The 54,874-nt window shown below is 71.2% G+C and carries 54 protein-coding genes and 1 pseudogene (1 of these 55 running past the window's edge); 24 read left to right on the top strand and 31 right to left on the bottom strand.

Annotation, left to right across the window (positions count from 1 at the left end):
• The 6 genes from rpoH to KSF81_RS04485 form a co-directional block, all read left to right on the top strand.
• On the top strand, positions 1–571 hold the 3' portion of the coding sequence (rpoH, locus tag KSF81_RS04510; RefSeq protein WP_217381562.1) for an RNA polymerase sigma factor RpoH. 314 nt of this gene lie to the left of the window's left edge; 571 of the gene's 885 nt are visible here — the last part of the coding sequence; its start codon lies beyond the left edge, outside the window; its stop codon occupies positions 569–571.
• 183 nt (positions 572–754) lie between these two features.
• On the top strand, positions 755–1,261 hold the full coding sequence (locus tag KSF81_RS04505) for a VOC family protein (RefSeq protein WP_217377962.1): 507 nt from the start codon (positions 755–757) through the stop codon (positions 1,259–1,261).
• A 239-nt stretch (positions 1,262–1,500) separates the two neighbouring features.
• Complete coding sequence (locus tag KSF81_RS04500) at positions 1,501–2,202, top strand: CBS domain-containing protein (protein ID WP_217377961.1); 702 nt, start codon at positions 1,501–1,503, stop codon at positions 2,200–2,202.
• Positions 2,203–2,280: 78 nt separating this feature from the next.
• On the top strand, positions 2,281–4,986 hold the full coding sequence (locus KSF81_RS04495; RefSeq protein ID WP_217377960.1) for a cation-translocating P-type ATPase: 2,706 nt from the start codon (positions 2,281–2,283) through the stop codon (positions 4,984–4,986).
• 83 nt (positions 4,987–5,069) lie between these two features.
• Positions 5,070–6,698, top strand: coding sequence for a peptide chain release factor 3 (locus KSF81_RS04490; protein ID WP_254453363.1), 1,629 nt, complete (start codon positions 5,070–5,072; stop codon positions 6,696–6,698).
• A gap of 15 nt (positions 6,699–6,713) precedes the next feature.
• Complete coding sequence (locus KSF81_RS04485; protein ID WP_217377958.1) at positions 6,714–7,832, top strand: histidine kinase dimerization/phosphoacceptor domain -containing protein; 1,119 nt, start codon at positions 6,714–6,716, stop codon at positions 7,830–7,832.
• Positions 7,833–7,843: 11 nt separating this feature from the next.
• Here the strand turns inward: KSF81_RS04485 and KSF81_RS04480 are convergent, their stop codons facing one another.
• The 3 genes from KSF81_RS04480 to KSF81_RS04470 all read right to left on the bottom strand — a co-directional run bounded on the left by KSF81_RS04480 (position 7,844) and on the right by KSF81_RS04470 (position 10,763).
• On the bottom strand, positions 7,844–8,155 hold the full coding sequence (locus tag KSF81_RS04480) for a hypothetical protein (protein ID WP_217377957.1): 312 nt from the start codon (positions 8,153–8,155) through the stop codon (positions 7,844–7,846).
• Positions 8,156–8,320: 165 nt separating this feature from the next.
• A complete protein-coding gene (locus KSF81_RS04475) occupies positions 8,321–9,610 on the bottom strand; it encodes an adenylosuccinate synthase (RefSeq protein WP_217377956.1) in 1,290 nt (429 codons plus the stop codon).
• Between the two features lie 4 nt (positions 9,611–9,614).
• Positions 9,615–10,763 (bottom strand): ATP phosphoribosyltransferase regulatory subunit, encoded by a 1,149-nt coding sequence (locus KSF81_RS04470; protein WP_217377955.1) that lies wholly within the window; start codon positions 10,761–10,763, stop codon positions 9,615–9,617.
• A 307-nt stretch (positions 10,764–11,070) separates the two neighbouring features.
• Between KSF81_RS04470 and KSF81_RS04465 the strand changes: the two genes are divergently transcribed.
• Entirely contained in the window at positions 11,071–12,477 is a 1,407-nt protein-coding gene (locus KSF81_RS04465) for a hypothetical protein (protein ID WP_217377954.1), read from the top strand.
• Here KSF81_RS04465 and KSF81_RS04460 read toward each other — a convergent pair.
• The gene (locus KSF81_RS04460) at positions 12,462–13,067 is read right to left on the bottom strand and encodes a COQ9 family protein (protein WP_217377953.1); all 606 of its coding nucleotides are present in this window, start codon (positions 13,065–13,067) and stop codon (positions 12,462–12,464) included. The genes KSF81_RS04465 and KSF81_RS04460 overlap by 16 nt on opposite strands.
• The gene (def, locus tag KSF81_RS04455; RefSeq protein ID WP_217377952.1) at positions 13,064–13,573 is read right to left on the bottom strand and encodes a peptide deformylase; all 510 of its coding nucleotides are present in this window, start codon (positions 13,571–13,573) and stop codon (positions 13,064–13,066) included. Before def ends, KSF81_RS04460 begins: the two co-directional genes overlap by 4 nt.
• Before the next feature lie 254 nt (positions 13,574–13,827).
• On the opposite strand from def, the gene rpsU reads away from it, so the two are divergent.
• Positions 13,828–14,031 (top strand): 30S ribosomal protein S21, encoded by a 204-nt coding sequence (rpsU, locus tag KSF81_RS04450; RefSeq protein ID WP_007006360.1) that lies wholly within the window; start codon positions 13,828–13,830, stop codon positions 14,029–14,031.
• 199 nt (positions 14,032–14,230) lie between these two features.
• Here rpsU and KSF81_RS04445 read toward each other — a convergent pair whose 3' ends face one another.
• On the bottom strand, positions 14,231–15,373 hold the full coding sequence (locus KSF81_RS04445; protein WP_217377951.1) for an acyltransferase: 1,143 nt from the start codon (positions 15,371–15,373) through the stop codon (positions 14,231–14,233).
• Between the two features lie 503 nt (positions 15,374–15,876).
• Between KSF81_RS04445 and KSF81_RS04440 the strand changes: the two genes are divergently transcribed.
• The 3 genes from KSF81_RS04440 to KSF81_RS04430 all read left to right on the top strand — a co-directional run bounded on the left by KSF81_RS04440 (position 15,877) and on the right by KSF81_RS04430 (position 18,378).
• Positions 15,877–16,491: a glutathione S-transferase family protein gene (locus KSF81_RS04440; protein ID WP_254453362.1), complete on the top strand. Its 615-nt coding sequence runs from the start codon at positions 15,877–15,879 to the stop codon at positions 16,489–16,491.
• Positions 16,492–16,533: 42 nt separating this feature from the next.
• Positions 16,534–17,082: a carboxymuconolactone decarboxylase family protein gene (locus KSF81_RS04435; RefSeq protein WP_217377950.1), complete on the top strand. Its 549-nt coding sequence runs from the start codon at positions 16,534–16,536 to the stop codon at positions 17,080–17,082.
• Between the two features lie 96 nt (positions 17,083–17,178).
• Entirely contained in the window at positions 17,179–18,378 is a 1,200-nt protein-coding gene (locus tag KSF81_RS04430; protein WP_217377949.1) for an alanine--glyoxylate aminotransferase family protein, read from the top strand.
• Positions 18,379–18,429: 51 nt separating this feature from the next.
• Here the strand turns inward: KSF81_RS04430 and KSF81_RS04425 are convergent, their stop codons facing one another.
• Both KSF81_RS04425 and KSF81_RS04420 read right to left on the bottom strand, forming a co-directional pair.
• Positions 18,430–19,524, bottom strand: a complete 1,095-nt coding sequence (locus KSF81_RS04425; RefSeq protein ID WP_217377948.1) for a mandelate racemase/muconate lactonizing enzyme family protein — start codon at positions 19,522–19,524, stop codon at positions 18,430–18,432.
• Positions 19,525–19,549: 25 nt separating this feature from the next.
• Complete coding sequence (locus KSF81_RS04420) at positions 19,550–20,752, bottom strand: MFS transporter (protein WP_217377947.1); 1,203 nt, start codon at positions 20,750–20,752, stop codon at positions 19,550–19,552.
• A 148-nt stretch (positions 20,753–20,900) separates the two neighbouring features.
• Here KSF81_RS04420 and KSF81_RS04415 point away from each other — a divergent pair, with 148 nt between their 5' ends.
• The gene (locus KSF81_RS04415; RefSeq protein ID WP_217377946.1) at positions 20,901–22,091 is read left to right on the top strand and encodes a CaiB/BaiF CoA-transferase family protein; all 1,191 of its coding nucleotides are present in this window, start codon (positions 20,901–20,903) and stop codon (positions 22,089–22,091) included.
• 4 nt (positions 22,092–22,095) lie between these two features.
• On the opposite strand, the gene KSF81_RS04410 is transcribed toward KSF81_RS04415, so the two are convergent.
• The 5 genes from KSF81_RS04410 to KSF81_RS04390 form a co-directional block, all read right to left on the bottom strand.
• Positions 22,096–22,707: a glutathione S-transferase family protein gene (locus tag KSF81_RS04410; protein WP_217377945.1), complete on the bottom strand. Its 612-nt coding sequence runs from the start codon at positions 22,705–22,707 to the stop codon at positions 22,096–22,098.
• Positions 22,704–23,273 (bottom strand): UGSC family (seleno)protein, encoded by a 570-nt coding sequence (locus KSF81_RS04405; RefSeq protein WP_217377944.1) that lies wholly within the window; start codon positions 23,271–23,273, stop codon positions 22,704–22,706. Before KSF81_RS04405 ends, KSF81_RS04410 begins: the two co-directional genes overlap by 4 nt.
• Positions 23,274–23,289: 16 nt before the next feature.
• The gene (locus KSF81_RS04400; protein ID WP_217377943.1) at positions 23,290–24,402 is read right to left on the bottom strand and encodes a hypothetical protein; all 1,113 of its coding nucleotides are present in this window, start codon (positions 24,400–24,402) and stop codon (positions 23,290–23,292) included.
• 91 nt (positions 24,403–24,493) lie between these two features.
• The gene (locus tag KSF81_RS04395) at positions 24,494–25,411 is read right to left on the bottom strand and encodes a LysR family transcriptional regulator (RefSeq protein ID WP_217377942.1); all 918 of its coding nucleotides are present in this window, start codon (positions 25,409–25,411) and stop codon (positions 24,494–24,496) included.
• Between the two features lie 18 nt (positions 25,412–25,429).
• Positions 25,430–26,398 carry a tripartite tricarboxylate transporter substrate binding protein gene (locus KSF81_RS04390; protein ID WP_217377941.1) on the bottom strand — a complete coding sequence of 323 codons (969 nt, stop codon included), beginning with the start codon at positions 26,396–26,398 and terminating at the stop codon, positions 25,430–25,432.
• 129 nt (positions 26,399–26,527) lie between these two features.
• Here KSF81_RS04390 and KSF81_RS04385 point away from each other — a divergent pair, with 129 nt between their 5' ends.
• The 5 genes from KSF81_RS04385 (at position 26,528) to KSF81_RS04370 (ending at position 30,922) form a co-directional block, all read left to right on the top strand.
• Positions 26,528–26,854 (top strand): NIPSNAP family protein, encoded by a 327-nt coding sequence (locus KSF81_RS04385; RefSeq protein ID WP_217377940.1) that lies wholly within the window; start codon positions 26,528–26,530, stop codon positions 26,852–26,854.
• A 10-nt stretch (positions 26,855–26,864) separates the two neighbouring features.
• Positions 26,865–27,368, top strand: coding sequence for an arginase family protein (locus KSF81_RS29070; RefSeq protein WP_254453361.1), 504 nt, complete (start codon positions 26,865–26,867; stop codon positions 27,366–27,368).
• A complete protein-coding gene (locus KSF81_RS29065) occupies positions 27,350–27,775 on the top strand; it encodes an arginase family protein (RefSeq protein ID WP_309139471.1) in 426 nt (141 codons plus the stop codon). Before KSF81_RS29070 ends, KSF81_RS29065 begins: the two co-directional genes overlap by 19 nt.
• Before the next feature lie 411 nt (positions 27,776–28,186).
• Positions 28,187–29,428 (top strand): type III PLP-dependent enzyme, encoded by a 1,242-nt coding sequence (locus KSF81_RS04375; RefSeq protein ID WP_217377939.1) that lies wholly within the window; start codon positions 28,187–28,189, stop codon positions 29,426–29,428.
• Between the two features lie 84 nt (positions 29,429–29,512).
• Positions 29,513–30,922: a homospermidine synthase gene (locus KSF81_RS04370; RefSeq protein ID WP_217377938.1), complete on the top strand. Its 1,410-nt coding sequence runs from the start codon at positions 29,513–29,515 to the stop codon at positions 30,920–30,922.
• A 48-nt stretch (positions 30,923–30,970) separates the two neighbouring features.
• On the opposite strand, the gene KSF81_RS04365 is transcribed toward KSF81_RS04370, so the two are convergent.
• From KSF81_RS04365 to KSF81_RS04350, 4 genes are all read right to left on the bottom strand, one after another.
• Complete coding sequence (locus KSF81_RS04365) at positions 30,971–32,104, bottom strand: zinc-dependent alcohol dehydrogenase family protein (protein ID WP_217377937.1); 1,134 nt, start codon at positions 32,102–32,104, stop codon at positions 30,971–30,973.
• 61 nt (positions 32,105–32,165) lie between these two features.
• Positions 32,166–33,131, bottom strand: coding sequence for a tripartite tricarboxylate transporter substrate-binding protein (locus tag KSF81_RS04360; RefSeq protein ID WP_217377936.1), 966 nt, complete (start codon positions 33,129–33,131; stop codon positions 32,166–32,168).
• Positions 33,132–33,497: 366 nt separating this feature from the next.
• Positions 33,498–33,938 carry a hypothetical protein gene (locus tag KSF81_RS04355; RefSeq protein ID WP_217377935.1) on the bottom strand — a complete coding sequence of 147 codons (441 nt, stop codon included), beginning with the start codon at positions 33,936–33,938 and terminating at the stop codon, positions 33,498–33,500.
• On the bottom strand, positions 33,935–34,411 hold the full coding sequence (locus KSF81_RS04350; protein ID WP_217377934.1) for a MarR family winged helix-turn-helix transcriptional regulator: 477 nt from the start codon (positions 34,409–34,411) through the stop codon (positions 33,935–33,937). The genes KSF81_RS04355 and KSF81_RS04350 overlap by 4 nt, the downstream gene beginning before the upstream one ends.
• A 261-nt stretch (positions 34,412–34,672) precedes the next feature.
• Between KSF81_RS04350 and ggt the strand changes: the two genes are divergently transcribed.
• Positions 34,673–36,283: a gamma-glutamyltransferase gene (gene ggt / locus KSF81_RS04345; protein ID WP_217377933.1), complete on the top strand. Its 1,611-nt coding sequence runs from the start codon at positions 34,673–34,675 to the stop codon at positions 36,281–36,283.
• Positions 36,284–36,295: 12 nt separating this feature from the next.
• On the opposite strand, the gene KSF81_RS04340 is transcribed toward ggt, so the two are convergent.
• Positions 36,296–36,955 (bottom strand): MBL fold metallo-hydrolase, encoded by a 660-nt coding sequence (locus tag KSF81_RS04340; RefSeq protein WP_305801192.1) that lies wholly within the window; start codon positions 36,953–36,955, stop codon positions 36,296–36,298.
• Between the two features lie 136 nt (positions 36,956–37,091).
• Between KSF81_RS04340 and KSF81_RS04335 the strand changes: the two genes are divergently transcribed.
• Positions 37,092–38,024 carry a DMT family transporter gene (locus tag KSF81_RS04335; protein ID WP_217377932.1) on the top strand — a complete coding sequence of 311 codons (933 nt, stop codon included), beginning with the start codon at positions 37,092–37,094 and terminating at the stop codon, positions 38,022–38,024.
• 45 nt (positions 38,025–38,069) lie between these two features.
• On the opposite strand, the gene KSF81_RS04330 is transcribed toward KSF81_RS04335, so the two are convergent.
• From KSF81_RS04330 to purD, 5 genes are all read right to left on the bottom strand, one after another.
• Positions 38,070–38,438: a DUF488 domain-containing protein gene (locus tag KSF81_RS04330; RefSeq protein ID WP_217377931.1), complete on the bottom strand. Its 369-nt coding sequence runs from the start codon at positions 38,436–38,438 to the stop codon at positions 38,070–38,072.
• 73 nt (positions 38,439–38,511) lie between these two features.
• Complete coding sequence (locus tag KSF81_RS04325) at positions 38,512–38,868, bottom strand: carboxymuconolactone decarboxylase family protein (protein ID WP_217377930.1); 357 nt, start codon at positions 38,866–38,868, stop codon at positions 38,512–38,514.
• Positions 38,869–38,938: 70 nt separating this feature from the next.
• Positions 38,939–39,637, bottom strand: coding sequence for a CBS domain-containing protein (locus KSF81_RS04320; protein ID WP_254453360.1), 699 nt, complete (start codon positions 39,635–39,637; stop codon positions 38,939–38,941).
• A 502-nt stretch (positions 39,638–40,139) separates the two neighbouring features.
• Entirely contained in the window at positions 40,140–41,039 is a 900-nt protein-coding gene (locus KSF81_RS04315; RefSeq protein WP_217377929.1) for a hypothetical protein, read from the bottom strand.
• 313 nt (positions 41,040–41,352) lie between these two features.
• The gene (gene purD / locus KSF81_RS04310; RefSeq protein ID WP_217377928.1) at positions 41,353–42,621 is read right to left on the bottom strand and encodes a phosphoribosylamine--glycine ligase; all 1,269 of its coding nucleotides are present in this window, start codon (positions 42,619–42,621) and stop codon (positions 41,353–41,355) included.
• Positions 42,622–42,734: 113 nt separating this feature from the next.
• On the opposite strand from purD, the gene xseA reads away from it, so the two are divergent.
• From xseA to KSF81_RS04295, 3 genes are all read left to right on the top strand, one after another.
• Positions 42,735–44,165 carry an exodeoxyribonuclease VII large subunit gene (gene xseA / locus KSF81_RS04305; RefSeq protein WP_217381558.1) on the top strand — a complete coding sequence of 477 codons (1,431 nt, stop codon included), beginning with the start codon at positions 42,735–42,737 and terminating at the stop codon, positions 44,163–44,165.
• The gene (locus KSF81_RS04300) at positions 44,162–44,977 is read left to right on the top strand and encodes a M23 family metallopeptidase (RefSeq protein WP_217377927.1); all 816 of its coding nucleotides are present in this window, start codon (positions 44,162–44,164) and stop codon (positions 44,975–44,977) included. Before xseA ends, KSF81_RS04300 begins: the two co-directional genes overlap by 4 nt.
• Positions 44,978–45,422: 445 nt before the next feature.
• Positions 45,423–47,354, top strand: coding sequence for a PAS domain S-box protein (locus KSF81_RS04295; protein ID WP_309139470.1), 1,932 nt, complete (start codon positions 45,423–45,425; stop codon positions 47,352–47,354).
• 112 nt (positions 47,355–47,466) lie between these two features.
• Here the strand turns inward: KSF81_RS04295 and KSF81_RS04290 are convergent, their stop codons facing one another.
• Both KSF81_RS04290 and KSF81_RS04285 read right to left on the bottom strand, forming a co-directional pair.
• Positions 47,467–47,712: a hypothetical protein gene (locus tag KSF81_RS04290; protein WP_217377926.1), complete on the bottom strand. Its 246-nt coding sequence runs from the start codon at positions 47,710–47,712 to the stop codon at positions 47,467–47,469.
• Complete coding sequence (locus KSF81_RS04285) at positions 47,713–47,859, bottom strand: hypothetical protein (RefSeq protein WP_217377925.1); 147 nt, start codon at positions 47,857–47,859, stop codon at positions 47,713–47,715.
• A 246-nt stretch (positions 47,860–48,105) separates the two neighbouring features.
• Between KSF81_RS04285 and KSF81_RS04280 the strand changes: the two genes are divergently transcribed.
• A complete protein-coding gene (locus KSF81_RS04280) occupies positions 48,106–49,755 on the top strand; it encodes a carboxylesterase/lipase family protein (protein WP_217377924.1) in 1,650 nt (549 codons plus the stop codon).
• Positions 49,756–49,844: 89 nt separating this feature from the next.
• Here the strand turns inward: KSF81_RS04280 and lpxK are convergent.
• The 4 genes and pseudogenes from lpxK to KSF81_RS04260 all read right to left on the bottom strand — a co-directional run bounded on the left by lpxK (position 49,845) and on the right by KSF81_RS04260 (position 53,377).
• A pseudogene (gene lpxK / locus KSF81_RS04275) lies at positions 49,845–50,793 on the bottom strand (tetraacyldisaccharide 4'-kinase).
• A gap of 105 nt (positions 50,794–50,898) precedes the next feature.
• Positions 50,899–52,314 carry a 3-deoxy-D-manno-octulosonic acid transferase gene (locus KSF81_RS04270; RefSeq protein ID WP_217377923.1) on the bottom strand — a complete coding sequence of 472 codons (1,416 nt, stop codon included), beginning with the start codon at positions 52,312–52,314 and terminating at the stop codon, positions 50,899–50,901.
• The gene (locus KSF81_RS04265; protein ID WP_217377922.1) at positions 52,311–53,039 is read right to left on the bottom strand and encodes a lysophospholipid acyltransferase family protein; all 729 of its coding nucleotides are present in this window, start codon (positions 53,037–53,039) and stop codon (positions 52,311–52,313) included. Before KSF81_RS04265 ends, KSF81_RS04270 begins: the two co-directional genes overlap by 4 nt.
• Before the next feature lie 179 nt (positions 53,040–53,218).
• Positions 53,219–53,377, bottom strand: a complete 159-nt coding sequence (locus KSF81_RS04260; protein ID WP_217377921.1) for a NepR family anti-sigma factor — start codon at positions 53,375–53,377, stop codon at positions 53,219–53,221.
• Positions 53,378–53,519: 142 nt separating this feature from the next.
• Here KSF81_RS04260 and KSF81_RS04255 point away from each other — a divergent pair, with 142 nt between their 5' ends.
• On the top strand, positions 53,520–53,693 hold the full coding sequence (locus KSF81_RS04255) for a hypothetical protein (RefSeq protein WP_217377920.1): 174 nt from the start codon (positions 53,520–53,522) through the stop codon (positions 53,691–53,693).
• Between the two features lie 6 nt (positions 53,694–53,699).
• On the opposite strand, the gene KSF81_RS04250 is transcribed toward KSF81_RS04255, so the two are convergent.
• A complete protein-coding gene (locus tag KSF81_RS04250) occupies positions 53,700–53,882 on the bottom strand; it encodes a hypothetical protein (RefSeq protein ID WP_217377919.1) in 183 nt (60 codons plus the stop codon).
• A 145-nt stretch (positions 53,883–54,027) separates the two neighbouring features.
• The gene (locus tag KSF81_RS04245; protein ID WP_254453359.1) at positions 54,028–54,837 is read right to left on the bottom strand and encodes a TIM44-like domain-containing protein; all 810 of its coding nucleotides are present in this window, start codon (positions 54,835–54,837) and stop codon (positions 54,028–54,030) included.
• Positions 54,838–54,874: the final 37 nt, after the last annotated feature.

Raw genomic sequence — 54,874 nt, 5'->3', positions numbered from 1 at the left:
GTGGTGGATCCGCGCCGCCATTCAAGAATACATCCTGCATTCCTGGTCGCTCGTGAAGATGGGCACCACCGCGGCGCAGAAGAAGCTGTTCTTCAACCTCCGTCGGCTCAAGGGCCAGATGGCGGCGCTGGAGGATGGCGACCTGAAGCCCGAGCATGTGGAGAAGATCGCCCGCGTGCTGGCGGTGCCGGAGCAGGACGTGGTTTCCATGAACCGCCGCCTGGCCAGCCCCGACCATAGCCTGAACGCGCCCGTCCGCGCCGATAGCGAGGGCGAGTGGCAGGACTGGCTGGTCGATGAGCAGGAGACGCAGGAGAGCGAACTGGCCGAGCGCCAGGACCTCTCCAACCGCCGCATGCTGCTCGGCGAGGCACTGAAGACGCTGAACGAGCGGGAACGGCACATCCTGATCGAGCGGCGCCTGAAGGACGAGCCGACCACGCTGGAGGAACTCTCCCAGCAATATGGCATCAGCCGCGAGCGGGTGCGGCAGATCGAGGTCCGCGCCTTCGAGAAGCTGCAGAAGAGCATGAAGACGCAGATCGTCGAGCGACGGCTCGCGGTGAGCTGATGCGGCGGTGTCGGGCCCGGATCGGCGGCCCGGGCTGGATTTGAGCGGCGGCGGGGCGACCCGCCGCCGTTCCTGCATCCAGGCCCATCCCCGGTGCCGATGGGCATCATGGCCCCGGCGGATTGGACCTGGCGGCGGCGCGCTCCCAATTCCGCTCCATACCCGATGCCAGGAGATCGCCCGATGCCCGATGCCCATCCCCATGCCACCCCGGCCCCTTCCGGCCTGCGGATCGGCCATGTCCACCTGAAGGTCGCCGACCTCGATCGCGCCCTCGGCTTCTGGCGCGACGTGATCGGGCTGGAGGAGCAGCAGCGCATGGGCCGCCAGGCCGTCTTCCTCTCGGCCGGCGGCTATCACCACCACATCGCGCTGAACACCTGGGAGAGCGAGGGCGGCACTTGGCCGCCGCCCGGCACCACCGGCCTCTATCATGTCGCGCTGCTCTATCCGGACCGGCCGGCGCTGGCGCAGGCGCTGCGGCGGGTGCTGGAGGCCGGCATCACGCTGGAGGGCGCGGCCGACCATGGCGTCTCCGAGGCGATCTACCTGCGCGACCCGGACGGCAATGGCGTGGAACTGTATCACGACCGCCCCAGGGCGGAGTGGCCCCGCGATGCCGCGGGCGGGCTGGCCATGGTGACGCGGCGGCTCGACCTCCCGGCCCTGCTGGCGGAGGCCGAGGGGTAGCCGCCCGAGGATGAAATCCGGATTCCTTTGACCATTGCAGGGCCATGATGGCTGAATCGGCACCGCTGGGGCTTCAGCCTGCGGCGCGCCCCGGCGGCACGGGAAAGCGGATGCCGGTCGCCTGACATCGTCTGCCGGAGAGGCGCCTCCCACCCGGCAGCCCGGTCTTGGCGGAATGGCTGGCGGCCTCCGGCATGCTCTCCCGGGCACAAAAGGATGCCGCCGCCGGGAGCCGAGCGATGCGCGCCTGCGATCTGATGACCGCGAAGGTCGCCACCATAGCCCCGAATGCCCCATTGCATGTCGTAGCCGAAACGATGGTCGAGCGCGGTGTCACCGGCCTGCCGGTTGTGGATGGCGCCGGCAGGCCCCTCGGCCTGGTCACCGAAAGCGACCTGCTGCACCGCCTGGCCGCAACCGAGCAGCGGCAGCACGGCTACCTCTGGGGCGTCTTCCATTCCATCAGCCGGCAGGCCGACGAATATGCCCGCTCGCACGGTCAACTCGCCGCCGATGTCATGACCCTGGCCGAGGATCTCGTCACCGCGACCGACGACACCACCGCCGAGCATGTCGCCAAGGTGATGGAGGAGCGGCGGATCCGCCACATGCCGGTGGTGCGCGAGGGCGACAGGCTGGTCGGCATGGTCACCCGCGCGCATCTGCTGCGGGCGGCGCTGGCCCTGCCCGAGCACCGGGACAGCCAGGCGCCCGACAACGTCATCCGCCGCGAGGTGATCCGCGCGATGCGCCAGCAGCCCTGGGCCGATACCCATTTCACCTTCGTGGAGGTCAGGGATGGCGTGGTAAGCTTCAGCGGCCTCGTCCGCAACGAGCATGTCAAGCGCGGCCTGCGCGCGCTGGCGGAGGAGGTGGAGGGTGTGAGGGAGGTGGTGTTCCATACCCAGCCGACCCCCTCCTACTGGATCGGCGCGCCCTGAGGGTGCCGGCCGGACCACGCTTGACGCCGGCCGAACCCGCCTCCATCCCACCCTGCCCGTTCCGCAGCCGAGGCGGCCATGACAGATCACAGCACGAAGGATGCTGCCGCAGATGCGGCAGCGGCGCCTTGGCACCGGCTTACGGCCGAGGAAGCCGCCGGGCGCCTGGGCAGCCCCCCCGGCCTCGGCCTCGCCAAGGAGGAGGCGGCCCGGCGGCTGGAGAGCCACGGCCGCAACGAGATCCGGGAGCAGCGGCGGCGCGGCGTCTGGACGATCTTCCTCGGCCAGTTCACCGATTTCATGATCCTCCTGCTGATCGTGGCGGCGGCGATCTCGGGCCTGATCGGCGAGCCCGAGGACGCCATCGCGATCCTGGCGATCGTGGTGCTGAACGCGGTGATCGGCTTCGTGCAGGAATACCGCGCCGAACGCGCGCTCCAGGCCCTGAAGCAGCTTGCCGCGCTGCGCGCCCATGCGGTGCGGGGCGGCCAGGTGGTCACGGTGCCGACCCCGGAACTGGTGCCGGGCGACCTAGTGCTGCTGGAGGCGGGCAGCGTCGTCCCCGCCGATCTCCGCCTGGTCGAGGCGGTGCAGCTCCGCGTCGACGAGGCGGCGCTGACCGGCGAATCGCAGCCCGTGGAGAAGCGCACCGTGCCGCTGGCCGAGGCGGACCTGCCGCTCGGGGACCGCAGCAACATGGCCTTTGGCGGCACCGTCGTGACCTATGGCCGCGGCCGCGGCATCGCCGTCGGCACCGGCATGGAGACGGAACTCGGCCGGATCGCCGCCCTGCTCTCATCGACCACGGAGGTGCGGACGCCGCTGCAGAAGCGGCTCGGCAGCTTCGGCCGGCAGCTTTCGCTCGCCGCCATCGCGATCTGCGTCCTCGTCTTCGCGCTCGGCGTGCTGCGCGGCGAGCCTGTCGTGCTAATGTTCCTCACCGCGGTGAGCCTGGCCGTGGCGGCGGTGCCGGAGGCCCTGCCGGCGGTGGTCACCATCGCGCTCGCACTCGGCGCGCAGCGCATGGTGCGGCGGAATGCGCTGATCCGCCGCCTGCCGGCGGTCGAGACGCTCGGCTCCGTCACCTACATCTGCTCGGACAAGACCGGCACCCTCACCCAGAACCGTATGCATGCCGAAGCCTTCCTGCTGGACGGCGAGCAGCATCAACACCTGCCCGGGCCGGAGACAGCCGGGCGGGAGCCCTGGAACAGCCTGCTCCGGGCGCTGGCGCTGAGCAATGACGCGAGCGCGGATGGCCAGGGCGCGATCCTGGGCGACCCGACCGAGGCGGCGCTCTTCGCCGCCGCGCACGAAGCCGGCTTCGAAAGGGCGGCGCTGGAGGCGGAGGCGCCGCGGGTGGCGGAGCTGCCCTTCGATTCCGAGCGCAAACGCATGACCACCCTGCATGCCCTGCCGGCCGGGGGCGGCGTGGTCGCCTATACCAAGGGCGCGCCCGAAGCGTTGATCGAGCGCTGCACCGCGCGCCTCACCGCCTCCGGCCTGGCGCCGCTCGATGCCGCGCCGTTGCTGGCGGCGGCGGAGCGGATGGCCGCCGAGGGCCTGCGCGTGCTGGCCATCGCGCGGCGCGACTGGCCCGCGGTGCCCACGGAGCTATCGCCCGAAACGGTGGAGACCGGCCTCACCTTCGTCGGGCTCGTCGGCCTCATCGACCCGCCGCGGCCCGAGGCGGCGCGGGCCGTGGACGAATGCCGCTCGGCCGGCATCACCCCGGTGATGATCACCGGCGACCACCCGCTGACCGCGCGTGCCATCGCCGCCCGGCTCGGCATCCTGGAGGAGGGCGAGGGCCGGGCGCTGACCGGCCGCGAGCTGGCGCGGCTCCCGGATGAGGAGCTGGCCCGGCGGGTCCGGGAGGTCCGCGTCTATGCCCGGGTGGACCCGGAGCAGAAGATCCGGATCGTTCGGGCCCTGCAGAGCCGCGGCGAGTTCGTCGCGATGACGGGCGACGGCGTCAACGACGCCCCGGCCCTGAAGAGCGCGGATATCGGCATCGCCATGGGCAATATCGGCACGGATGTCACGCGCGAGGCTTCGGACATGGTGCTGCTGGACGACAATTTCGCCAGCATCGTAGCCGCCGTGCGCGAGGGGCGGCGCATCTACGACAATATCCGCAAATTCATCCGCTTCGTGCTGGCCGGCAATACCGGGGAGATCCTCACCCTGCTGGCCGCCCCCTTCTTCGGGCTGCCGATCCCGCTGCTGCCGATCCACATCCTCTGGGTCAACCTGGTGACCGATGGCCTTCCCGGCCTGGCGCTGGCCGCCGAGCCGGAGGAGGAGGGCATCATGCAGCGCCCGCCCCAGGCGCCGGGCGAGAGCATCTTCGCCCATGGGCTCGGGGTGCAGGTGCTCTGGGTCGGCCTGCTCATCGGCGTGCTGGCGATCTCCACCCAGGCCTGGGCCATCGCCACCGGCTCGCCGCACTGGCAGACCATGGTCTTCACCAGCCTCACCTTCGCGCAGCTCTTCCAGGTGATGGGGGTGCGGACGGAGCGCCAGTCGCTGTTCAGGGCGGGGCTCGCCTCGAACCTGCCGCTGTTCGGCGCGGTGCTGCTGGGCGCGGCTTTGCAACTGGCGGTGATCTACATTCCCTTCCTGAACGACATCATGAAGACCCAGCCCCTTTCCGCAGCCGAACTGGCCTTCTGCATCCTGGTTCCGAGCCTGGTCCTGGTGGCGCTGGAAGGGGAGAAATGGCTGGTGCGGCGGGGCGTGATCCATCGCGGCCAGGCCAGGGCCCCGCTGGCGGGCCGGTAAACCGGGGTCGTTGCGGGCATGCCCCTGGCCTTCACGGGTCAGGGAGCCTAGATCGGGGAGGACATTCCCAGAGAGACAAAGCCTTGGACCTTCTCGCCGAGCCCAGCAGCCCGGCCGCCTCCCCCGTTGCCCTTGAGGCGGGGCGGCGGCGCACCTTCGCCATCATCGCCCATCCGGATGCCGGCAAGACCACCCTGACCGAGAAGCTGCTGCTCAGAGGCGGCGCCATCCAGCTCGCGGGTGCCGTGCGGGCCAAGGGCAATGCCCGGCGCACCCGCTCGGACTGGATGAAGATCGAGCAGGACCGCGGCATTTCCGTCGCCACCAGCGTGATGACCTTCGAGCGCGGCGGGCTGATCTTCAACCTGCTGGATACGCCGGGCCACGAGGACTTCTCCGAGGACACCTACCGGACGCTGACCGCCGTGGATGCCGCGGTGATGGTGCTGGACGCCGCCAAGGGCATCGAGAGCCAGACCCGCAAGCTGTTTGAGGTCTGCCGGCTGCGCGACATCCCGATCATCACCTTCGTCAACAAGATGGACCGCGAGGCCCGCGACCCCTTCGAGCTGATCGACGAGATCGAGAAGACCCTGGCGCTGGATGCCGCCCCGGTGGCCTGGCCGGTCGGCCGCGCCGGCGGCTTCGCCGGCACCTGGGACCTGCTGGAGAAGCACTTCCTGCCCGTGGATGCGGATGATGCCTCATCCATCCACCTCGCCGGGCTGGAAGACCCAAAGCTGGACCAGCTTGTCGGCGCGGAACGCGCCGCGGCATTGCGCGAGGAAGCCTCGCTTGCCGAGGCCGCCTGCCCTGAATTCGACCTGGAGAAATTCCGCGAGGGCCACCTCACCCCGGTATTCTTCGGCAGCGCGCTGCGCGATTTCGGCATCGGCCACCTGCTGGACGGCCTGGCCCGCTACGCCCCGCCGCCCGGCCCGCGCGAGGCCGATCCGCGCCCGGTGGAGCCCGGCGAGGAGCGGCTCACCGGCTTCGTCTTCAAGATCCAGGCCAATATGGACCCGAACCACCGGGACCGCGTGGCCTTCCTGCGGCTCTGTTCCGGCAAGCTGGTGAAGGGCATGCGGCTGAAGCAGGTCCGCACCGGCAAGCAGGTGCCGGTCAATGCGCCGCTCTTCTTCTTCGCCAAGGATCGCCAGGTGGCCGAGGAAGCCTGGCCGGGCGACGTGGTGGGCGTGGCCAATCACGGCACGCTCCGCATTGGCGACACGCTCACCGAGGGGGAGGATCTGAACTTCCGCGGCGTGCCCAGCTTCTCCCCGGAAATCCTTCGCCATGTGCGGCTGGAGGATCCGATGCTGGCGAAGAAGCTGCGCACCGCGCTGGACCAGCTTGCCGAGGAAGGGGTGGTGCAGTTGTTCCGCCCGCTGGACGGCTCGCCCCCCGTGGTCGGCGTGGTCGGGCAGTTGCAGCTCGATGTGCTGCAATCGCGACTGAAGGTGGAATACGGCGTGCCCGCCGGCTTCGACGCGACGCCCTGGCAGCTGATGCGCTGGGTCAATGGCGAGGATGCCGCCGCGCTGGAGCGCTTCGCCACGGCCAATCGCCGGGATGCCGGCGAGGACCATGACGGCGCGCTGGTGGCCTTCTTTGCCTCCGACTGGCGCCGCAAGCGGGCCGAGGAGGAATGGCCGATGCTGCGCTTCCACGCGGTGCGGGAGCAGCACGGGCTGGTCGCGGCACGGCGGTAGGGGGCGGATCGGGCGATGGACGCGCGCGGGGGTGCGATCGTGGATGCCTGTGGCGACCCGCAGCGGTTGGCCGCGCTGCACCGCTACGGCATCCTGGACACGGCGCGGGAGCCGGGCTTCGACCAGCTTGCGGAATTGGCCTCGCGCCTCTGCGCCACCCCGGTCGCGGTCATCAACCTCATCGCGGACCGGCGCCAGTGGTTCAAGGCGGAGGTCGGCCTCGGCATCCGCGAGACACCGCTCGACGTCTCGATCTGCCGGCACTTCCTGCTGCGATCGGGCCTGACCGTGATCCCGGACACCATGGCCGATCCCCTGCTCTGCCGGAACCCGCTGGTCACGGCCGATCCGGGTTTCCACTTCTATGCCGGCTGCCTGCTCACCACGCCGGAAGGCCATGCGCTCGGCACGCTCTGCGTGCTCGACCACCGGCCGCGCGACCTCGACGAGACGCAGCGCTTCGCCTTGCGGACCCTGGCCGACCAGGTGATGGCGCAGATGGAATTGCGCCTGGCGCTGCAGCAGCGGACGCTGCTGCTCCAGGAGGTCCATCACCGGGTCCGCAACAGCCTGCAACTCGTGGGCAGCGTCGTCGGGCTGCAATACCGCGGCATCACCGATCCCGAGGCGCGGGCCGCGCTGGATGACACGGCGCGGCGCATCCGCAGCATCGCCGCGGTGCATGAGCGGCTGCACCGGACGGACCGCCTGGATACCGTGGAGCTGGACGCCTTCCTGGCCGGGCTGGCAAGCGACCTCCAGGCCACGGCGCCGCAGGGGGTGCGCCTCGCGGTGCGGGCGGTGCCGGCCGTGGTGCCGAGCGGCATGGCGGTGTCGCTGGCGCTGCTGGTGGGCGAGCTGGTGACCAATGCGCTGAAATACGCCTATCCCGAGGGCGAGGGCGGCAGCGTCGAGATCGAACTGGCCCCGGCCGGGGAGGGAAGGCTGCGGCTTTCAGTGCGCGACCACGGGCAGGGCCTGCCGCCGGGTTTTGCCGGCGGCCAGGGGCGGTCGCTCGGGATGCGGCTGATCCATGCCATGGCGGCGCAGCTTGGCGCCGAGGCGCGGATCGGGAATGCGCATCCCGGAACGCTGAGCAGCCTCACTTTCGACCCCGCGGCGGCGAGCGCCTGATCGGGCCGGCATCAGGGCCTGGTGTAGTCCACGCCGAAACGGGCCACGAAGTCGTTGAACTCGTAGCGGTCCGCCCGCACCAGGCAGGGTTCGTCGCCGCCATGCCGGAAGGTATAGACCACCACCGCGCTGCCGGTCAGCGCGATCCGGCAGAAGCCCTGCTCCGGCGTTACCTGGCCGCCGGGGCAGAGGTCGAGGTCCATATGCGGGATCTTCTCCTCGAATCCCGCATAGGCGATGAAGCAGGCCTGCTCCGCACGCACCGCGCTGGCACCGGCGAGCATGGCAAGCGCGGCAAGGCCGGTGCGGATCGCGCGGCGCATGGGCTCCCTCCGGCAGGTTCTGTCCAGGCGCAGCATAGGACAGCGGCAGCGCCTGCCCAGCCCAGAGCGTTTTCCGTTCGCATTGGCTCACGGAATCCGCTCCAGACTTTTGTTTTAGCGAGCAAATTACTCCGCCCGGGTGATTCCGCCCGGACGGAGTTTGCTCTACCCGGCGAAAGGATCGCGCAACGTGATCGTGTCGTCCCGTTCCGGGCTGGTGCTCAGCAGCACCACCGGCGCCTCCACCAGCTCCTCGATCCGGCGGACATATTTCACCGCCGCCGCCGGCAATTCCGCATAGCTGCGGGCGCCGCGGGTGGAGCCGCTCCAACCCTCCAGCGTCTCGTAGATCGGCTGGGCCGCCGCCTGCGCGCCCATCGCCGCCGGCAGCCGCCGCAGCGTCTCGGCGCCGATCCGGTAGCCCGTGCAGATCTTCAGCTCCTCCAGCCCGTCCAGCACATCGAGCTTGGTGAGCGCGATGCCCTGGATGCCGCCGACCTTCACCGCCTGGCGCACCAGGCAGGCATCGAACCAGCCGCAGCGGCGGCGGCGGCCAGTGACGGTGCCGTATTCATTGCCCCGGTCGCCGAGGCCGCGGCCGATCTCGTCATGCAATTCGGTGGGAAAGGGCCCGGCTCCGACCCGCGTGCTATAGGCCTTGGCGATGCCGAGCACCATGCCGATGGCATCCGGCCCGATCCCCGCGCCCGCCGCGGCATTGCCGGCCACCGTGTTGCTGCTGGTGACATAGGGGTAGGTGCCGTGGTCGACATCCAGCATCACCGCCTGCGCCCCCTCGAAGAGCACCCGGGCGCCGCTGTGGCGGGCCGCGTCCAGCCGCTCCCATGCCGCTTCCGCGAAGGGCAGCAGCCGCGGCGCCAGGGCCAGCAACTGGTCGAGCAATTCCTGCTTGGCGAATTCCGGGGCGCCGAGGCCGCGCAGCAGCGAATTATGGTGCAGCAGCAATTCGTCGAGCTTGGCTGAGAGCGTCGCCGGCTCCGCCAGGTCGCAGAGGCGGATCGAGCGGCGCGCCACCTTGTCCTCATAGGCCGGGCCGATGCCGCGGCCGGTGGTGCCGATCCGGTCCTCGCCCCGCGCCGCCTCCCGCGCCTTGTCGAGCGCGGGGTGCAGCGGCAGGATCAACGGCACGTTCTCGGCGATGCGGAGGTTCTCCGGCGTTACCGCCAGGCCCTGCGCCGTCACCCTGGCGATCTCGTCCAGCAGCGCCTGCGGGTCCAGCACCACGCCATTACCGATGATGCCGAGCTTGCCCCGCACCACGCCGGAGGGCAGCAGGCTCAGCTTGTAGGTCTGCTCCCCCACCACCAGCGTATGGCCGGCATTGTGGCCGCCCTGGAAGCGCACCACGATCTCGGCGCGGCTCGCCAGCCAGTCCACCACCTTGCCCTTGCCCTCGTCGCCCCATTGGGCGCCGATCACGGCGACATTGGCCATTGGCTCAGCCCTTCTCCTCAAGCGGCACGGCGGCGCCGTCCCGCAGCACATGGGTGCAGCGCAGCCCTTCCGGCGCATCGGCCGGGGACAGCGCGGCGACGGTGGCGAAGCCCTGCTCGCGCAGGCGCCGCGCCGCATCCTCCGCCGCGCCGGCCGGGATGAAGACCCGGGGCCGGCGCGGCGGCATCGGCGCGGCGCGCAGCACCGCATCCGGATAGAGGCTCATGCCCGTCGCCGGCTCGTCGCCCTGCGACAGGTAGCGGCCGCCCCGGGCCAGCTCCCCGGCATTGCCCGGCCCATAGAGGGTGAAGGCGACGCCGACATGGTAGCGGAAGCCGCGGAACTCCACCGGGTCGAGCGTGATCCGCAGCCCCGGCGCGCGGGCCCGGATGGCGGCGATGACGGCGGCGGCATTGTCGGCGATGGCCCGCGCCGCCGGCGGCAGCCCGGTGCCGGCCAGCGCCGCCAGCGCCCCATCGGCCGCCCCCGCCGCCTGCAGCAGCACCGGCAGCGCGGCGGCCAGCGGCCCGGCCTCGGCGGCGAGCGCGGTGACGGCCGCGGCATCCTTGCGATCCAGCGCCCGGGCCAGGCGGCCGCGCAGCGCCGGCGCCACCCCGGCCGCCTCCAGCAGGGCTGGCGCCATGGTGGGCAGGGTGATGTCGAGGCTCACATCGGGCAGGCCAACCCGGGCCAGCGCCTCGGCCGCCACCAGCGCCACCTCGGCATCGGCCGCGGCGGCCTCGCTGCCGATCAGCTCGATCCCGGCCTGCGGCAATTGCCGCTCCGGGGCGAGCTGGGTGCCGCGCACCCGCAGCACCTGGCCGGAATAGCAGAGCCGCAGCGGCCGGGCCTGCTGCGCCAGCCTGGTCGCGGCGATGCGGGCCACCTGCGGCGTGGTGTCGGCGCGCAGCCCCATCATGCGCTGGCTGACCGGATCCATCAGCCGGAAGGTCTGCTCCGCCACGGCGGCGCCGGAGCCGGCCAGCAGGCTGTCCTCGAATTCCAGCAGCGGCGGCCGCAGCCGCTCATAGCCGTGGCCGGCGAAGGTGGCCATCATCGCCTCGACCAGCGCGGCCTCGCGCTCGGCCTCGGGCGGCAGCAGGTCCATCAGCCCGGCGGGGAGCAGGGCGGGGTTTGGCGTATCGCCGTTCATGGGGTCACGCGGATCGGGGTCATGGCTTCGATGTCATGCAGCCCGGTTGTGTGGCAGCGGGGCGGCGGGCCCGCAAGGGGCGGAAGCGCCGCGGAACCGGACCGGGGCCCAAACAAGCAGCGACCGGACCGCCCAGGCAAGGAACCCGGCCGGGCCTGGGGCCTTCCACCAGGGGAGTTTGCCGCAATGCAGCAACCCCCTTCCGGCCTCCCTGGCCCTCTTCCCTGGTCCATTTCCAGCAAGGAGCACCGTTTGGACGCCGCCGGACCCGCCGGCCTGCCGCTTGCCGGCAATGCCGCACACTCCCATGCCGCCGTGCACCTTCCCGCCCCTGCCCTGTCGCCGCTGCTCCAGGCGGGGCTGGCCGGCCTCATCTTCCTGGCCTGCCTGGTCCCCCCCTGCCATCAACGGCCTGCCGCTGGTCTTCCCGGATACCGAGGGCTACCTGGTCACCGCCCAGAGCTTCCGGCCGCAACACATCCGCGCCTTCGGCTATGGCGCCTTCCTGCGGCTGACGGGAGGGTTGTGGTCGCTTTGGCTGCCGGTGGTGGCGCAGGCGGCGCTGACCGCCTGGCTCGCCACCCGCGCCATCGCGCTGGAAGCGCCGCGATGGCCGCGGGCCTGGCGCCTGCCGGCGGCACTGGCGCTGGTGGCGGTGCTGCTGCTCGGCCACCTGCCCTGGCTGGCCGCCTGGGTGCAGCCCGATCTCTTCACCGGCCTGCTGCTGCTGGCGCTCTGGCTGCTGGCCGAGCACTGGCCGGCGCTGTCCCGGCTGGAACGGGGGCTGCTGCTGCTGACCGCCCTTGGCGCCGCCACCACGCATCTGACGCATCCGCCGCTGCTGGCGGGGATCGGGCTCTTCGCGCTCGGGGTGGCGGTATTGCGGCGGTGGTGGTTCCGCGCTGCCGGCCTGGCGCCGGTCCGGCGCATGCTGCTGCTGGGCTTCGCGCTGGCAGCGCTGAGCTGGGGCGCGCTCGCCGGGGCCAATTGGATCACCTACCGGGCGCCGTCCAGTTCGCTCGGCGGTTCGGTCTTCCTCTTCGCAAGGCTGGCGGCCGATACCGATGCGGCGGCGGCGCTGCGCCCGGGCTGCGAGGCCGGCGAGACCTGGGCCATCTGCGGGCATCTCGACCAGCTCGGCCTGTCGATGGACGACTTCCTCTGGCGCGACTGGTCGCCATTGCCGGCGCTGGGCTATTCCTCCGGCTTCATGCGGGAGGCGGCGGAGTTAAACCCCATCCTGCTCCGGCATGGCTGGCGGGATTGGCTCGCACACAGCGTTGCGCGAACCCCGCGCCAGCTCGGCACCGTCGAGCTTGGCAACGGCATGGACGCCGAGGGGCCCTGGATGCTCGCCAAGGACATGGGGCGCTATGGCATGGCGGACTTGGCCGGTGCCGTTTCGGCCACGAGGCAGGCCGAGGACGGCATGCGCCCCCTGATGCCGCGCCTCACGGCGGAGGTCCTGGCGGTGGTCGGGCTGGTGGCGCTGGCGGGGTTCGCAGTGCTCGGGCTGCATCGCCGCCGCCCGGCGCTATGGTGGCCGGCGCTGTTCCTGCTCGCCTGCTGGTTCGGCAATGCGGCCCTCGTCGCGCTCGGCAGCGATGTGCATGCCCGCTACAGCGCGCGGCTGATCTGGCTGGCGCCGCTGCTGGCCGGGATCCTGGCGCTGCGGGCGGCGGCGGCGGAGCGCCGGGATCAGGCGGCGGCCTGATCCGCGGCCTTGCGCCGCGCAGGCTTGCGCCGCTGCAGCCGGCCGAGATCGGCCAGGCGCCGGTCGAGGAAGGCCATCGCCGCCGCCAGGCCGGGGTCGTCGTCGCGCAGCCAATAGGCCAAGGTCGCGGCGTAGATGGCGCCGAGCGAGGCGCGGCGGGTGTACCAGGAGAAATCCGCCGAACGGTCCCCCGCCGCATGCCACAGGGCATCCGCGGTCCGGGCGGTGAGGCAGAGCGCCAGCCCGGCATGCCAGGGCAGCGCCAGCCGGCTCATCGCCCGCCGGAGCGCCGGCTTGTGCGGCGCCAGGGCGGCGAGGCGCAGTTCCACCACCCGGCGGATCCGGGCGGGGACGCGGCGCCCGGCCAGGTCCTCGGCCGCGGCGGCGGCCTCCATCTCGCGGTCGGCCAGGTCGCTCCAGGCGGCGATGGCGCCAACCGGGCCGGTGGGGAAATGGCTTGCCGCCAAGTCCGGCTCCTGCCCCGCCGCGGCGAGGCCGGCCCGCAGGCTTGCCCAATTCCAGCCCTGTTCCGCGGCGATCGGCAGCATGGCGCGGATCGCGGCGTCGCGGCTGGCGCTGCGCTCGATCATCGCTCGTCCTCCGCGGCGGCGGCGGCGCGGGCCAGTTCCTCGTTGAAGCCGAAGAGGGCGAAATCCTCCATCCGCATCGGGTAGAGGATGCCGTCCAGATGGTCCGTCTCATGCTGCATGACGCGGGCCAGCAGCCCCTCGACCTCGCCTTCCAGCGGCCGGCCCTCGGCGTCCAGGCCGCGGAAGCGGATGCGTTTCGGGCGGGTGACGCAGCCGCGCAGGCCGGGGATGGAGAGGCAGCCCTCCCAGGCGCTTTCCTCCTCCTCGCCCAGCGGCTCCAACTCCGGGTTGAGCAGGGCGGAGGCGCCATTGGGGCCGCGCCAGACGAAGAGGCGCAGCGGCACATGCACCTGCGGCGCCGCCAGGCCGATGCCGCCGGCATCCTGCATGGTTTCGACCATGTCGGCGATCAGGCGGCGGATCTCCGGTGCGGCGGGGTCGGCGATCGGCTCCGCCTCCCGCAGCAGGACCGGATGGCCCATGCGGGCGATCTTCAGGATGGCCATGGATGTCTCCGCCTGGGTTTGAGGGGCATGGGCGCTGGCAGGGAAAATAGGTGGGCAGGGCCGCAACAGCGAGGGCTTCCGGTGGCGGGGCCGACTGTGCTAAGAGGCCTGCCTCCGCGCCATTAGGGGACGGCGCGCAGGTTTTCGGGCAACCGGAAACCTGCGGTTCCGTGCACCTTGGTGCGGCGTTTTGCGTTCAGGCTATGGGTCCAGTTCGAACAGATCTCGTCCACAGCGACAGGAGGTTGAGCCGCGTGCAAGTCGTCGTCCGTGACAACAACATCGACCAGGCGCTGAAGGCGCTCAAGAAGAAGCTGCAGCGGGAGGGTGTGTTCCGCGAAATGAAGCTTCGCCGCCACTATGAGAAGCCGTCCGAGCGCCGCGCCCGCGAGGCTGCCGAGGCCGTCCGCCGCGCCCGCAAGGTGGAGCGCAAGCGGCTGGAGCGCGAAGGCTTCTGACCCCATCCGGCCTGCCCCAGCGCAGGCCAGGGATCGGTACAGGCAACCGCGGCGCGGGGTTCCACCCGCGGACCGCGGTTTTGCTTTTTGGGGAGCCGGACGTTTGTTCCGGCGGAACCCGTTAAGTGGCCGTCATTGTTTGATACATCAAAGGACTAGCCAAACGGCAACAATGCCGTCCAAGCTGCCAGGCTCAGATTCAGTCGCCACCTTCCGCCCGGGCCGGACTAAGCGGTGGTTCAGTACGAAGCGCAGTGCCCCGACGCATGGTGACGGTGGAGGATGTGATCAAGATCACCATGCGCTCTATGAGCTGCTTCCAAACATTCTTCTTCCGCTCCGTCACATGAGCTATGGCTAGCGCTCCTACAAAAGGGATCACTAGAATAGCAGCTTCCGATATCACGCTGCTCTCAACTGCCTGGAACAGCGCGCGGACGCACAAAACGAGTGGCACGTGCAGTAGATACAGCGTGAAGGTAGCACCCGATAGCCAGCGGATTGGCGCGCTGATACGCTGGACGATACCTGAGAACACCGGCCCGATTGCGTTGAACCCGAGTAAATTTACCGCAAAAATTAGCCCCAACACATAATCTTGTGCGAGTTCTGCCGGACCGTGGTCGAATAGGGCTTGGAAGCCGGCAAGCATACCGTAGCGGCGTGCCCAGAAGTCCGCACCAATGGCCACGATGATTGAGCCGAAGAAAAGAAGCCATCCGAGCCTGCGCCCAATCGTCCAGCGCGTGCAGGCGTGGTATGCTGCCCAGCCTGTGAGCCAAACCGGCAAAAGCGCGACAATCTGAGGGCCGGCCACCAAGGCGATAGCTACAGGCACCAGAATGCGAGTTATGCCGCGGAGATAAAAGACGAGTCCAAATATTGCGTAATAAGCCGCCTCATAGCTCAGCGACCAATAAGCCCCATTGCTGCCGGGGAGAATGTGTGCACCCCATGTTTCGTTAAGAAAAAGCAGCGACACCGGAAGATGCCATCCGCCGGATCCAAGCAATGGGGACCATGTGGCATAAAGAGACGGGCTCACCAGCGTCCCTACGTAGTCGAGAAGAGCGGTCAGGACCAGTGTCGGAACAATCACAGAATAGAGTCGGGCGCCTCGCGCAATGACGTAGTCTCTGCCAGATTTCTCTCGCTCATGGGAGACGTAGCCGATGACGAAGCCTGACAGCACAAAAAATATGACGACGGCTGGCGCTCCGTAAGGAGTTAGCTGCCAACCAAGTCCGCCACCGATGCTCCCTGATCCTACATGCCCTATGAACACCACGAATGCCGCCAGAAACCGGGCAGCATCGAGATAAAGAGAGGTTTCGCGCCGCATAGGGACTCCCTGTCTGAGATGCCCCTATGGGCGGCTCACAAAGACGGGGCAAACCACGGCCCCGCTCTCGTCCACTGTGCAATATTCCGCCCAAATGCAATATTCTCTTTACCTGATTTCCCATAACAAACGGGTGGGCGGCGAGACAGGCAGGCAGGGCGAATCGGGTGTGCCGGAGCGATCTACGGGGCCAACAAATCCCGATACCTCTCATGCCCCCTTGGCAAGCACTTCCATTCCGCGGCCGGTGAGGAGGTGCGCTCGTAGCGCCGCACGCGCTTGCTCGCCCCACGACTTCCAAAACGGACCATCAATCCCGCACTGGCCGGCTTATCCTGCCTCGGCATTTTCACTGTGGAGACAACCTCCCCGGCCTCCCACTCCGCCCGGCTAAATCACCCCCCGGGCTTCATTCCCCGGCCAGGACGGCGCAGGATGGCGCCGCCATTCGGGGAGGAACGGGCGATGACGGCAGGGCAGCACCCCATGCGGGGCGGCGCGGCATGGCAATGAGGCTGCACTGGTCCTCCCGCTCCCCCTTCGTGCGGAAGGTGATGGTGGCGGCGCATGAGACGGGGCTGGCCGGGCGGATAGAGCGCATCCCGACCCTGGTGGCGCCGACGCTGCGCAACCCCGAGGTGCTGGCCCGCAATCCCCTCGGCAAGATCCCGACCCTGGTGCTGGAGGATGGCTCCGCGCTGTTCGATTCCGGGGTGATCTGCGAATACCTGGACGGGCTGCATGCCGGGCCGCCGCTGTTTCCACCCGCCGGCCCGGCGCGGATCACGGCGTTGCGCTGGCAGGCGCTCGGCACCGGATATTGCGACATGCTGCTGCTCTGGCGCGCCGAACGGGCGCGCGAGGCGCCCCTCGCCACGATGCTGGACGGCTTCGCGCTGAAGCACGCGGCGGTGCTGGCGGCCTTGGAGGCGGAGGCGCCGGCGCTGGCGGCCACGCCCTTTGGCATCGGCCATGTCGCGATCGGCTGCGCGCTTTCCTATCTCGACTTCCGCTATGCCGGGGCGGAGTGGCGCGCCGGCCATCCGGCCCTGGTGGCCTGGCACGCGGCGTTCCGTGCACGGCCCTCGGTGCAGGCGACCGAGCATGTCGATGCCTGAACCACGCGCAGCCTGACCCGACCAACGGACGAGGAAACACCCATGGCCCGACTGCCCTATCTGGAAAAAGCCGACCTGAAGCCGGAAGACCAGGCGCTGCTGGCGCGCGACATCAACCTGCACAAGGCGCTGGCGCACAACCCGGCGGCGGCGCGCGCCTTCTCCGGGCTGGGGCAGTATATCCGGCACAAGACGGTGCTGGATGCGCGGCTGCGCGAGCTGGCGATCCTGCAGGTGGGCTGGCTGGCACGCTCGCCCTATGAATGGTCGCACCATGTGAAGATCGGCTATGATTTCGGCGTCACCGATGCCGATATCGAGGGGCTGATCGCCGATACCGCGGGCCGGCCCTCGGCGCTGGAGCCGCTGGCCCGGCTGGTGCTGCGGGCGGCGCGGGAGATCCATGCCGGGCCCGGTGTGGGCCATGACACCTTCGCCGCGCTGCGCGCCTCGCTCGACAATGAGGCGATCATGGACCTGGTGGTGACCGCCAGCTTCTACTGCGCCGTGGTGCGGGTGCTGGCCTCGCTGGAGGTGGATGTGGAGGAGAGCTACATGCCCTATCTCCGCAAGTATCCGCTGCCCATCTGAACCCACAGCCCGGGGCCGCCGCCCCTGGCCAAGCAGGGCAGGGCATGGGAAACCCATGGCCTGCCCAAGACCTGATCCAAGGGGAAAGCCATCGCCATGAGCGCAGCCAAGCCGGCGCAGAAGAAGCCCAGGGGCCGCCAGTTCTTCGCCAATCCAGGCCCGACCAATATCCCGGATTCCGTGCTGCAGGCCGTGGCCCATACCACCGTGGACTTCAACGACGGCGCCTTCCTTGAGGTCTATGATGCCTGCTTGGAGGGGCTGAAGCGGGTGCTGAAGACCCGCCAGCACATCTTCATGTACACCGCTTCCGGCCATGGCGCCTGGGAAGCGAGCCTGGTCAACCTGCTCTCCGCCGGCGACACGGTGCTGATCCTGGAGACCGGGCATTTCTCCGACAGTTGGGCGCATATGGCGCGCGACCTCGGGCTGGAAGTGCGGGTGGTGCCGGCCGATTGGCGCCGCGGCGTGGACATGGCCGCCGTGCGCGCCGCGCTGGCGGCCGATACCGCGCATGTCATCAAGGCGGTCTGCGCCGTGCACAACGAGACCTCGACCGGCATGGTGCTGCCGCTCGCGGAGGTCCGCGCCGCCATGGATGCGGCAGGGCATCCGGCGCTGCTGCTGGCCGATACCATCTCCTCGCTCGGCTCCATCGATTTCCGCATGGATGAATGGGGAGTGGATGCGGCGGTGGGCGGCAGCCAGAAGGGGCTGATGCTGCCGACCGGCATGAGCTTCACCGGCGTCTCCGACAAGGCGATGGCGGCGCACAAGGATTCGCGCCTGCCGAAGCACTACTTCAATTGGACCAACATGCTGGCGCGCCGGCACAAGAGCTTCGTCGGCACCGTGCCGATCAGCCTCTTCTACGGCTTGCAGGAATCGCTGCGGCTGATCGAGGAGGAGGGGCTGGAGGAGGTCTTCGCCCGCCATTCCCGCCTGGGCGAGGCGGTGCGGCGCTGCGTGCAGCACTGGTCCGGCAACAACGGGCCGCAGCTTTTCTGCACCAATCCCGGCCGCTTCTCGGACAGCGTCACCGCCGTGCTGATGCCGGAGGGGCATGACGCGGATGCGCTGCGCCGCACCGCGCTCGGGCGTTTCAACGTCTCGCTCGGCGGCGGGCTGTCGAAACTGTCCGGCCGGGTGTTCCGCATCGGCCATCTCGGCGACCTGAACGAGCCGATGGTGCTCGGCACGCTCTCCGTCGTGGAACTGGCGATGCGGCTGGAGAAGGTGCCGCACGCGCCGGGCGGCGTGGATGCGGCGATCGCCTATCTGGCGGAGGCGGCGTAGCACCCCCATCCCGGCCCTCCCCCGCCGCGGCGGGGGAGGGAGACGGGAAGGCTACAGCCGGAAATCCTTCAGCACCTCCGGCTTGAAGGCCAGGCCATGGCCCGGCCGCTCCGGCGCGGTGATCATGCCGTCCAGGACAGGCACGGGCTCCACCCAGAGGTCGTCGAGCAGCCCCATCTGCTCGATCCAGAGCCCGTTCGGGATCGAGGCCAGGAGCTGCACGTTCAGTTCCGGGAAGAGATGCGGCGCCATGCTCATGCCCCAGGTCTCCGCCACCGTGGCGATCTTGCGCAGTTCCGTCAGCCCGCCGCGCATCGGGTCCGGCTGCAGGATGGGCAGGCGGGGATTCTCCAGGAAGGGCTTGAGGTCGGCGCGGCCGAAATGCGTCTCGCCGCCGACCACGCGAAGGTCCAGCGCCCCGGCGCAGCGGAGATAGCCGGCATAATCATCGGCCAGCACCGGCTCCTCCAGCCAGTAGATGTCGTATTCCTCGAATTTGCGGCCCATCAGGATCGCGGTATCGGCGCTCCAGCCCATGTTGACGTCGATCATGATGTCGATATCCGGCCCCAGCGCCTCCCGCATCCGGCGCACATTCGCCAGGTCCGTGCGCAGGTCGTGCACATGCGCCACCTGCATCTTGATGGCCTTGAAGCCCTGGGAGACGTAATGCTGCGCCTTGGCGATCATCCCGTCGCCGCCGGCGCCGCGCCAGCAGCCGCTGCCATAGGCCGGAATGCTGGAGCGGTAATGCCCCCAGAGCCGGTGCAGCGGCAGCCCGGCGCGCTTGCCCACCGCATCCCAGAGCGCGATGTCGAGCGCGGCGATCGCCATCATGGCGATGCCGCCGCGCCCGGCGGTCAGCGTCGCGCGCCAGAGGTCGTGCCAGATCGCCTCCACCGCCGTGGCATCGCGGCCGATGACGCGGGGCGCGATCGCTTCCTCCAGGCACATGCCGATGGTGCGCAGCACCGGCGAGTTCAGCAGGTGCAGGTAGCCCATGCCGGTGATGCCGCCCTGCGTCACCACCTCCACCACCACCAGGTCGCGCATCGGGCCGAGCGCGTGGCCCTCCATCCAGGGGTCCTCGGCCCAGGGCAGCCGCAGCAGACTGGTGCGGATCTCGCGGATCGTCATGTCGGTCATTGGCCTGTCCTCTCCCTCGGTGATGTCAGATCGCGCGCCACGACCGGCGCGTCAGCGCCAGCGCCAGCAGCCCCTCGGTGCCGCTCACCACGCAGGCCCATTGCGCGCCGACCGCATCCGCCAGCAGCCCCAGATGCAGGAAGCCCAGCGGGCCGATGCCGATGCAGACCGACAGGATGCCGAGCACGCGGCCGCGCAGCTCCGGCGGCGCCGCCAGATAGACCAGCGTCGCCTGCATGATGCTGAACCCCGCCCCGCCCAGCCCCACCAGCAGCAGCGCCGCCCCCGCCAGCAGCGGCTGCGGCGCCAAGGCAAAGAGCGTCAGCATCGCCAGGTACAGCGTGATGCCGCCGACATAGCAGCGCCCATAGGCCGTGGGCGGCACCAGCCAGGCGATCAGCAGCGCGCCGCAGAAGGCGCCGACCCCATCCATGCTGGCGAGCAGCCCGATCGCCTCCGGCCCGAGATCGAGGCCGCTCTGCCCGATCACCGGCACCAGGCTGGTGAAGGGCCAGCCGAAGACGTTGAAGATGATGGTGACGATGAGCGTGCCCCGCAGCCGCGGCTCCCGCCGCACCACGGCGAAGCCCTCAGCGATGCGCGCCAGCACGCCGTCCGTCGGCGCGGTGCGCGGGCCGCGGCGCCAGCCGAGGCGGAAGGCCGCCACCAGCGCCACGGCATAGAGGACCACGCTGACCCAGAAGGCGCCGGCGATGCCGACCCCGGCGAAGATCACGCCACCCAGGGTCGGCCCCAGCATCCGGCTGGCATTGTTGGTGCCGACATCGATCGACATCGCCCTGCCCATGCGCCCGCTGCCCACCACCTGGCCAATGGTCAGCCGCCGCACCGGGTTGTCCGCCGCCCAGCTGAGCCCGTTGATGAAGCTGGCCACCGCCAGGTGCCACACCGCCAGCGCCCCCGCCTGCGCCAGCAGCGCCAGCACCAGGGAGGTGGCGAGGCTCACCAGCACGACGATGAGCAGCGCCGTGCGCTGTTCCAGCCGCTCCGCCCAGACGCCGAGGAAGGCGCCGAACAACCCCATGGGCAGCAGCCGCAGCATGGTCATCATGGCCACCAGGAAGGCCGAGCCCGTGGCGTTGTAGACGAAGAGGCTCACCGCCAGCATCTCCAGCCAGCGCACCACGAAGACCACCAGGCCGATGCACCACAGGCGCCGGAAATCCGGCACTGCAAAAAGGCTGTTCCGGTCCAGGCCGGGCTTCATCACTGCGGCTGCTTCCTTCCCCGGCCCGGGCATCCGCCGGCCTGCCGCCGCATCGTGCCGCCGGCGCCGCGCCCCGGCAATGGCGCGGGGCCGCGGCTTTCGGCATAATCGCGCCAGGAGACACCCAGGAAACATCAAGGAGAGGCAGATGGCCCGTCCCTTCGAAGGCATCCGCGTCATCGACGTGACGCATGTGCTCGCCGGCCCCTTCGCGGCCTATCAGCTCGGCCTGCTCGGCGCCGATGTCATCAAGGTGGAGCACCCGGACGACCCCGACCAGAGCCGCGACAGCGGCCCGGACCTGGCGCTCAACCGCGGCAATATGGGCACCTATTTCCTGACCCAGGCTTCCAACAAGCGCTCCATCACGCTCGACCTGAAGCAGGAGGCCGGGAAGGCGGTGCTGCGCCGCCTGCTGGCCGGCGCCGACGTGCTGGTGGAGAACTACCGCCCCGGCGCCTTCGAGGCTCTGGGCCTCGGCTATGAGGCGGTCTCGGCGCTCAATCCGCGGCTGATCTACTGCTCGATCTCCGCCTTCGGCCATGGTGGACCGCGCGGCAGCCAGACCGCCTATGACCATGTCATCCAGGCCACCTCCGGCATCATGGCCGCGACCGGCACGCCCGAGGTGAACCCGATCAAATTCGGCGCGCCCGCCATCGACTATGCCACCGGCACCATGGGCGCCTTCGCGCTTGCCAGCGCGCTGTTCCAGCGCGAGCGCACCGGGCGCGGCCAGCGCATCGACCTCGCCATGCTGGATGTGGCGATGATGATGCAGGCTTCGCATGTCGCGGCTTGGCTGCGCACCGGTAAGGGCTCCAAGCCCGCCGGCAACAAGCACCTGCACGCCACCAACAGCGCCTACCAGACGCGGGACGGGCTGGTGATGCTGGGGGCGAGCAACCTCAGGCAGCAGCGGCGCCTCTGGACGGCGCTCGGCCGGCCGGAGATGGCCAAGCCCGACAACGAATCCCGCATCGCCGACCGGGACCGCGAGGAAGCGGTGCTGGCCGAGATCATGCTGACCCGCACCGCGGAGGAATGGGAAGCCTTTCTGCAATCCCGCCACATCCCCGCCGCGCGGGTGCGGACCATGGCGGAGGCGCTGGACGACCCGCATATCGCCAGCCGCGAATTGCTGCACCGCTTCCCCGAAGGCGCGCCTGGTGTCGAGGGCGCCTTCGGCGTGCCGGTCGCCGCCTTCCGCATGGCGCATGGCGGGCCGCAGGTGGACAGCCCGCCGCCGCAGATGGGCGCGGATACCGAGGCGGTGCTGGCCGAGCTGGGCTATGCCGCCGGCGACATCGCCGCGCTGCGCGCCCAGCGCGTAATTTAGCGCGTCAGGCCGCGGCGCTGGGCCGCGCTTGCATCCGCGCGTGATGCGCGGTGATGTTCCGCAATCCGGGGTTGAGCGGCTGTCCGACCCCTTTGGCGAAATCGAGGAAGGCGAAGAGCAGGATATCCGCCAGGGTCAGCCGCTCGCCGCAGATGTAGCTGCGGCCCGCGATCTGCCCGTCCAGCCAGGCGAGCCGTTCCTGCGCGGTGGCCTTCAGGTCCCCGGCCGCCTGCGGGATGCAGCGGATGCGGTTCTGGAACAGCTTCAGCCCCTCGGCAAAGCGGAAGCCGCTGGTCATGGGCTCGGCGATGTTGAGGTCGATGCGGCGGGTCCACATGCGCGTCTCGGCCCGCTCCTGCGGCGTGCCGCCGATCAAGGAGGGGCCGGGCGTGGTCTCGTCCAGGTATTCGCAGATGGCGGTGATCTCGGAGAGCACCGTGCCGTCATCCATCTCCAGGCAGGGCATCTGCCCCATCGGGTTCTTCGCCATATAGGCCGGCTGCCGGTTCTCGCCGCCACGCAGATCCACCTCGGCCCGGGGCACCTCGATGCCGCGCTCCGCCATGAACATCCGCACGACCCGCGGGTTGGGACCGACCGAGTTGTAGAATTTCACGCGTTTTCCTCCCCTGGAACGCACCCCAGCCATACCGCCCGCGCCTGCACCTCGATCTGCGCCACGCGCTGCGCCACCTCCTCCATGGTGATGGAGCTCACGGGATGCGCGATCACCACCGGCACCAGCCCGGTCATGCCGAGCGCGGTGCGGGTCAGTTGCGTCTCCCGCTCGAATTCCGTGGTGATGATGCAGGCGGCGGGGATGCCGAGCCGCTCCAGCGCGATCGAATCCCGGACGCAGCAGGAACAGCAGGAGCCGCAGTCGCCGATGGCGGTCAGCACGATTTCGTTCTCCGCCGCGATCCGCGCGATCAGCTCCGGCGCGGCATCCTTGGAGAAGCTGTGCTTCACGTAGTAGTTCACCGCGCCGAAGCGGGTGCCGCGCTCCAGCGCCGCGGCGCTGCCCCGCAGCAGCTTGTTGGCGTTCCACTTGCTGTTGTCGAGGATGCCGAGCCGCAACCCCTCCAGCGCGGCCACCCGCGGCGCGATCGGGGTATCCGCGCTTTCCACCGTGCCGCGCGGGTCGAAGAGGAATCCGCGGCTGCTGTCCACTTTCATGAGCATGGGCTTGTCCTCCCGTTCAGATGGCGCAGACGCCGCCGGCGCATTCCGGCCCCTGGGCCTCGACCCCGGCATCGACCGGCCGCAGCACCGGCGTGTTCATGTGCCCCCAGCCCGGGATGAAGGCGGAGAAGCGCCCGGCATCGCCGCCTATGACAAACAGGTGGATATTGTCCGGGCTCGGCACGATCGGGATGCGGCTGTCCGGGTTCCGCTTGTACCATTTCGGCAGGTTGCGGTTGTAGACTTGGCCATAGCGGTGGCCGCGGCTGATCGCGTCGAAGCGGTTACCGCTATGCATCCAGAGGTAGTGGCGGATATCGCTGCGGGTCCAGCCATGCTGCGCGATGGTCCGCGCATGCTCCAGCCCGAGCACCACCATGCAATGGCCCGACAGCACGGCGCTGTTCGAGGCGATGGTGCTCATCGCCGAGCACATGGTGTCCAGGATGCCTTCCGGGTCGTTGCACTGGTGGTCGGTGACGCTGTGCGGCGCCTCGGCGGCGATCGCGAGGACGGTGCTGTCCTCCGCGCGGTAGCCATGCTCGACATGATAGGGCGCGAAGGGGCTCTGCGCCTCGTTCTCGCACACCGCATAGGTGTATTTCGCCGGATTGCCGAGCGTGCATTTGTCGAGATCGGGCGGGAAGGCGCCGCCGACATTCAGCAGGATCAGCCGGATGGCGCGGCCGATGGTGGCATTGGCGCGGTTGCCGGGGCCGAAGGCGTTCGGCCCGCCATTCATGCCGATCTCCCGCGCGATGGGACCGTTCACGATGACCAGCGGCGCCGCCATATGCGTGGTGGCCTGCACGCCGTTCAGGTTGAAGGCCTGGTCGGTCAGCGCCAGCATCGCCGCGCGCACCACCGGCGCATAGGCGGGCTTGCAGCCGGCCATGACCATGTTGATGGCCATCACCTCCCGCGTCAGCAGGCCCCAGCGCGGCGCCACCTTGCATTCGACGAAGCCCGGCTCGCCGCCCAGCGCCTCCACCACGGCCTGGATCTTCTCCGGCGTCGGCGGCACCACGGGCAGGCCATCGGTCCAGCCGCGCTCGAAATAGGCTTCGACGAGATCGGTCTCGTCCCCGACGGGGATCGCGCCCCGGCTGATGGCCTCGGTAATGGACATGCGTTCCTCCAGCCTCTCGGTCGGCAGGATCGGCCGGGCGGGCTTCCATGCCAAGCAAAAGCCATTGCCGAAGATTATTCCATATCCTGCATCAGTCCCGCCCTTCCGGCCAGGCCTGCCGAAGCATGGCCAGGAACCCCGCCGCCGCCGGCGCCAGGGCGCGTTCCGCCAGGGTGACGATGCCGAGATCGCGGACCAGGACCGGGCGGACCAGCGGCCGCACCTCGACCCCCTCCGCGCTGAAACCGGCGATCGCGCCGGCCGGTACCAGGGCCATCCCCACCCCGGCCCGGACGAAACCCATCATGGTGGCGAATTGCGTGACAGTGACCGCGGGCCGCAGGGTGAGCCCGGCCGCGGCGGCGGCGCCGTCCACGATGCGCCGGGTCCGCGCCTCCGGCGGGAAGGAGACCAGCGCCTCCCCTTCCAGATCGGCCAGCGCGATCTCCGCCTGTGCCGCCAGGCGGTGGCCGCGCGGCAGGACGAGCCGGAACACCTCCTTGCCGAGCGGGATGGCGGCGATCCCCTCCGGCAGATCGCCCAGATAGGTGATGCCGAGATCGGCGGCGCCGCTGCGGACATCCTCCAGCACCGCGCCATGCACGCCCTCCCGCAGATGCAGTTCCACGCCCGGGCGAGCGGCGCGCCAGGCGGCGACCAGAGCGGGCAGCAATCCATTCGCCACGGACATGATGCAGGAGAGGATGACCTGGCCGCGCTGCTCCTCCGCCAGGTCACGCATGCTCCGGGCGGTGATGCGCAGGTCGTTCAGCACGCGCTCGGCCACCGCCACGAATTCGCGCCCCGCCGCGGTCAGCCGCACCCGGCGCGTCGTCCGCTCGAACAAAGCCACGCCCAGCACATCCTCCACCCGCTGGATGCTGCGCGTGAGCGCCGGCTGGGACAGCTTCAGCACCGCCGCCGCGGCGACGAAGCTGCCCTGCCCGGCCACTTCCAGCACGGCGATGAGCTGCCGCGCGCTGAGATCGGGGATGCTCGCGGGCGGCATGGCCGGGACCCGTCCCGGCTACTCCACCCGGATCCCGGCCGCCTGCACGATCGGCCGGTATTGCGCGATCTCCTGCTCGACGAATTGGCGCAGCCCCTCCGGGCTGCTGCCGCGCGGCACGAAGCCCAGCGTCTCCAGCCGCTGCCGGAACTGCGCGGAGGCGGTGACCACGCCGACGCGCCGCGAAAGCTCGGCCACGATGGCCGGCTCCATGCCCTTCGGTCCCCAGAGCCCGTACCAGGAGACCATCTCCAGCGGCTCCATGCCACTTTCCGCCACCGTCGGGACCTCCGGCGCCAGGGAGGAGCGGGCACGCGTCGTCACCGCCAGCGCCTTGGCGCGGCCGCCGCGCACCAGCGGCAGGGAGGACAGCATCGGGTCGGCCAGCAGATGGATATTGCCCGCGGCGAGATCCGCCAGCGCCGGCCCGCCGCCGCGATAGGCCACCACCTCATTCGTCACCCCCGCCCGCAGCTTCAGCAACTCGATGCAGAGATGCCCGGCCGAGCCATAGCCGGTGGTCGCCAGGTTGAAGCGGGTGGGCTCGGCGCGCACCAGGTCGAAGAATTCGCGCAGCGTATTCGCCGGCACCGCGGGATGCGTGGTGATCAGCAGCGGCCCGTCCGCCACCAGCGAGACATGGGTGAAATCCTGCACCACATCGAACCCGACATTGCGGTTTATCAACGGCACCACGACATGGATCGAGGCGTTCAGCAGCAGGGTCGTGCCATCCGGCCGCGCCCGCAGCACGCTCGCCGCGCCCACGGCGCCGCCGGCGCCGCCCGCCCGGTTCTCCACCAGGAAGGTGCCGCCGGTCTGCTCGCCCAATTCCTGCGCCAGGATGCGGGCCACGCCATCCACCGAGCCGCCCGGCGGGAAGGGCACCACCAGGGTCACCGGCCGGTCGGCCAGGGGCTGGGCATGCAGCGCGCCGGGCAGAGCGGCGCCGAAGGCGCCAAGCATCAGGCGGCGGGGAAGCGGCATCGGGGTTCTCCGGCAGGAATCGCGGCCGAAGTCTAGCCTGCACCAGGCAGGCCCCGCAGCATCCCGCGGGGGCTGTCAGGCGATGCGGCGGCAGGATAGCATCGCGGCACCCAGGGGGGAGAATCCGGGATGATCCATGAACTCCGCATCTACCACTGCGTCTCCGGCCGACTGCCGGCGCTGCTGAAGCGCTTCGAGACCATCACCCTGCAAATCTGGGAGCGCCACGGCATCCGCCAGGCCGGGTTCTGGACAGTGGCGATCGGCGAGTCCAACCAGGCCCTCTATTACCTGCTGGAATGGGACTCCCTGGCCGATCGCGAGCGGAAATGGAACGCCTTCCAGGCCGACCCCGAATGGATCGCCAAGCGCGCCGAGACCGAGAAGGACGGCGCCATCGTCGCCTCGGTGAACAACCAGATCCTGCAGCCCACCGCCTTCTCCTCGGTGCGCTGAGCCAGGCGCCATGGCCGGCATCCCGACCTTCGCCACGCCGCCCGGCTTCCTTGGCGCCATCAGGCAGGATCGCGGTGCCGATTTCACGGTGGCCGGCATCCCGCTCGATATCGGCACCACCAACCGGGCCGGCACGCGCGACGGGCCGGCGGCGATCCGCCGCGCCAGCCGCATGCTGGTGGATGGCGCGCATCCCGCGCATTGGGTGGAGCCCGCCACCATGCCGCTGGCCGATACGGGGGATTTCGCCATCGCGCTGGGCGATATCCCGGCCAGCCTGGCGCTGATCGAGCAGCAGGCGGCGGAGCACGCGCATCTGGTGGCGCTGGGTGGCGAGCACGGCATTACCCTGCCGCTGCTGCGGGCGCTGGCGAAGCGGCTCGGCCGCCCGCTCGGCCTGCTGCACCTGGATGCGCATCTCGATACCTGGCCGATCAATTCGGCCAGCGCTATGCCCATGGCTCGGTCTTCTTCCACGCCATCGAGGAGGGGCTGGTGGAGCCCGGGCGGATGATCCAGCTCGGCATCCGCTCGCCGGTGGACCGCGGGACCTGGGACTGGACGGTGGCAAAGGGCATCACCATCGTCACCGCGCAGCAGGCGCATGAGAGCACCCCCGCCGCCCTGGCCGCCGAGGTGCGGCGGGTGCTGGGTGAGGGCCCGGCCTACCTCTCCTTCGATATCGACGCGCTGGACCCCGCCTTCGCCCCCGGCACCGGCACGCCGGAGGTGGGCGGCCTCGCCACCTGGCAGGCGCAGGGGCTGCTGCGGCGGCTTGGCGGCATCCATTTCACCGGCATGGACGTGGTGGAAGTGGCGCCGGCGCATGACGTGGCGGAGATCACTGCGCTCGCCGCCGCGACCATGGCCTGGGAGTACCTGGCGCTTCTCGGTTCCGAAACGGCCGAGGCCGGCGGGTAGGAAACCGGCCATTTTCCCGCCGCACCCGGGGATGGCCGTTACCATGCCGGGGACTGGCACCGACCTCTGAAAATTTCACTGGAATTCGGCACCGACAATCCCTATTTCACCTGTCGCATCCCCATATGGGGGTTGCTGACGCCATCGCACGTGCCGCGAGCCCGCCCGGGACTGTCATCGGGGGGGGCACAGCAACGACGGGACGCGTCCTTTTCGTCCATGCCGGCCACAGGGTCATCCCCTGGGGCCGGGGCCGTGAGGGATTGCCTATGTTGCTCAACCGGTTCGCCGCGATGCGAATCCCGCACCGCATCCTCTGAGGGGTTTCCGGCGCCCAAGGCCCGGCCCCAACCACCCATTCGATGCCGCGCGCTGCCTTGCGCGCACTCGCCCAGCCGCGAGGATTCGCCCGTGACCCAGCTTCGTTCCCGTACCGCCGTCTCGCCACTCCGCCGCCGCTTCGATGCCGATCTGCGGGCCCTGCCCGTGGTCGATGACCTGGTCGCCGTGGAGCGGCCGGAGGAGCCGATGCATTGCCTGCGCCCGGCCGCCATCGCCGCAGCGGCGCGCGATTTCGTCACGGGTTTCCCGGGCGACGTGCTCTATGCCGTGAAGTGCAACCCGGAACCCGCCGTGCTGCGCGCGGTCTGGGCCGGTGGCGTGCGCCATTTCGACTGCGCCTCGGCTGCCGAGGTGGCGCTGGTCCGCAGCCTCTTCCCGGAGGCGGCGATCCACTTCATGCACCCCGTGAAGTCCCGCGGCGCCATCCGCGAGGCGTGGCAGCGCCATGGCGTGCAGGATTTCGTCCTCGACAGCGCCGATGAGCTGGCGAAGATCCTGGCCGAGACCGGCGCCGGCGCGGCGGAGGGGCTCGGCCTGGTGGTGCGCCTGGCGCTGCCGAAGGGCGAGGCGGTCTATGACCTCTCCGGCAAATTCGGCGCGGCGCCGGAGGATGCGGCCGCCCTGCTGCGCGCGGCCCGGCCGCATGCGGCGCGGCTCGGCCTCAGCTTCCATGTCGGCTCGCAATGCCTGGATCCGCTCGCCTGGCGGCGGGCGCTGGCGCTGGTTGGCGAGGTGATCCGGGCCGCCGGCGTGGCGGTGGAGATCGTCGATGTCGGCGGCGGCTTCCCGGTGGCCTATCCGGAGGTCGAGCCGCCGGCGCTCGGCGCCTTCTTCGCCGAGATCGAGGCGGGATTCGAGGCGCTGGGCCTGCCGGAGGGCACCCGCCTTTGGGCGGAGCCCGGCCGGGCGCTGGTGGCCGGCGGCGGCTCCGTGGTGGTGCAGGTGCAACTGCGCCGCGACGGGGCGCTCTACGTGAACGACGGCGTCTATGGTGCCCTCTCCGATGCGGGCGCGCCGGGCTTCAGCTTCCCGGTGCGGCTTATCCGGCCGGAGGGGCCGGCGCCCTCCGGCACGCTGCGCGGCTTCGAGCTGTTTGGCCCGACCTGCGACAGCGCCGACCGCATGAAGGGCCCCTTCCTGCTGCCGGAGGATGTGCGGGAAGGCGACTGGATCGAGATCGGCCAACTCGGTGCCTATGGCGCCTGCCTGCGCACCGGTTTCAACGGCTTCGACCGGGCCCGCCTGGTCGAGGTCCGCGATAGGCCGATGCTGGAGGCCGCGGCGCCGGCGGACCTCGCGCAGGCCGCCTGAACCCCTGCCCTGACCAGGCCGGATACCCGCCGGAGGCGCCCCTCCGGCGGGGCTGGCCCGGCTCTTTGCCTGGAGAGTGACCTGATGAAGCATGTCGGTTTTTCCGGCCGCCTGATGATGCTTGGCTGCGGCAGCATCGGCCAGGGCGTGCTGCCCCTGATCCTGCGCCATATCGACATGCCGCGGGAGCGCATCACCATCCTGACGGCCGATTCGCGCGGCCGCGATGTGGCCGCGGAATATGGCATCCGCTTCATCGAGCAGCCGGTGACCCGGGACAACCTCGCCGATCTGCTGACGCCGCTGCTCGGCCGCGGCGATTTCCTGCTGAACCTCTCGGTGGACGTGTCCTCCGTCGCGTTGATCCGGCTCTGCCGCGACCTCGGCGCGCTCTATCTCGATACCTGCATCGAGCCCTGGGCCGGCGGCTATACCGACCCCTCGCTGACGCCCTCGCAGCGCTCCAACTACGCGCTGCGCGAGAGCGCGCTGGCGGTGGCCCGGGAGAATCCCGGCCGCGGCCCGACCGCGGTGCTGACGCATGGCGCCAATCCCGGCCTGGTCTCGCATCTGGTGAAGGAGGCACTGCTCAACATCGCCCGAGACACGGGCGCGGCGGGCGCCGTGCCGGCGGACCGCGCCGGCTGGGCGGCGCTGGCGCAGCGGCTCGGCGTGAAGGTGATCCATATCGCCGAGCGCGACACCCAGGTGGCGGACCGGCCGAAGCAGGTGGGCGAATTCGTCAATACCTGGTCGATCGACGGCTTCGTGGGCGAGGGCTGCCAGCCCTCCGAGCTCGGCTGGGGCACGCATGAGAAGACGCTGCCGCCGGACGGCCACCGCCATGAATTCGGCAGCGGCGCGGCGATCTACCTGCTGCGCCCCGGCGCCGGCACCCGGGTGCGGAGCTGGACGCCGTTGCAGGGGCCGATGCACGGCTTCCTGGTGACGCACAGCGAATCGATCTCCATCGCCGACTACTACACGGTGCGGGAGGGCGAGGCGCTGCGCTACCGCCCGACGGTGCATTACGCCTACCACCCCTGCGACGACGCGGTGCTGTCGCTGCACGAGATCGCCGGCAGGAACTGGCAGATGCAGCCGAGCCAGCGCCTGATGATGCAGGAGATCACCGCCGGCCGGGACGAGCTTGGCGTGCTGCTGATGGGTCATGCCAGGGGCGCCTATTGGTACGGCTCCCGCCTCACCATCGAGGAGGCCCGCCGCCTGGCGCCGCACAACAACGCCACCAGCCTCCAGGTGACGGCGGCGGTGCTGGCCGGGATGGTCTGGGCGATGGAGAACCCGGCGGCCGGCATCCTGGAGCCCGACCAGATCGACCATGCGCGCTGCATGGAGATCATGCGGCCCTATCTCGGCGAGATGGCGGGCGCCTATTCGGACTGGACGCCGCTGCAGGACCGCGGCTTCCCCTTCCCGGAGGCGCTCGATACCGAGGATCCCTGGCAGTTCCGCAACTTCCGCGTCACCTGAAACCGGGCGGGGCCGCGCCACACGCGGCCCCGCACCGTCCTCCACTGCCTACCCGTTCGGCCGCAGCACCTGGCGCAGGACGCTGCCCTCGGCCAGCCGGTCGAAGCCGGCATTGATGCCCTCCAGCGCGATGAAGCCGCTCTTCAGCCGCTCCACCGGCAGCTTGCCGCGCTTGTAGAGGCCGAGGAAGCGCGGGATGTCGCGTTCCGGCACGCAGCTTCCCATGTAGCTGCCGAGGATGCTCTTCTCGTCGGATACGAGCTGGGCGTGCTGGTAGGAGAATTCCGCGCCCGCCGCCGGCAGCCCGGCGCTCACCACGCTGCCGCCCCGCGCGGTGATGGCATAGGCGAGTTCCATCGCCCTGATGTTCCCCGCCGTCTCGATGACGGTATCGAGCCCGCCGCCGGTGGCCTCCCGCACCTCTGCGGCGCAATCCGCATCCGTCGCCAGGAAGGTATCGGTGGCGCCCCATTGCCGCGCGAGGCCGAGCTTCTCCGGATTGGCATCCACCGCCACGATCCGCTCCGCCCCGCCGGCCACGGCGGCAAACAGGGCATTCATGCCGACGCCGCCCAGCCCCACCACGGCGATGCTGTCGCCGGTTTGCATCCCCGCGGTGTTCAGCACCGCGCCGGCGCCGGTCATCACCGCGCAGCCGAAGATCGCGGCATCCTCCAGCGGCACCTCCGGGTCGATCCGCACCATCGCCCGCCGCGACACCACCGCGTATTGCGCAAACAGCGACAAGCCGCTGCCATGGTTGATGCGCTCGCCATTCAGCCGGCTGATGCGCTTGGCGCCCGACATCAGGGTGCCGGCATTGCGCGCCGCGAAGCCGCTCGGGCAGATATTCGGCCGGCCGCGCACGCAGTAGCGGCAATGCCCGCAGGAGGTGACAAACACGGTCACCACATGGTCGCCCGGCCTGAGGTCGTCCACGCCCTCGCCCAGTTCGCGCACGATGCCGGCGCCCTCATGGCCGATGACGATGGGCAGCGGCCGCGGCCGGATGCCCTCGATGGCCGAGAGGTCGGAATGACAGAGGCCGGCGGCGGCGATCTCCAGCAGCACCTCGCCAGGGCCGGGCGGGTCCAGTTCCACCTCCTCCACGACCAGCGGCAGGGAGCCGGCATAGGGGCGCGGGCGCCCCTGCTCGAACATGATCGCGGCCTTCATGCGCATGGGCGTCGCCCCTTGTTCCGGCAGGGTGATTCAGGCCATCGCGCTCCGGTCATCGGACGCCCTAATCGATCCGGATATTGGCGGCGCGCGCCACCTCGATGTTCACGGCGATCTCGCGCGGGATGCGGGCGCGGAACTCGGCGGGCCCCTCGCCCTCGATCACGCCGCCCTGCTCCTCGATGCGGTTCACGAGGTCCGGGCGGTGCAGCAGGTCCTGCACGTCCTTCGCGATGCGCTCGACCATCGCCGTGGGCAGCCCGGCCGGGCCGATGAAGCTGTACCAGGGTGACGTGTCGCGGATCGGGAAGCCCGCCTCCGCCATGGTCGGCACGCCCGGCAGGGCCTTCGCCGTCCGCGGCGCCGCGATGGCCAGCGGGCGCAGCAGGCCCTCCCGCGCCAGCCCGATCGCGCCCGAAAGCGTGCTGAAGGTGATGGGCACGCGGCCGCCGACCACGTCCTGCAGCGCCGGCGAGGCCCCGCGATAGGGCACATGCGTCAGCTCGACCCCCGCCGCGCGCATGAACATCTCGGTGGCGAAGTGGCCGGAGGTGGCGATGCCGGAGGTTGCGGCGGCCATGCCGGGGTTCCGCTTCGCGGCCTCCACCACATCCTTCACGTTGCGGAAGGGCTGGTTGCGGCCGGTGAACAGCACGGTCGGCGAGGAATAGACGATGACGATCGGCGTGAAGTCGCGCTCCACGTCATAGGGCAGGCGGGCGAAGACCGCCGGGTTGGTCGTGATGTTGCTGGTGCAGAGCAGCAGCGTGTAGCCATCCGGCGCCGCCTTGGCGACCGCCTCGGCCGCGATGTTCTGGCTGGCGCCGGGCCGGTTCTCGATGACGATGGGCTGGCCCCAGAGCTGCTGCAACGGATCCTGGAGGACGCGCGCGGCGAAGTCGGTCGGCCCGCCGGCGGGGAAGCCGACGATCAGGCGGACCGGCCGGTCGGGCCAGCCTCCCTGGGCGCGGGCGACGGATGCGGCGAAGGGGGCGGCCGCGAGGGCCAGGACGGCACGGCGGTTCGGCATGGCATCTCTCCCTTTGCCTCGTCTTCGCATCGCGCGGCCTGGCGGCCGCGCCGCATCGCGGGCTGGTCCCGATGGCGAACGATCCGCTCCGGCGTGGGTCGCGTCAAGCGAGGCCCTGCCTGCCCGGCAACCCTGGCCGGCATTTCGCCGGTGTCCCGCGCGTCGTGGGGCAGGCGGCCCCTCCGCTCCGATGCGACGCGGCTCGCGGTAGTCCATCGGGCGCCCGAGGCCGATCTGCTTGGCGGCCGCGGTCGGCGACAGGCCGGCGGCCACGGGCTTCAGCGCCGCCTCCGCCCTGTCCCGGTCGAGCGGCTGGCGACCGGGGTGCTTGCCGCGAGCGCGGGGTACGGCCTGCGCCTTCGGCGTTCAGGCCCTGGCGAAGCGCCGGGTCAGGGCGAAGCCGTCGCGCAGGCTCAGGCCCATCAGCGTGAGGTTCACGGCGCCCGCCAGCAGCTCGATCCCCTGCACGAGGACGAAGGCGCCCCCGAAGTCGCCCGCCGCGGCGCGGGCCTGGAGGAAGACCGCGCAGGGCACCAGCACGAGCAGGCCGTTGAGCGCGATGAAGGGCATCCGGCGGCGCTTGGCCACGATGCGCGGGTGGGTGGAGCGCGCGCCCATGCGGAAGCCCGTCGCGCCGGTGATCGCCAGCGCGGGCACGAGGACGAGCAGCCCCCACAGGATCGCGGTCTTCACCGCGAGGATCGCGGCGGGGCCGCCGAAGGTCTCCGCGGCGACGGTGGAGAGCCAGAAACTCGCGATCGTCGTCATGCCGACGACGCCCGCGATGGGGTGCAGGGTGCGGATCATGCCGCCTCCTCCTTTCGGGTCTGGGCCTGGTTCAGGTGCTCGCGGGCGGCGCGCAGGACCTCGGCGGTGCGCGCGGCGTCGTCGGTGCCCAGTGCCGCCGCCAGCGCGTCCGCAAGGGTGAGCCAGCGCCGGCACGCCTCGGCGAACAGCGCCTCGCCGCGCTCGGTGAACTGGACGAGCTTGGCACGGCGGTGGTGCGGGTTGGGGGCGAAGCGGAGGATCCCCTCGGCGGCGAGCTCGTCGGCGATCCGCTGCACCGACTGGCGCACGAGGCCCATGTTGCGGGCGATGCCGGCGACCGACAGCTCGCCGCAGGCCTCGGCCACGGCACCCATGACCTGCCAGCGAGCGCTCGTCAGGCCGAGAGGCGCGACGAGAGCGTCGCCGGCGGCGATGAGGGCGCCGTTGAGACGGAACACCTCGAGGGCGAGGCGGCTGGCGGGATGGGCGAAAGCGTCGGAGGTGATAATCATTATGACTGTATGTTGTCATAATGACTCTATGCTGTCAATATATGAGCCTGTCGAGGGTCAGGCGTCCAGCGTTCCCGGCCCGTTCGTGCTTCGCGTTGCCTGTGTGACAGTGGACGCTATGCCCTCAAGACGATCGAGGAGTTCCGGGAAGGCCGGCTCGGCGCCCGATCCGACGCCGAGAAACCGGCGGCCATTCCCTGGCCCTTCCCTGGGCCGCCGGCCCATGCTGACCTGCTGGCAAGGACAGGGAGGGACCGGCCAATGCACCCGGCACTACGCAGCCACCGGCCGCTCATCATGGGGCGGCGCGGCGCGGTCGCCAGCAACCATCCGGTCGCCACCCAGGCCGGGCTGGACGTGCTGCGGGAAGGCGGCAATGCGGTGGATGCCACCATTGCCACCAGCCTGGCGCTGGGCGTGGCGGAGCCGCACATGTCCGGCCTCGGCGGCGATGGCTTCTACCATCTGCACGGCGCCGCCACCGGCCTGGCGGTGACGGTCAATGCCACCGGCGCCGCCCCCCTCGCCGCCACGCCGGAACGCTACCGCGAGGGCATCCCGGTGCAGGGGCCGCTCAGCATCTCGACGCCGGGCCTGCTGGCCGGGCTGGCATCACTGCATGCCGGCTTCGGCAGCCTGCCCTGGGCCCGGCTCTGCGCCCCGGCCATCGAGGCGGCGCGGGACGGCGTCGCGGTGACCCATGCCTACCGGCATTTCGCCGGCGAGCAGCGCACCCGGCTGCTGCCCGATGCGGCGAGCCGCGCCCGCTTCCTCGGGCCGGAGGGCGCGCCGCCCGAACTCGGCAGCCTGCTGGTCCAGCCGGAACTGGCCGCCACCCTGGAGGAGATCGCCCGCGACGGGGCCGAGGGCTTCTACCGCGGCGGCCTGGCCCGGCGCCTGGCCGCCGGCATCGCTGCGGCGGGCGGGCTGCTGGCGGCGGCGGACCTGGCCGGCTGCGAGGCGGAGCGGCAATCGCCCCTGTCGATCCCCTGGCAGGGCTTCGAGGTGCGGCAGACGCCGCCCAATTCCACCGGCTTCACCTTCCTCCAGATGCTGCGCATCCTGGACCGCTTCGACCTTGCCGGGCTCGGCCGCGAGACGCCGGCGCTGATCCACCTGCTGGTCGAGGCCAAGAAGCGCGCCTTCCTGGACCGCGAGCGGCACGGGCGGGACCCGCGCGGCGGCGCCATCCCGCTCGACCTGCTGCTGTCGGAGGCGCATGCGGCGGAACTCGCCGCCGCCATCGACCCGGGGCGCGCCGCGCATCTGCCGGTGCGGCCCATGCCGGAGTCGGACACCACCTATTTCTGCGTGGTGGATGCGGCGGGCAATGCGGTCTCCGCCATCCAGTCGCTGAATTCCGGCTTCGGCAGCGGCGTGACGGCGGGCGATACCGGCATCCTGATGAACAACCGCATGGCCTATTGGCACCTGGAGGAGGGCCATGCGAACCGCCTCACGCCCGGCCGGCGGGTGCGGCACACCATGAACGCGCCGCTGGTCTTCCGCGATGGCCGGCTCTGGGCCGCCTTCGGCACGCCGGGGGCGGACAACCAGGTGCAGGTGAACCTGCAAATCCTGGTGGCCATGGCGGTCTTCGGCCTCGATCCGCAGCAGGCGGTGGAGGCGCCGCGCTGGACCAGCAGCCAGCCCGGCCAGGCCGCCAATTACCCGCATGGCGGCACCGATCTGCTGACCCTCGAAGCCGGGCTCGCCGAGGCCGCGCCGGGGCTGGAGGCGTTGGGCCATCGGGTGGCGGTGGTGCCGGCGCTGGAGGGGCCGTGCAGCGTGGCGGCGATCCGCCTGCTGGAGAACGGCATCCGCATGGCCGGCAGCGACCCGCGAAGGGATGGCTGGGCGGGGGCCTATTAGCCGGCCCTGCCGCTACCCCTGCAGCAGGAACGGGTTCCGCCGGCGCTCATGCCCGAGGGTGGAGCCCGGCCCATGCCCGCAGAGGAAGGCGATGTCGTCGCCGAGCGGCAGCAGCTTGCCATGGATCGCCGCCAGCAGCGCCGCAGGATCGCCATAGGGGAAATCCGTGCGGCCGATGGAGCCGCGGAACAGCACGTCCCCCACCAGCGCGATGCGCAGTTCCGTGCTCACGAAGACCACATGGCCCGGCGTATGCCCGGGGCAATGCAGCACCGCGAAGGCATGGCCAGCGATCTCGATGCTGTCGCCCTCCGCCAGCCACTGGTCGGGCGTGACGTTGCGCGCATCGGTCAGGCCGTATTTGGCGCCCTGCTGCGCCAGCCCCTCCAGCAGGAATTGGTCGCGGGCATCGGGGCCGATGATCGGCGGCGGCACCTCGCGGCCCTGGCCGAGGGCCTCGCGCAGCGCCGCGGCGCCGCCGGCATGGTCCATATGGCCATGCGTCAGCAGGATGCGCTCGACCTCGATCTTCAGCTCCGCGATGGCGGCCAGGATACGCTCCACATCGCCGCCCGGATCGACCACCACGCCCTTCCCGGTCGACTCCTCCCAGAGCAGCGCGCAATTCTGCTCGAAGGGCGTGACGGGGATGATGGCTGCCTTCAGGCCCATTGCTGCTTCCGTTCCTGCAAGCCCGCCCCGGCAGGGATGCGGGCCGATGGCCGAGGCCCGGGAGTGTCCCACGGCCGGGCATGGGCATCCAGGGGGGGCCCTGGACCGGATGCCGCATCTTCCGCACCCTGCCGGCATGGCCAGTCACCTCCGCGCCCGAACCGCCGGCCTTGCCGGCGGCGATGCCCTGCCGCCCCTGGCGGTCGGCACCATGCTGCTGCTCTGCGCTGCCTGGGGGTTCAACATGGTGGCGGTGAAGCTCGCCATCGCCGGCATCCCGCCGGTGCTGCAGGCGGGGCTGCGCTCCGTGGTCAGCATGGTGCTGCTGCTGGGCTGGTGCCGCTGGCAGGGCATCGGCTTCGGCGATTGGCGGCGGGACGGCACGCTGGCACCGGGCATCCTGGTGGGGCTGCTCTTCGGGCTGGAATTCCTGGTGCTCTATATCGGCATCGGCCTGACCACCGCCTCGCGCGCCGTGGTGTTCCTCTATGGCGCACCCTTCTTCGTGGCGCTCGGCGCGCATTACCTGCTGCCGGATGACCGGTTGACCCCGGCCAAGGCCAGCGGCCTGGCGGTCGCCTTCGGCGGGCTGATCCTCGCCTTCGCCGAGGGGCTGCGGCAGCCGGCGGGCGAGGGCGCGCTGCTCGGCGACGCGCTCTGCCTGCTGGGCGGGGCGCTCTGGGCCGCGACGACGGTGCTGGTGAAGGCTTCGCGGCTGCGCGGCGCCCCGCCGGTGCTGACCCTGCAATACCAGCTCGTCGTCTCGGCGCCGCTGCTGCTGCTGGCCTCGCCGCTGCTCGGGGAGGCCATGGCGGTCTCGCTGACCCCCGTGGTGACACTGGCCTTCCTCTATCAGGCGGTGGGCATCGCCTTCATCAGCTACACGGCCTGGTTCTGGCTGGTGTCGCGGCATTCGGCCTCGCGCCTCGCAGCCTTCAGCGTGCTGACGCCGATCTTCGGCGTGCTGGCCGGCGCGGCGCTGCTGGGGGACCGGCTGGGCGGGCTCTTCGCGCTGGCGGTGCTGCTGGTGGCGGCCGGGCTCTGGCTGGTGAACCGGCCGGGGCGGTAGCGCGGGGCGCCCGGCGCGGCGGCGACCTGTCCGCTTGCCGCTGGCTTATCGCCCCAGCAGGTAATCCCTCAGGACCACGGCTTCGTTGCGGGTTTCATCCCTCGCGCCAAACAGCAGGGTCAGCGGGCCCTGCCGAGCCATGGCGCGCAGCGCCGCGACCGGCTCGGCATTCCGTTTCAGCTCCGCCCTGTATCGCTCGGCGAACTCGTGCCAACGGGACGGCTCATGCCCGAACCACTGCCGCAGCTCCGCGCTGGGCGCGACATCCTTGCACCAGGTGCTGAGCGCGGCGCGCTCCTTGCTGACGCCCCGGGGCCAAAGCCGGTCCACCAGGACACGGGCGCCGTCGTCCTCCGCGGCCGGCTCGTAGATCCGCTTCAGCCGCACGTTTCCCGCCGGGATATGTTCGGTCATGCATCCTGCCGCCTGGTAAGCGCCTCCTTGGTGGGATCCGTGGCGTGGCGTCGCTGCGGCCGGAACCGCTCGTTCACCCCGACGACGCAGGCGGCTTCGCCTGCTCCTCTGCCATGGTGGCGAGCATCAGGGTGGAATGGGCATAGGCCCCGCCGGCCCGCATCTCCGCGGCCACCCAGACCGCCTCCGTCAGTTCCTGGGGGGTCGCACCGGCGCGCAGCGCCGCCTTGGTGTGGCCCTTGATGCAATAGGGGCATTGGGTGACATGGGCGACGGCCACGGCGACGATCTGCTTCATCTTCGCCGGCAGGGCGCCATCCTCGAACACCTTCCGGCTGAAGGCGTCGAAGGCGGCCTGGACCTCGGGCGCGAGATCGCGCCGCTGCTGCGCGATCTCGCGCGTGGCCTGCGGGTACATGGCGTCAGGCATGTCTTGCTTCTCCGTTCAATCGGGTGGGGGATGGCGAAGGCGTGGCCTGGAGGTGGGAGCGCACGGGTCCTCACATGGCTTCATAGAGATAGGGCGGCAGAGGTTGCGTCCGGTCCGCCACGCCCTTCACCCCGGGCACCTGCTCGGCCAGCACGCGCAGGCCGCGCTGCACCGCTTCGCTGGGCGAGAAGCCATGGAACTCGACCACGCCGTCCCTGACTTCGACCACGGTGTGGGAGGCATAGGCCCAGGGCTCGCGTCGCATCGCGGCGACGACGGCGCGCCGGATACGCTCATCGGAGACATCGGCCGCCTCGACGGCCGGCGCGACGAGCGCCCGGAGCAGGTCTGCACGGCTGACGAGGCCGCGGAGACGGCCATCCTCCATCACCAGCACCCGGCGGATGCCGTTCTGCTCGATCAGGGCCGCGATCTCGGCGATCGGGGTGTCCAGCGTGACGGTGACGACATGGGTCGTCATCACCTCCTGCGCCACGAAACCATGCGTGCGCGCATAGCAATCGGCCGCCACCGCCGGATTCACGACGAGGGAGGTGAGCCAGGAGGGCGGCCTGTCGAGCCTGGACGCAAGGCGGCGGATCAGATCGGCCTCGGTGACGATGCCGAGCAGCACACCATCGGCATCGACGACCGGCACGGCCGAGATGCCGTGCCGGGTGAGCAGCCGCGCGATGGCCGCCACCGGGAGATCGGGCGGTATCGTCACCACATCGGGTGTCATCAATTCCCGCGCCCTCAGGCCATTCATGGCTGCTTCTCCCTGGCTGCCGGCATCCCGTCCCGCGGTAGCGCGAGCGGCGGCCCTCGATGGGGTCGGCTGCGGGCGGCATGGCGGGCGGATGCGGACTCCCCGGCAGGTGCGGCCGGCGCCGCTTCGGCGCGCCGCGCCCATGATCCCATCAGAAGGCTGAGCAAGTCGGCCTGGTCGGGCATGGCCCAACTCCCGCTCCTCCGCGTATCGCGCCGTGTCGTCCCGCGTGAAGGGACACCCGGAGGAGCAGCCTGCTCCCATCGCAACGAACGGGCAAACGAGATTTATTGGCCGTTGAGCGCAGATTTTTTTGCTCAATAAATCAGGATGAGCAGCGCACGGGGTCCGCAAGGCGGCCACTTCCGCCACCGCTCCAGGGGAGGCCGGCGACCCTTCGGAGCCGGATCCGTCGAGGGCGCCGTTCGGCCATGGCACCGGGCGTCTGCCGCCCGCGGCCCTGGCGACCACGCCGGAGGCTGGCTCGGACCCGGGCGCTCCTTCACCGGCGGCTGGCAGTCGGCTTTCGCGTCTTCGTGCGGGCGCCGCCACGCCGCGTCGCGGGCTGGGTGGCCTTCGCCGCCGGCTTGGCCCGTGCGGTCCGCGGCGCCGCCGCCTTCGCCGTCGGGCGCTGGGAGGCCACCTTCCCCGGGGCCTTCGCGGGCGCGACCTTCCGGGCCGATGCCCTGGGCTTCGGCGTCCCGGGCGCGGTCCGCGCGGATGCCGCCTTCCGCGCCGGCGCCTTGCCCGGGGCGGGCTTCGCGGCTGTCCGCCTGGTGGAGGTCCGCGCGGCGGGTTTCTTCGCGGGAGGCTTCCTGGCGGCTGGCGTCCTGGCTTCCACCTGCCTCCGGCGCGGCGCGCGGCTGGCCTCCGCCATCGCCTCGGCCAGCCGGCGCTCGGACCCGGCCAGGGAGGACTGCGCCTCCCGCAGGGCAGCCTCGGCTGCGGCGCGCGCGGCGCGCTCGGCGGCCAGCGCCGTCCGTTCCGTCGCCAGCGCCGCTTCCGCCGCCCGCAAGGCGCGCTGCGCGGCCTTCTCCGCGGCACGTGCCGAATCGAGCAGGGCCTCGGCCCGCCGCTGCTCGTCCTGCAGGCGCCCGGCTTCGATGGCGTCCGACCGGGCGGCCTCGATGGCCTTCTCCGCCTCGTCGCGCGCCTGCGCTTCGTGCCTGACCCGCATCTCGAGCTGGCGCCTGGCCTCCATGGCCTGCTCCAGCGATCGCCCGAGGCGCTCGCGCTCGGCGCGCTCGGTCCGCAATGCGGCCTCCGCCTCCCGCAAGCGCCCCGCCAGCACGGCCGCATCCTGTGCGGAGCCTTCAGCGCGCGAGGCGCCGTGCCGGCCCAGGCCGCTCACCGTCTCGACCCGAACCTCGCCCTCGCGCACGAAGCGGTGCTGGTCGCGCATGGGCCGCCCCGCTCCAGGGGCGGCCGGGCCGGGCGCGGCGCCACGGGGGGGCCTGATGCCTCCGGGCGCCCATATTGCCGAGCGCCGCCCGCATGCGCGCCTCATCGTTCAGCAGATCATCCTGGTCGTGAATGGGATTGCGGCTCGTGGGCGGCTTCCCGTCCGGCATGCGGCGGCACCTCTGTCGAAATGGCCTTCGGCGTCAGCCGCCGCCAGGGATCGGGCAGCAGCGCGGGCCGTGGTTGAGGGGCACTCCTAGTGGAGGTCTCGCCACGCGTCTATGCGGCAGCGCGTCCCTTCCGGGTGCAGCCCGCTACAGTGCGCGGAAGCCGATGTCCCGCCGGCAGAATCCCTCCGGCCAATCGATCGCGTCCACCGCCCGGTAGGCGGCATCCCGCGCCTCGCGCAGCGTCGCGCCGGTGCCGGCGATGCCGAGCACGCGGCCGCCATTCGCCAGCACCGTGCCATCCGGCGCGCGCGCCGTGCCGGCATGGAAGACCTGCACGCCGGGCACCGCGGCGGCCTGCTCCAGCCCGCGGATCGCGCTGCCCTTGGCATAGGCGCCGGGATAGCCGTGCGCCGCCAGCACCACCACCAGACTGTGCAGATCGGCCCAGCGCAGGTCGAAATCGCCCAGTTCGCCATCGCAGGCGGCGAGCAGGGCGGCCAGCAGGTCGCTCCGCAGCCGCGGCATCAGTGCCTGGCATTCCGGGTCGCCGAAGCGGACGTTGAACTCGATCAGCTTCGGCCCGGTGTCCGTCAGCATCAGCCCGGCAAACAGCACGCCGCGGAAGGGCGTGCCGCGCCGCGCCATTTCAGCCAGGGTCGGTCGGATGATCTCCGCCATCACCTGGTCGCGCAGCGCCTCGGTGAAGACGGGTGGTGGCGCATAGGCGCCCATGCCGCCGGTATTCGGGCCGGTATCGCCATCACCGACACGCTTGTGGTCCTGCGCGGCGCCGAGCGGCAGCGCGGTTTCGCCATCACAGAGCGCGAAGAAGGAGATTTCCTGGCCCACCAGGCATTCCTCGATCACCACCGCCGCGCCGGCCGCGCCATGCACGCGGCCCTCCATCATCTCGGCGATGGCGGCCTCGGCCTCGGCCACGCTCGCCGCCACCACCACGCCCTTGCCCGCCGCCAACCCATCCGCCTTCACCACGATGGGCGCGCCCTGCGCCCGCACATAAGCACGCGCCACCGCCGCATCCTCGAAGTGGCGCCAGGCGGCGCCGGGCACGCTGGCGGCATCGGCGACCTCGCGGGTGAAGCTCTTGCTGCCCTCCAGCCGCGCCGCCGCGGCGGAGGGGCCGAAACAGCGCAGCCCGGCCTCGGCGCAGGCATCGGCGAGGCCGAGCGTCAGCGGCGCCTCCGGCCCCGCCACCACCAGGTCGATGCCGTGGTCGCGCGCGAAGCCCACCAGCCCGGCCACATCCTCGGCGCCGATCAGCACGCAGTCCGCCACCTCGGCGATGCCGGCATTGCCGGGCGCGCACCAGAGCCGCGTCAGCAGCGGCGAGGCGGCCAGAGCCCAGCACAGCGCATGTTCCCGCCCGCCGCCGCCGACCACCAGGACCTTCATGCGCATGCCTCACCCGAAACGAGGGGGAACCAGCCTCCCCGGCGGGCGGGGCTTAGCATAAGCTCCGGCCATGGACACCTCCCCGCCCCCCCGCCTCGCGCGCCGCCGACAACCTGCCGGAATATGCCGTCTCCGAGATCGCCGGCGCCATCCGCCGGACGCTCGAACAGGCTTTCGGCCGGGTGCGGGTCAGGGGCGAGATCACCGAGCTGAAGCGCTACCCCTCCGGGCATATCTACCTCTCGCTGAAGGACGAGAACGCCAAGCTGGAATCGGTGATCTGGAAGACCGCCGTGCCGCGCCTCGGCCTCAAGCCGGAGAACGGGGTGGAAGTGATCGCCACGGGCCGCATCGGCACCTATGCCGACCGCTCCAAGTACCAGCTCGTCATCGAGCGGCTGGACTATGCCGGCGAGGGCGCGCTGCTGGCGCGGATCGAGCGGCTGCGCCTCAGGCTGCTGGAGGAGGGACTCTTCGCCGCCGAACGCAAGCGGCCGATCCCGCTCCTGCCGCGGGTGATCGGCGTCGTCACCAGCGAGCGCGGCGCTGTCATCCAGGATATCCGCACCACCATTGCCCGCCGCTTCCCGCGGCAGATCCTGCTCTGGCCCGTGGCGGTGCAGGGCGCCGGCGCGGCGGAGCAGATCGCCGCCGCCATCGAGGGTTTCGGACATCTGGCGCCGCCACTCAGACCGGACGTGCTGATCGTCGCGCGCGGCGGCGGCAGCCTGGAAGACCTGATGGCCTTCAACGAGGAGATCGTGGTCCGCGCCGCCGCCGCCTGCCCCATCCCGCTCATCAGCGCGGTGGGGCATGAGACCGACACCACCCTGATCGACTTCGCCTCCGACCGCCGTGCCCCCACCCCCACCGCCGCCGCCGAGATGGCGCTGCCGGCGCGCGCCGACCTGCTCGATGCGCTGCGCCAGCAGGAGATGCGGCTGCGCCAGGCCTATCGCGCCCGCTTGCAGGCGCAACGGCTGCGGCTCTCGCGCGCCGAGCGCGGCCTGCCGGACCTGCCGGCGCTGCTGGAGACGGCGCGGCGGCGGGTGGATGACTGGGCGGATCGCCTGGCCAATGCGCCGGGCAACTGCTTCCGCCGCAAGCGCATGCCGCTCGACCGCGCCGCGGCGGCGCTGCGCCACCCGCGCGAGGTGATCGCGGCGCATCGCGCCCGGCTGCAACTGCGGGCGACCGAGGCGCTGGCCGCCTACAGGCGCCGCCTCGGCCAGCAGCAGCACCGGCTGGCCGGGGCGCGGCCGAGCCCGGCGCCGGTGCTGGCGCTGCTGCGGCAGGACCGGACTCGGCTGGAGGGGCTGGCGGCGCGGCTGGAGGGCGTTTCCTACCAGGCGGTGCTGTCGCGTGGCTTCGCGCTGGTGCAGGACGCGGCGGGGGCGACGCTCGACCGCGCCGCGGCGGTGCCGCCGGGCGCGGCGCTGACCCTCACCTTCGCCGATGGCCAGGTCGGCGCCACGGCGGAGGGAGAGGCGAAGCCGCCGCGCCGCAAGCCGCGCGAATTGCCGGACCAGGGGGCGCTGCTGTGATCCGCCGCCGCGCCGCCCTCGCCCTGCCTGCCCTGCTGCTGTTGCCGCGCGCCGCCGCCGCGCTCGAATGGCGGGGCGAGGCGGCGCAGGGCGGGCTGCTGATCGGCCGCGCCGCGCCGGGCACCCGGCTGATGCTGGAGGGCCGCGCCGTGCGGGTCGGGTCATCTGGCGAATTCGTGCTGGGCTTCGGCCGCGACCATGGGCCGGAGGCGGTGCTCGCCATCACGCCCCCCGGCGGCGGCAGGCCGGTGCAGCAGCGGATCGCGGTGGCGCGGCGGGACTGGGACGTGCAGCACATCACCGGCCTGCCGCCGGCCCAGGTGACGCCGGATGCCGAGGCGCTGGCCCGCATCACCGCGGAACGCGCGCGCCTGGCCGCGGCGCGGGCGCTGGACAGCGCCCTGCTGGAATTCACGCGCGGCTTCGCCTGGCCGGCACGCGGCCGGATCAGTGGCATCTATGGCAGCCAGCGCGTGCTGAACGGCCAGCCGCGGCAGCCGCATTACGGGCTGGACGTGGCGGCGCCGACCGGCACGCCGGTGGCCGCGGCGGCGGCCGGGCGGGTGAGCCTGGCCGGCGACTACTTCTTCTTCGGCCGCCTGCTGGTGCTGGACCATGGGCATGGGGTGAACACGCTCTATGCGCATCTCTCGGCGGTGGATGTGCCGGAGGGCGCGGCGGTGGCGGCTGGGCAGCGGATCGGCGCGATCGGCGCCACCGGGCGGGTGACGGGGCCGCATCTGCATTTCGGCCTGTCCTGGTATCAGACCTGGCTTGACCCGCAGCGATTGCTGCCGGTGGTGCAGGGATAGGCAGGGGCGGGCTGGAATTCGGGCTTGCAGGCTGGCGGTTCGAGGACTGGCTTCCGGGCCTGAAATCGGGTGGCCAGGACGCGGCACTACCGTTGATTATATTCACGAGGTTGTGCCGGGATTTGCCTGCGGATACCGGGCATGGCGCTTCGGCAGCAAGGCTGCTGCCAGCGGCTCTCCTGGATCACCGTTGCTCGATCCTGTGTGGATGCAGCCAGGGCGGGTGGCGTCTGTTCCAGCCACCTGCGCCGCTGGGGACACCTGCACAATTCAGAGGCATTGGCCAGAGGACTGGCTTGGTGATAGCGGGAAAACGGTGCATGAATGTGACGAAAAGCCAACCATGCATCGCGCTCGGGACTGAGCTGCCCGGTCGCCCGGAGGACGTGAACCGGCCCGCAGGATACAAGCCGTGCCGAGCCCGGCCATCATAGGAACACAGCAAGTGCCTGCCGCGGTCGACCCCTACGAGCTGCTGATTCGAAGCGTGGTGGACTACGCCATCTACATGCTCGACCCGGAAGGGTATGTAGTGAGTTGGAATCCCGGGGCGGAGAGGATCAAGGGATATACGGCGGACGAGATCATCGGCGAGCACTTCTCCCGCTTCTACACCGACGAGGACCGCGCCGCCGGCGTGCCGCGGGAGGCCTTGAGGATCGCCGCCGAGACCGGCCGCTTCACGGCCGAAGCCTGGCGGGTCCGGAAGGATGGCAGCCACTTCTGGGCGATGGTGGTCATCGACCCCATCCGCCTCGATGGCAGGCTGGCCGGATTCGCGAAGATAACCCGCGACATGACCGAGCAGCGCCAGGCGCAGCTCGCCGCGACCGAGAGCGAGCGCCGGTTCCGCCTGCTGGTCCAGGGCGTGACCGACTACGCCATCTACATGCTCGACCCGGAAGGGCAGGTGGCCAACTGGAATGCGGGGGCCGAACGGATCAAGGGCTACACCGCTTCCGAGATCGTCGGCCAGCATTTCTCCCGGTTCTATACCCCCGAGGACCTCGATGCCGGCCTGCCCTGGAAGGCGCTGGAGACGGCCCGCCGGGAGGGGCGCTACGAGGCCGAGGGCTGGCGGGTCCGAAAGGATGGCAGCCGCTTCTGGGCCAGCGCGGTGCTCGATGCCGTGCTCGACGACGGCGCGCTGATCGGCTTCGCCAAGATCACCCGCGACCTCACGGAGCGGCGCGAGGCCCAGCTCCACCTGGAGCAGTCGCGCGAGCTGCTGTTCCAGGCGCAGAAGATGGAGGCCGTGGGGCACCTCACCGGCGGGCTGGCGCATGACTTCAACAACCTGCTGACCGGGATCGCCGGCAGCCTCGGGATGCTGAAGCGGCGGGTGGCGCAGGGCCGGGTCGGCGATCTCGACCGCTACATCACCGCCGCCCAGGACGCCGCCGGCCGCGCGGCGGCGCTGACGCACCGGCTGCTTGCCTTCGCGCGCCGCCAGACGCTCGATCCCCGGCCGACCGATGCGAACCGGCTGATCGCCGGCATGGCGGAGCTGATCCGGCGCACGGTCGGGCCGGAAATCAAGGTGGAGCCGGCGCTCGCAACCGGGCTCTGGCCGATCCTGTGCGACCCGAACCAGCTCGAGAACGCGATCCTCAACCTCTGCATCAATGCGCGCGACGCCATGCCCGATGGCGGGCGGCTCACCATCGGGACCGCCAATATCCGGCTCGACGAGCGCGGCGCGCGCGCGCAGGACCTGCAGCCCGGCGAATACGTGGCGATCTCCGTCACCGACACGGGAACGGGCATGACGCCCGAGGTGATGGCGCATGCCTTCGATCCCTTCTTCACGACCAAGCCGATCGGCCAGGGCACCGGCCTCGGCCTGTCCATGATCTACGGCTTCGCCCGGCAATCGGGCGGGCAGGCGCGGATCCAGTCGGCGCCGGGCGCCGGCACCACCGTGCGGATCCACCTGCCCCGGCATCAGGGCAAGGCAAGCGAGGAAGAGGCGCAGGCCAGGCCGCCCGAAGCGCGCCGGGCGGCGGCTGGCGAGACGGTGCTCGTCGTCGATGACGAGCCGACCGTGCGCATGCTGGTGACCGAGGTGCTTGAAGACCTGGGCTATGCGGCGATCGAGGCGGCGGACGGCGCGTCAGGGCTGAAGATCCTGCAATCGGACACGCAGGTCGATCTGCTGATCACCGATGTCGGCCTGCCCGGCGGGATGAACGGCCGGCAGATGGCCGATGCCGCGCGGCAGGCCCGGCCCGGGCTGAAGGTGCTGTTCATCACCGGCTATGCCGAGAAGGCCGCGGTGGGCAACGACCACCTGGAACCCGGCATGCACGTGCTGACCAAGCCCTTCGCGGTCGAAGCGCTGGCGCACCGGATCAATGCCATCCTCGGTGAAGGCTGAGTCGGCCCGATGACCGCAGGGCCGCATGGCCCGGAGGTCTGAATCGGGCCGAAGATACAAGGCTGCCCGGAACTCCGCAGCCGGCGCGGAGCCCTCATCCGCCTCGGGATCATCACACGCAATTGGCGCAGGCGACGACGATGCCGGCAATGGCGGGGAGTTGCCGCGCGCGATCCGCCCGAAGCTGCCGCCAGGCGCGCCGGAAGGCCAGCAGCAGCGCCGCCAGACGCCGCATGCGCGATGGCCCGGGGGCGGGTGCGGGTTCCACGGTCTCGCCCGTCAGTTCCGGCGCCCAGGGCAGGAGGCCGGGGCCGCTGGCGGGCGCCGCGAAGCCGGCGCGGTTCATGGCAGGGCGCATTCACCCCGCCCCGGCACCGGGGAGCCGCCGGCCGCGCATGTAGTGGCGCTCCGGCCGGTAGCCGGCGCCGATGGAGCAGGCCTTGATCCAGGCCCGCAGCCGGCGCAGCAGGCCGCCTGGCCCATCGGGTAACTTCAGCGTCCTCATTGTCCTGCTCCCTTGGCCGGAGGGATCGGGCTGCCAGCGCGGCCCGGTCCGCTGGCCGGGATCTGGGTCATTCATGTTTCAGGATGATGTCGCGCCGGACGGAATCCTGTTTCAGCCGAGGCGCAGCCGTGAGGCAGCGGCCCGGGGACGGACCGGCATCGGCCGCCAATCGAACCGCCTATGCTCAATCCTCAACTCAAGGTAGATTTCCCGGAGCCGGTGCGGATTTCGAGTCAGGAGAGTGCATTGCAAACGCGACCGCTGAAAGCCGTCCTGCAAGGGATCGGCCTGCTGGCCTGCCTGTTTTCGGGCGAGGTCCAGGCGCAGGCAGGGCAAACCGCCGGCGACGCATGGAACCCGGCCGTCGTGGCGACGGACAAGGGGCCGGTGCGCGGCACCGTCCGGAACGGGGTGCTGGAATTCAGGGGCATCCCCTATGCGGCCCCGCCGGTCGGCGCGTTGCGCTGGGCCTTGCCGCAGCCCGCGGCGCCCTGGACCGGCACATTGGACGCGGCGGAGCATGGCGGCGCCTGCCCGCAGGTTGCGCGCTACGGCCTGACCGAGGCGAGCAGCACCGAGGACTGCCTCACCCTGAACATCGCCGCGCCCGCCTCCGCCGGGGCGCGGCGCCCCGTCATCGTCTGGATCCATGGCGGCGCCTTCGTGGGCGGCTCCAGCGCGCTCTATCCGCTGGACCACCTGGCCAGGTCGGGCGATGCCGTCGTGGTGTCGATGAACTATCGCCTCGGAGTCTTCGGCTTCATGCCGCACCCGGCCTTCGAGGCCGACCACAATGGCGGCTACGCCCTTGAGGACCAGAGGCTGGCGCTGCACTGGATCAGGCAGAACATCGCCGCATTCGGCGGGGACCCGGACAACATCACCCTCGCCGGCGAGTCCGCCGGCGCCGCCTCGGTCTGCATGCACATCATCGCGCCGGAGCAGACCTCCGGTCTCTTCCACAAGGCCGTGGTCCAGAGCGCCGGCTGCGTCCAGCCCCTCCGCAGCGTGGAGCAGAACCTCGCCACCGGGCGGAAGGTGGCGGCGCTGGTGGGCTGCGACGATCCCGCGACGGCCCTCGCCTGCCTGCGCGGCAAGCCCGTGGCGGATCTGCTCCAGGCCGCGGACAAGGCCGGGGGCACCGATCTCATGGCCTATGCGCCGAGCATCGGCAGCCGGACCGCGCCGGTGCAGGGCGCCGAGGCCATGGCCTCGGGCCGCTTCGTCCGGGTGCCGATGATCAATGGCGGCACCCGGGACGAGCTCCGGCTCTATGTCGGCTACGACATCCAGGCCGGCAGCCGGATCACGGCGGAGAATTACCGGGACGCGCTGAAGGCCATCTATGGCGACCACACGGATGCGGTCCTCGGACAGTACCCGGTGAGCCGGTACTCCTCGGCCCCGGCCGCCCTCGGGACGGTGATGTCCGACTTCCGGCCCGATGTCGGCATCAACAACTGCATCTACCAGGAGACGGCCCGGCTCGCCTCGCAATACGTCAGCGTCTACCAGTTCGAATTCGCCGACCGGGGCGCTCCCGTCCTCGGGGTCGCCATGCCGGCGAAGCCGGATCCCGGCTTCGAGCTGGGCGCCGCGCATTCCTCCGAACTGAACTACTTCTTCCCGCATTTCTCCAACACGACGAAGCTGGATGGCCCCGATCTGGCGCCGCCCTCGCAGGAACTCGCGGACCGGATGGTGTCGTACTGGATGAGCTTCGCCCGGACCGGCACGCCGCAGGCCCCAGGCTCCCCGGCCTGGGCGCCCTTCCGCCAGGCCCGCACCGCCATGCGCTTCGATCCGGGCAGCGTCGGGGGCTTCGATCCCGCGGCGGCGCACAACTGCGCCTTCTGGCAGCGGCTCTACCCGGTGATCCTCGGCGGCGAGCCTTGACAGGGCACCGTGGCGCGGCCGGCCATCCGGCGGGCCGGGCCGCGGTGAAGGGTTGGGCCGCGGCCCTGGCGGGACATCCCCGCCAAGGCTCAGGCCGGCATCGGCACCCGCTGCGCCAGCGGCTCCAGCATCGCCTCGATCGCCGCCGGCTGCTCCCATTCCAGCCGCACCGTCACCACCGTGACGCGGGAGCGGAAGGCTGGCGGGATGCGCACGAAATCCTTGCGGGTGGTGACCGGGATGGCGCGCAGCGATTCCGCCTCGGCCAGCAGTTCGCGCATGTCGCCGGCATCGAAGGGGTAGTGGTCGGCGAAGGCCATGCGCCCGGCCAGCACCGCGCCGCCTTCCTGCAGGGTGGCGAAGAATTTGCGCGGGTTGGCGATGCCGCAGAAAGCATAGACCGGCTGGCCCGCGAGCAATTCGGCCTCCGGCCCCGGCCGCAGATGCGCGCGCAGCACCGGCAGGCTGGGCGGCAGCAGGGCGGCGGCGCCGCATTCATCCGCGCCGATCATCACCGCGGCGCGGACCCGCGAGGCGGCCTCGGCCACCGGCTCCCGCAAGGGTCCGGCCGGGATGATGCGGCCATTGCCGAAGCCGAAGCTGCCATCGATGATGAGCAGCGACAGGTCCTTTTGCAGCGTCGGGTTCTGCAGCCCGTCATCCATGACGATGGCATGCGCCCCGGCCGCCACCGCCGCCTGCGCCCCCCGCCGCGCGGTCGGCCGAGATCCAGGCCGGGCGCTCGGCCGCCAGCAGCAGCGCCTCGTCGCCCACCGCCTGGCTGTCATGCAGCGCGGGATCGACCCGCACCGGCCCCTTCAGCCGCCCGCCATAGCCGCGCAGCAGGAAATGCACCGCGACGCCGCGGGCCGCCAGGCGCCGCCCGAGATCGAGCGCCACCGTGGTCTTGCCAGCGCCGCCGGCGGTGGCATTGCCGCAGCAGATCACCGGCACCGGCGCCTGCCAGCCGGGCCGCGCCATGCGCCGCGCGGTGGCGGCCCCATAGAGCGCGGCGATGGGAGAGAGCAGCAGGGGCATGACGCCCCGACCCTCCCCGCTCCAGGATCCGGGGGGCACGCATCACGCCTTGATCGATCCTCGCATCCAGCGTCCCGGCAGCACGGCTTGCCCGTGCGCCACCTGTCATCCTTCGAACAACGCTCCGCCAGGCTTCCTTGTCCCCGGGCCGTTCCGGCCCAGGCGAAGCGCGAAGGCGGGGCGCCCGCTCCCCGGCCCGGCATCGGGCCCGGCATCCGGCCCCGCATCGGGCAGCAACTGCAAGAGCGCCTCCGCCACCTGGCCGGGAAGCCCGGCCTCTGGCGCGACGGCCGCGGTGGCGGCTTCCGCCATGGCCTGTCCGCAACCGGGATTCGATAGCACGTCCGCCACCGCGGCCGCCAGCGCCGCGGCCGGGTCCGGCCCCTCGACCCGCCTCGCCCCGCCGGCGGCCAGCAGCCGCGCCACCGGTTCCGCGAAATTCCAGGTATGCGGGCCAAGCAGGATGGGGCAGCAGAGCCGCGCCGGCTCCAGCGGATTCTGCCCGCCATGCGGCACCAGCGAGCCGCCGACCAGGCAGAGATCGGCCAGCCGGTAGAAGAGCCCCAGTTCGCCCAGCGTATCGGCGACATAGAGCGCGGTCTCCGGCCCCGGCTGCTCCCCGGCGCCACGCCGCGCCAGGGTGAGTCCCGTCGCCCCGGCGGCACCCGCGGCCTCGGCCGCCACCGCCGGGCCGCGTTCGGGGTGGCGCGGCACGATGATGGTGAGCAGGCCGGGATGCGCCGCGGCCAGCGCCCGATGCGCCTCGACCACCAGCGCCTCCTCCCCCGGATGGGTACTGGCGGCGAGGAAGACCGGCCGCCCCGCCACCGCGGCCCTGAGCCGCGCCAGCGCCGCCTGGTCCACCGGCAGGGGCGGCGCCGCGTCCTTCAGGTTGCCGAGGCAGCGCACGGTCCGGGCGCCCAAGGCCCGCAGCCGCGCCGCATCGGCCTCGGACTGCGCCAGCACCAGGTCGAAGGCCCCGGCCAATTCCCGCCCGAGTCCCCGCGCCCAGCGCCAGCGCCGGGCCGAGCGGGCCGAGAGCCGGGCATTCAGCAGAACCAGCGGGATTCGCCGCGCCCGCGCCTCGGCCAGCAGGTTCGGCCAGAGTTCGGATTCCACGAAGACCGCCGCATCCGGCTGCCAGCCCGCCAGGAACCGCGCCGCCCAGCCCGGCACGTCCAGCGGCACGAAGCGGTGGATCACCCGCGCCGCCACCGCCGGCTCCAGCCGCTGGCCGAGCAGGGTGGCGGCGGTGACGGTGCCGGTCGTGACCAGCAGGGTCAGGTCCGGCGCCCGCCCGGCCAGGGCCTGGAGCACCGGCAGCACCGAGAGCGTCTCCCCCACGCTGGCCGCATGCAGCCAGAGCAGCCGGCCGGGTGGCCGCGCCGCCGCCTCGCCGCGGCGTTCCGCCAGCCGGTCCGCGATCTCCTTGCCGCGGGCGGCGCGGCGGCGGAGATGCAGCGGCAGCAGCGGCGCCGCCGCCCGCGTGCCCCAGCGCCAGAGCGTGGCGGCGAGGCTCATGCGCGGGCCCCTGCCGCCCGGGACTGCGCCCCGGACTGCGCCCAGGCATCGGCCTGGTCGCAGGCCGCCGTCAGCGCCGCCTCGATCGCCGGCAGCGCGGCCTCCGGCGCGGCGCGATCCACCGGAACCGGCGGGCCGAGCACGAAGACGCCGCGGCCGAAGGGCAGGGGCAGGCGCATCCGGTCCCAACTGCCGAGCAGGAATTGCCGCGAGGACCGTGCCGCGCAGGGCAGCACCGGCAGGCCGGAGAGCGCGGCCAATTGCGCCACCCCCGGCGCCGCCCGGCGGGCCGGGCCGCGCGGGCCATCCGGGGTGATCACCACCATGTCGCCGCCCGCCAGCACCCGCGCCAGCGCGCGCAGCCCGGTGGCGCCGCCGCGCGAGGTGGAGGCATGCACCATCTCCAGCCGGAACCGCCGCACCACCTCGCCGATGAAGCGGCCATCCCGGTGCCGGGAGACCAGCACATGCGCCCGCATCGGCACCATGGCTGGCACCCGGGTGCGGGCCAGCAGCCAGAGCATCGGCATCATCGGCAGCCTCTCATGCCAGAAGGCGGCGATGACGGGGCGGCAGCGCCCCGCCTCCGGCAGCAGGGCGGCATGCAGATGCGCCTCGCCCAGCAGCGTCCAGCGCGTGGTGCGAAAGACGATGGCGAGATAGAGGCCGAGCAGCCAGGCCAGCGCCGCCTGGGTGGCGGGGTGGCGGATCAGCCGCCGGAACATGGGGGATGGGGCATGGCGGGTTCCCGCCCCTAGCACGGCCGGCGCGGGGCCGGAATAGGTCTGGCCCGAAGCGCGGCCTTCCGGACCAGGCCCCGGGTTTCGCCGCGCACCTCCTGAAAGGTGCCTCCGGTTGTCAGCGCCGGGCGAATCGCGCGGGGTCGCCCACCATGCCGCCAGGGTTACCCGTTGCGGTCTGCTTCCAGCAGGCGCAGCAATTCCTCCGGGATCGGCTCGCTGATGATGGCGCCGTAGGATTGCTGCAGGCGGCGTTGCAGCCAGGTTTCGAAAGCATCGCTCCGTTCCGCCGGTCCGCGTTCAGGCTGCGGCCTGTCTCCCATCGAAGGCCCAGGCGCTGTGGTTGCGGCCGCCAGTCCGATCGGTCTGGTCGGCATGACAATGGCTTCCCAACGAGGTTCCTGCCGATAACGCGCGGCAGAAGCGAGGGGTGCCTTCGAAACCGAACAAAGGCGGACCGGTCCCGTGCCGTTCCGCATCCCGGGCTCGGGCCGGGGCGCCGAACTGCCACGATTGCTGCTGCGCTACGCCCTCACCTTCCGGATGCAGGCGGTCATGGCCACCGCTGGTGACCTGGCAGGGCTGCTGCCGGTGATGATCGGGGATGCGCCCGGCCCGATCCGGGCGCGGCTGCCTTGACCGGCCTCAGCCGTAGCGCCGCATGGCCATGGCTGCGGCAAGCAGGCCGCAGACCAGGGAGGTGGCGCCGAGCGCCGGGGCGGCCAGCAGGACCGGGGTGGCGACCGCGGCTGCGGAACCAAGCGCCACGCCCACCGCCGCCAACCCGCCGATCGCCGCGAAAACAGCGAGGAAGCACAGGGTAAGCATAAGGCGGGCCCTCCGGGTCATGGCGTGAATATGGCATACGCTGCCACGATGATGCCACGATTTGGGGCCACCCCGCCACAATACGACACCGCCGCCCTCACCTCACGGCGAGGACGGCGGCGCGGGCACCGGAAAGCCGGTGTTCTCAGCCGGTCTGCTGGATGGCCGAAAGCTGCCAGGCCCCGCCCTGGGACCGGGCGAAGGTCCAGATCTCCACCGCCTGGGTGCGCTGGTTCGGGTCGCCCTCCACCACCGCGCCATCCGAGAGGCGGTGGGTGACGTCGATCATCGAGAAGCGCATGGCCACGGTGGCGTATTCGCGACGACCCTCGCGCCAAGCTTCGGCCAGGTCGCCCTGGTCCAGGGTGACGTCGCGGGTCTCGTTGCGGAGGCCGCGGCTGGAGAGGTCGGCCAGGTCATCGGCGAAATACTGCACCATCTCCGGCGTCGCCAGCCGTTGCAGGCTGGCCAGGTCCTGCCGCGACCAGGCGGCATTGATGTCCTTCAGCAGCCCCTCGAAGGAGTCGAAATCCGCCTTCTCCAGCGCCAGCGCGGCGCCCGCGGCGGCGCCACCGCCGGCCGCCATGCCGCCGCGCGGGCCAGGGCCCGGGTTGGGGCCGCCCTCCATCTGGCGGGCCATGCCCTGCGGCACGCCGGCCATGGCGGGCTGCCCCGCCCGGCGGCGGAACCAGCCCATCGCCAGCCGCACCAGCAGCACGACCAGACCGATCTGCAGCAGCAGCCCGAGGAAGCCGGCGAAGCCCATGCCGCCCAGGCCGCCAAACATTCCATGGCCGAAGAGCAGCCCGCCCAGCCCGACGCCGAGCAGCCCGCCCAGCATCCCCGCCATGAAGGGGGAGCGGGAGAAGAAGCCGCCAGCCGGATTGGCCTGGCCGATCGGCGGCCGCTGCGCCTGCTGCGCCCCCGGCATGCCGGCGCGGCCCGGCTCGGTCATGCTGCGCTCCATCGGCCGTGCCGTGTCGGGCGCGGTA

It is taken from the genome of Siccirubricoccus sp. G192 (genome assembly GCF_019084075.1).
Lineage (GTDB): Bacteria > Pseudomonadota > Alphaproteobacteria > Acetobacterales > Acetobacteraceae > G192.
Note: the sequence above shows the minus strand (reverse complement) of the source record. Positions and strands in the feature narration are given on the sequence as shown.

Excerpts from the sequence above, each read along its gene's own strand:
- KSF81_RS04340 (WP_305801192.1), bottom strand. The coding sequence starts at position 36,955 with ATGGGCCTGAAGGCAGCCATCATCCCCGTCACGCCCTTCGAGCAGAAT.
- KSF81_RS04250 (WP_217377919.1), bottom strand. The coding sequence starts at position 53,882 with ATGCTTACCCTGTGCTTCCTCGCTGTTTTCGCGGCGATCGGCGGGTTG.
- KSF81_RS04360 (WP_217377936.1), bottom strand. The coding sequence starts at position 33,131 with ATGCCGAACCGCCGTGCCGTCCTGGCCCTCGCGGCCGCCCCCTTCGCC.
- KSF81_RS04325 (WP_217377930.1), bottom strand. The coding sequence starts at position 38,868 with ATGCCTGACGCCATGTACCCGCAGGCCACGCGCGAGATCGCGCAGCAG.
- KSF81_RS04385 (WP_217377940.1), top strand. The coding sequence starts at position 26,528 with ATGATCCATGAACTCCGCATCTACCACTGCGTCTCCGGCCGACTGCCG.
- KSF81_RS04465 (WP_217377954.1), top strand. The coding sequence starts at position 11,071 with ATGCCGCCGTGCACCTTCCCGCCCCTGCCCTGTCGCCGCTGCTCCAGG.
- KSF81_RS04365 (WP_217377937.1), bottom strand. The coding sequence starts at position 32,104 with ATGCGCATGAAGGCCGCGATCATGTTCGAGCAGGGGCGCCCGCGCCCC.
- KSF81_RS04270 (WP_217377923.1), bottom strand. The coding sequence starts at position 52,314 with ATGAGCCTCGCCGCCACGCTCTGGCGCTGGGGCACGCGGGCGGCGGCG.
- KSF81_RS04405 (WP_217377944.1), bottom strand. The coding sequence starts at position 23,273 with ATGCTCATGAAAGTGGACAGCAGCCGCGGATTCCTCTTCGACCCGCGC.
- KSF81_RS04335 (WP_217377932.1), top strand. The coding sequence starts at position 37,092 with ATGGCCAGTCACCTCCGCGCCCGAACCGCCGGCCTTGCCGGCGGCGAT.
- KSF81_RS04420 (WP_217377947.1), bottom strand. The coding sequence starts at position 20,752 with ATGAAGCCCGGCCTGGACCGGAACAGCCTTTTTGCAGTGCCGGATTTC.
- KSF81_RS04370 (WP_217377938.1), top strand. The coding sequence starts at position 29,513 with ATGAAGCATGTCGGTTTTTCCGGCCGCCTGATGATGCTTGGCTGCGGC.
- KSF81_RS04350 (WP_217377934.1), bottom strand. The coding sequence starts at position 34,411 with ATGATTATCACCTCCGACGCTTTCGCCCATCCCGCCAGCCGCCTCGCC.
- KSF81_RS29070 (WP_254453361.1), top strand. The coding sequence starts at position 26,865 with ATGGCCGGCATCCCGACCTTCGCCACGCCGCCCGGCTTCCTTGGCGCC.
- KSF81_RS04315 (WP_217377929.1), bottom strand. The coding sequence starts at position 41,039 with ATGCGCGACCAGCACCGCTTCGTGCGCGAGGGCGAGGTTCGGGTCGAG.
- KSF81_RS04265 (WP_217377922.1), bottom strand. The coding sequence starts at position 53,039 with ATGTTCCGGCGGCTGATCCGCCACCCCGCCACCCAGGCGGCGCTGGCC.
- KSF81_RS04430 (WP_217377949.1), top strand. The coding sequence starts at position 17,179 with ATGAGCGCAGCCAAGCCGGCGCAGAAGAAGCCCAGGGGCCGCCAGTTC.
- KSF81_RS04495 (WP_217377960.1), top strand. The coding sequence starts at position 2,281 with ATGACAGATCACAGCACGAAGGATGCTGCCGCAGATGCGGCAGCGGCG.
- ggt (WP_217377933.1), top strand. The coding sequence starts at position 34,673 with ATGCACCCGGCACTACGCAGCCACCGGCCGCTCATCATGGGGCGGCGC.
- KSF81_RS04330 (WP_217377931.1), bottom strand. The coding sequence starts at position 38,438 with ATGACCGAACATATCCCGGCGGGAAACGTGCGGCTGAAGCGGATCTAC.
- KSF81_RS04445 (WP_217377951.1), bottom strand. The coding sequence starts at position 15,373 with ATGCGGCGCGAAACCTCTCTTTATCTCGATGCTGCCCGGTTTCTGGCG.
- KSF81_RS04260 (WP_217377921.1), bottom strand. The coding sequence starts at position 53,377 with ATGGGAGACAGGCCGCAGCCTGAACGCGGACCGGCGGAACGGAGCGAT.
- KSF81_RS04245 (WP_254453359.1), bottom strand. The coding sequence starts at position 54,837 with ATGACCGAGCCGGGCCGCGCCGGCATGCCGGGGGCGCAGCAGGCGCAG.
- KSF81_RS04470 (WP_217377955.1), bottom strand. The coding sequence starts at position 10,763 with ATGAACGGCGATACGCCAAACCCCGCCCTGCTCCCCGCCGGGCTGATG.
- KSF81_RS04435 (WP_217377950.1), top strand. The coding sequence starts at position 16,534 with ATGGCCCGACTGCCCTATCTGGAAAAAGCCGACCTGAAGCCGGAAGAC.
- purD (WP_217377928.1), bottom strand. The coding sequence starts at position 42,621 with ATGAAGGTCCTGGTGGTCGGCGGCGGCGGGCGGGAACATGCGCTGTGC.
- KSF81_RS04290 (WP_217377926.1), bottom strand. The coding sequence starts at position 47,712 with ATGCGCCCTGCCATGAACCGCGCCGGCTTCGCGGCGCCCGCCAGCGGC.
- KSF81_RS04485 (WP_217377958.1), top strand. The coding sequence starts at position 6,714 with ATGGACGCGCGCGGGGGTGCGATCGTGGATGCCTGTGGCGACCCGCAG.
- KSF81_RS04475 (WP_217377956.1), bottom strand. The coding sequence starts at position 9,610 with ATGGCCAATGTCGCCGTGATCGGCGCCCAATGGGGCGACGAGGGCAAG.
- KSF81_RS04415 (WP_217377946.1), top strand. The coding sequence starts at position 20,901 with ATGGCCCGTCCCTTCGAAGGCATCCGCGTCATCGACGTGACGCATGTG.
- KSF81_RS04500 (WP_217377961.1), top strand. The coding sequence starts at position 1,501 with ATGCGCGCCTGCGATCTGATGACCGCGAAGGTCGCCACCATAGCCCCG.
- KSF81_RS04440 (WP_254453362.1), top strand. The coding sequence starts at position 15,877 with ATGGCAATGAGGCTGCACTGGTCCTCCCGCTCCCCCTTCGTGCGGAAG.
- KSF81_RS04390 (WP_217377941.1), bottom strand. The coding sequence starts at position 26,398 with ATGCCGCTTCCCCGCCGCCTGATGCTTGGCGCCTTCGGCGCCGCTCTG.
- KSF81_RS04480 (WP_217377957.1), bottom strand. The coding sequence starts at position 8,155 with ATGCGCCGCGCGATCCGCACCGGCCTTGCCGCGCTTGCCATGCTCGCC.
- KSF81_RS04425 (WP_217377948.1), bottom strand. The coding sequence starts at position 19,524 with ATGACCGACATGACGATCCGCGAGATCCGCACCAGTCTGCTGCGGCTG.
- KSF81_RS04505 (WP_217377962.1), top strand. The coding sequence starts at position 755 with ATGCCCGATGCCCATCCCCATGCCACCCCGGCCCCTTCCGGCCTGCGG.
- KSF81_RS04285 (WP_217377925.1), bottom strand. The coding sequence starts at position 47,859 with ATGAGGACGCTGAAGTTACCCGATGGGCCAGGCGGCCTGCTGCGCCGG.
- KSF81_RS04320 (WP_254453360.1), bottom strand. The coding sequence starts at position 39,637 with ATGAATGGCCTGAGGGCGCGGGAATTGATGACACCCGATGTGGTGACG.
- KSF81_RS04460 (WP_217377953.1), bottom strand. The coding sequence starts at position 13,067 with ATGATCGAGCGCAGCGCCAGCCGCGACGCCGCGATCCGCGCCATGCTG.
- def (WP_217377952.1), bottom strand. The coding sequence starts at position 13,573 with ATGGCCATCCTGAAGATCGCCCGCATGGGCCATCCGGTCCTGCTGCGG.
- KSF81_RS04400 (WP_217377943.1), bottom strand. The coding sequence starts at position 24,402 with ATGTCCATTACCGAGGCCATCAGCCGGGGCGCGATCCCCGTCGGGGAC.
- KSF81_RS04395 (WP_217377942.1), bottom strand. The coding sequence starts at position 25,411 with ATGCCGCCCGCGAGCATCCCCGATCTCAGCGCGCGGCAGCTCATCGCC.
- KSF81_RS04355 (WP_217377935.1), bottom strand. The coding sequence starts at position 33,938 with ATGATCCGCACCCTGCACCCCATCGCGGGCGTCGTCGGCATGACGACG.